This is a genomic window from Saezia sanguinis (genome assembly GCF_003991585.1).
Classification (GTDB): domain Bacteria; phylum Pseudomonadota; class Gammaproteobacteria; order Burkholderiales; family Burkholderiaceae_C; genus Saezia; species Saezia sanguinis.
In genome coordinates this window covers 113,538-156,636 of the sequence record NZ_PQSP01000006.1, presented here as the reverse complement: position 1 = coordinate 156,636, position 43,099 = coordinate 113,538, and the positions used below count along the sequence as shown (strand labels likewise).

Here is a 43,099-nt window from a genome sequence, read left to right as displayed (position 1 = left end):
AGAAGGCCTGCGTTTTGCGATCCGTGAAGGTGGCCGTACGGTGGGTGCCGGTGTGGTCGCTAAAATTATTGAGTAATCAATGTCCGTTTCACCATGTTGCCTGAAAAGGCAGCGTGGTGATTTCGTTTTTTTGCCACATTTATCAAAGTGGCTTCGCTCTTTTAGTAGGAATCTGTCATGCAAAAGCAAAAGATCCGTATTCGCCTGAAGGCATTTGATTACAAACTGATTGACCAGTCAGCACTGGAAATCGTTGAGACCGCCAAACGTACCGGCGCCATTGTCAATGGTCCGGTTCCGCTGCCTACACGCATGAAGCGGTTTGACATTCTGCGCTCGCCGCACGTGAATAAAACCAGCCGTGATCAGTTTGAAATCCGTACGCATCAGCGTCTGATGGACATTGTGGATCCAACAGACAAAACAGTGGATGCGTTGATGAAACTGGATTTGCCTGCCGGTGTGGATGTGGAAATCAAGCTGCAATAATTGGTAATAATTATCTTGCACTTGAAACACAACCCATAATCGGGTTATAATTAAAAGCTACCCCTTAAATAAAGGGAAGTGAATTTGAAATGGCCTTAAGTTTTTCCCTTTGGGGAGGGGCTTAAGGATATTTCTTTTTAAATATCAGCCCCGGCCAATTGAAGTCGGGAATGGAGTATAAAATGACCAAATCCTTGGGGCTCTTGGGGCGCAAGGTTGGGATGATGCGGATTTTCATGGATGACGGGCTCTCTGTGCCTGTGACCGTGTTGGATGTATCTGACAACCGTGTGACACAAGTTAAAACCGTAGAGAATGACGGTTATAGCGCTATTCAGGTGGCGTATGGCTCACGCAAAGCTTCTCGCGTGAGCAAACCGCAGGCAGGACATTATGCCAAGGCTGGCGTTGAAGCCGGCGAGCGTTTAAGCGAATTCTGTGTGCCGCAAGAAGTGGCAGCAGAATATCAGCCAGGTGCCAAACTTCCGATTTCTTTGTTTGCTGTCGGCCAGAAAGTGGACGTGCAGGGCGTAAGCATTGGTAAAGGTTATGCCGGTACCATTAAACGTTACAACTTTGCCTCTCAGAGAGCTTCTCACGGTAACAGCCGTTCACACAATGTGCCCGGCTCTATCGGTATGGCGCAGGACCCCGGACGTGTGTTCCCCGGTAAGAAAATGACCGGGCATCTGGGTGATGTGACTGTGACGGTGCAGAATTTGGATATCGTGCGTATTGATGAAGCGCGCGAATTGTTGATGGTTCGTGGTGCGGTTCCCGGCGCGAAGAATGGCCAAGTGGTTGTTCGCCCGGCGGTGAAAGCATCTGTTGCGAAAGGGGCCGAATAATGGAATTGCAGCTCCTCAATGAACAAGGTCAGGCTGCCAGCAAGGTAGAAGCACCTGAAACCGTGTTTGGTCGTGACTACAATGAAGCATTGGTGCATCAGGTGGTGGTGGCTTATCAGGCCAATGCCCGTCAAGGCACCCGTGCTCAAAAAGACCGTACGCAAGTTAAACACTCGACGAAAAAACCGTTCCGTCAAAAAGGAACCGGTCGTGCTCGTGCGGGGATGACTTCTTCTCCACTGTGGCGTGGGGGCGGTAAGATTTTCCCGAATTCACCGGATGAAAATTTCACCCATAAAGTGAATAAGAAGATGTATCGCGCTGCGATGGCTTCTATTTACTCTCAGTTGGTGCGTGAAGGTCGTTTGGCGGTGATTGATCCGATTGTGTTGGACACGCCAAAAACAAACGTGCTGGCCAAGAAGCTCAAAGCGATGGATCTGGACTCTGTGCTGGTGATTGTGGATAACCTGGACCTGACACAGTTTGATCTGGGCGATCTGAGCAAGGCAGATGACAACTTCAAGTTGTATCTGGCTGCTCGCAATCTGCCCAATGTGGCGGTTGCAGAGCCGCGTTATGCTGATCCGGTTTCTTTGGTGTTTTACAAAAAAGTGCTGGTGACCAAAGGCGCTATTGATAAGCTCAAGGAGATGCTGGCATGAGCGCACAGAAATTCAATCAAGGGCGTTTGATGCAGGTGCTGGTGGCACCGATCGTTTCGGAAAAAGCAACGATGCTGGCTGAAAAACGCAATCAAGTCCTGTTTAAGGTGTTGCAAGACGCAACCAAAGATGAAATCAAGGCTGCAGTTGAACTGTTGTTCAAAGTAGAGGTTGATTCGGTGCAGGTGCTGAACCAGAAGGGTAAAACCAAGCGTTTTGGCCGTACCGTGGGGCGCCGCGATCATGTTCGCAAAGCCTATGTCAGCTTGAAACAGGGTCAGGAACTGAACTTTGCTCAGGAGGCTGCTTAATCATGCCAGTCGTCAAGCTTAAACCTACATCGCCTGGACGGCGCGGTGTTATCAGAGTCTCACATCCCCATTTGCATAAAGGGGAGCCTGTCAAGGCTTTGACCACATCACAGTTCCAAAAGGCTGGTCGTAACAATAATGGTCACATTACCACACGTCATAAAGGCGGTGGACACAAGCACCATTATCGTATTGTTGATTTTCGCCGTAATAAAGATGCAATCCCGGCAAAAGTGGAGCGCATTGAGTACGATCCCAATCGTTCAGCGCATATCGCACTGGTATGTTATGCCGATGGTGAGCGTCGCTATATCATTGCCCCGAAAGGCATTGAGGTAGGGGCAACATTGCTCAGCGGTGCCGAGTCTCCGATTAAAGCGGGTAATACATTGCCTATTCGCAATATCCCAGTGGGTTCAACCATTCATTGTGTTGAATTGCAGCCGGGTAAGGGTGCTCAGTTGGTGCGCTCTGCCGGTGCGTCTGCTGTGCTGATGGCACGCGAAGGCATTTATGCTCAGGTCCGTCTGCGCTCTGGCGAAGTTCGCAAGATCCATATTGACTGCCGCGCAACCATTGGCGAAGTTTCCAATGGCGAACATAACCTGCGCCAGTATGGTAAAGCCGGTGCCAAGCGCTGGAAGGGTATTCGCCCGACCGTGCGTGGTGTGGTGATGAACCCGGTTGATCACCCGCATGGTGGTGGTGAAGGCCGTACCGGTGAAGGCCGCGCGCCAGTGGATCCGTGGGGTAATCTGACCAAAGGCTACCGCACTCGTAACAATAAACGCACGCAAGGCATGATTGTCTCGCGTCGTAAGAAATAAGCGTAAGGACAGATCATGACTCGTTCATTGAAAAAGGGACCGTTTGTTGATCATCACTTGCTGGCTAAACTGGACAAGGCGGTATCTACTAAGGATAAAAAGCCAATCAAGACCTGGTCTCGCCGGTCGACGATTTTGCCTGAATTTATCGGTTTGACCATTGCTGTGCACAACGGTAAACAACATGTGCCTGTCTATGTGACAGAGCAGATGATTGGTCACAAACTGGGTGAATTTGCCCTGACCCGTACATTCAAGGGTCATCCAGGCGACAAGAAAGCCAAGAAGTAAGGAGCACAGACGATGGTAACCCAAAAGAAAGAAAGAGATCCACGTCGCGCTGTTGTTCGCGGTGTTCGCCTGTCGGCTCAGAAGGGCCGTCTGGTGGCAGATCTGGTTCGTGGCAAGCCTGTTGATCAGGCGCTTAATATTCTGACTTTTTCACCTAAAAAGGGTGCAGTCATTATCAAGAAGGCGTTGGAGTCTGCGATTGCAAACGCAGAGCACAATGCCGGTGATGATATTGATGAACTGAAGGTCAAAGTGATTCATGTGGAGCAAGGTCCTGTGCTCAAGCGGTTTACTGCCAGAGCTAAAGGTCGCGGCAATCGGATCAGCAAGCCGACATGTCACATCTACGTAACAGTCGGGAACTGAGGTAAGCTATGGGACAGAAAATTCATCCAACCGGATTTCGTTTGTCAGTGACTCGCAACTGGGGTTCTCGCTGGTATGCGTCGAACCGTCAGTTCAGCCATATGCTGGCTGAAGATCTGCAAGTCAGGGATTATCTGAAAGAGAAGCTGAAAAATGCGGCTGTTTCACGTATCCTGATTGAGCGTCCGGCTAAAAATGCACGTATTACCATTTTCTCCGCCCGTCCTGGTGTGGTGATTGGTAAAAAAGGCGAAGATATTGAAAAATTGAAAGCCGAGCTGACCCAGCGTCTGGGTGTGCCGGTGGCGGTCAATATTGAAGAAGTTCGCAAGCCTGAAGTGGATGCGCAGCTGATCGCTGACAGCATCACTCAGCAGCTTGAAAAGCGTATCATGTTCCGTCGTGCCATGAAGCGTGCGATGCAAAATGCCATGCGCCTAGGTGTGCAGGGTATCAAGATCATGTCTTCGGGGCGTTTGAATGGCGCGGAAATTGCGCGTACCGAATGGTACCGTGAAGGCCGGGTGCCGTTGCATACATTGCGTGCCGATATTGATTATGGTACGTCAGAAGCATTTACCACCTATGGTGTGATTGGTGTGAAGGTCTGGGTTTATCGTGGCGATAACCTGGGGCGCAATGAAGCGCCTGCTGCACCGACCAAACCTGAAGGTGAAGATGATCGCAAGGGACGTCGCGCTAAACCCAGCCGTGGACGTGGGCGTGCACGCAGCACTGCCGCAGGTGCGCCAGTTGATGGCAGCGATAAACCTGCAGAAGCAGTTGATGCACCTAAAACGGCTGTCAAGCGTGTTCGCAAGGCAAGCAAACCTGAGGCTGACAATGCCGCAGGTGAACCGGCCAAAGGAGAATAAGGATGTTGCAACCTGCACGTCGCAAATACCGTAAAGAACAAAAAGGGCGTAACACAGGTGTTGCCACACGTGGCGTTTCTGTGTCATTTGGTGAATATGGTTTGAAGTCAACCGACCGTGGCCGTCTGACATCGCGTCAGATTGAGGCGGCCCGTCGTGCGATTACGCGTCACGTGAAACGTGGCGGACGTATCTGGATTCGTGTGTTTCCGGACAAACCTATTTCCAAGAAACCTGCCGAAGTTCGTATGGGTAATGGTAAAGGGAATATTGAATTTTACGTGGCTGAAATTCAGCCGGGTAAAGTGCTTTATGAGATTACCGGTGTAAGTGAAGAGCTGGCACGTGAGGCATTTGCTTTGGCGGCAGCTAAACTGCCTGTTCGGACAGTGTTTGTTTCACGCCAGGCCGGTGCCTGATGAATGCAAGTAAAGGCATACGGGAGATATTATGAAGGCTTCAGAACTTCGTGAAAAAGATGTGGCAGGCGTTGAAAAAGAGCTTGCCGAGTTGCAGCGTGCCTATTTTGGTGCGCGTATGCAAAAAGCGACAAACCAATTAACCAATACGGCATCGTTAAAATCTGCCCGCCGCGATGTGGCGCGCGCTAAAACGGTTTTAACGGAAAAGCAACGTAAAGGAGCTGCTAAATGACACAGACAGCGCAAGAAGCTACGGCTGCTAAGAATAAGCGCACGCTGATTGGTCGCGTTGTGAGTGACAAGCGCTCTAAAACGGTGACCGTTTTGATTGAAAAGCGCGTCAAGCATGACTTGTATGGCAAGATCATGACACGTTCAGTGAAATACCATGCACATGACGAAAATGGTGATTACCATTTGGGCGATTTGGTTGAGATTGCAGAGTCTCGTCCGATCTCCAAGACCAAGTCATGGGTGGTGACGCGTCTGATTGAAAAAGCCAGACTGGTTTAATATTGTTTTGAATGCGCCATGATCAAAGTAGGTGATCATCTGCCTTCTACCACTTTGTGGGAGGTAGTGCCAGCAGAAGATGGGGGTCTGTCCGGGCCTCAATCTATCGATGTTGGTGCTGCCGTTGCAGAGAAAACGATTGTGATCATTGGTGTGCCGGGCGCGTTTACGCCGACCTGCAGCAAGCAGCACGTACCAGGCTATCTTTCATTGGCGTCTCATTTTCGCAACCTGGGTGTCGATGAAATCTGGTGCGTGTCTGTGAATGATGCTTATGTCATGCAGGCATGGGGCGCTCAGATGGGCGTAGGCGATCAGATTCGCATGCTTGCCGATGGCAATGCGGCGTTTGTTGAGGCCATGGGCCTGAGCCGGGACTTATCGGAAAAAGGCATGGGAGTGCGCTCGCAGCGTTACTCTATGCTGGCAGTGAACGGGGTTGTCAAGATTCTGAATGTGGAGCCTCAGGGCAAGTTTGTTGTCAGTGGCGCACAGCAATTGCATATTCAGGCGCAAGGAGTTCTTGACAGCACTCAAAAAATGAGCGAGAATTAATAGCTTAACCCGCTAATTTCTCTGCGGGTGATTATCTTGCCCAATGTGATGGCAAAGCAGGTTTGAAATAAAATGCGTGCTGTCATGACGGGCCCAAGACTGCCTGTTGTATGACAGCGGGGTAAGTTGGGGAATATAAATGATTCAGATGCAATCGCGACTTGAAGTCGCAGATAACACAGGCGCTAAGTCTGTCATGTGTATTAAGGTGCTTGGGGGTTCCAAGCGTCGTTACGCAGGGATTGGCGACATCATTAAAGTCAGCGTGAAAGAAGCGCAGCCGCGTGGGCGTGTCAAAAAAGGCGAAGTGTATAACGCCGTGGTGGTTCGTACTGCCAAAGGTGTGCGTCGCCAGGATGGCTCGCTGATCAAGTTTGATGGCAATGCTGCGGTATTGCTCAACGCCAAGCTGGAGCCTATTGGTACCCGTATTTTTGGGCCAGTAACGCGTGAATTGCGTACAGAGCGGTTTATGAAAATCGTCTCGCTGGCGCCTGAAGTGTTGTAAGAGAGGATAGCATGAACAAGATTCGTAAGGGCGATGAAGTGATTGTTATCGCTGGAAAAGACAGGGTCAGAAAAGCGCGCGGCAAAGTGCTCGCACGTGTGGATGATTCACATCTGATCGTTGAAGGTGTGAATCTGGCGATCAAGCATGTCAAGCCAAACCCCATGAAGGGGACAGCTGGCGGCAAGACTGAAAAGCCGATGCCGATTGACCAGTCAAATGTGGCGATTTACAACCCGAAAACGGGTAAGGCAGATCGCGTGAAGATCCAAATCACCAAGGATGGCGACAAGGAACGCAAAGTGCGCGTTTACAAGTCCACTGGTGAAGAAATCAAAACGTCGGCCTGAGGAGATTGAATAAGATGGCTCGTTTACTTGAGTTGTATCGCAGCAAAATTGTTCCGGAACTGGTGAAGCAGTTTAGCTATAAGTCAGTGATGGAAGTGCCGCGCATTACCAAAATTACCCTGAATATGGGTGTCTCTGAAGCTGTGGCTGACAAGAAAGTCATGGAGCATGCAGTTGAGGATTTGACCAAAATCGCCGGGCAAAAACCGGTGGTGACCAAGGCACGCAAGGCGATTGCCGGGTTCAAAATCCGTGAAGAGTTGCCCATTGGCTGTATGGTGACTTTGCGTGGCGCACGCATGTATGAATTTATAGATCGTTTTGTCACTGTGGCATTGCCGCGAGTGCGCGATTTTCGTGGTATTTCGGGACGTTCTTTTGATGGCCGCGGTAATTACAACGTGGGCATTAAAGAACAGATTATTTTCCCTGAAATTGAATACGACAAGATTGACACGTTGCGTGGATTGAATGTCAGTATCACTACAACGGCTAAAACTGATGAAGAGTGCAAGGCGCTTTTGTCAGCATTCCGTTTTCCGTTTAAGAACTGAGGTGGCTTGTGGCAAAACTTGCTTTGAAACAACGCGAACTCAAACGTGACAAGCTGGTAGCTAAATATGCCGGCAAGCGTGCTGAGCTCAAGGCTATTATTGACGATGCAAAACGTACCGATGAAGAACGTATGACGGCACGCTTGGCACTGCAGAAATTGCCTCGCAATGCCAGCCCAACACGCCAACGCAATCGTTGTGAGCTGACTGGTCGTCCTCGCGGAACATTCCGCCAGTTCGGTCTGGGTCGCAGTAAGATCCGCGAAATCGGTTTTCGTGGAGATATCCCCGGTCTGACTAAGGCCAGTTGGTAAGCCCACGGCGCAGGAGAAAACACAATATGAGTATGAGTGATCCTATCGCCGATATGCTGACGCGCATCCGCAATGCGCAAGCTGTCGAGAAACAGAAGGTGTCAATGCCCGCATCCAAGCTCAAAGTAGCAATTGCGCAGGTGTTGAAAGACGAAGGCTATATTGAAGATTTTGCCGTAAGTGGTGAAGCTGCTTTGGCCCAAATCGAAATCGCCTTGAAATACTACGCTGGACGTCCGGTGATTGAGCGCCTGGAGCGTGTCAGCCGTCCTGGTCTGCGTGTATACAAAGGCACAAAGAGTCTGCCGCAGGTCATGAATGGTCTGGGTGTAGCGATTGTAACCACCCCGCGTGGGGTAATGACGGATCGTAAAGCGCGTGCTGCCGGTATTGGTGGCGAAGTGCTTTGCTATGTCGCCTAAAGGAGTGGTGCAAATATGTCACGTATAGGAAAATTGCCAATCGTGCTGCCTCAAGGCGTTGATGTCGCGATTGCAGATCAGATTAAAGTTAAAGGCGCTTTGGGCTCCTTGGATTTGAAAAGCTCTTCACTGGTGCAAGTCAAGAATGCTGACGGCAAGCTTGAATTTACACCAGCAAATGAGTCTAGCGAAGCCAATGCCATGTCAGGTACCATGCGTGCGCTGGTTGCCAATATGGTGCATGGCGTATCCAAAGGGTTTGAGCGCAAGCTGACGTTGGTCGGTGTGGGTTTTCGTGCTCAGGCGCAGGGCGACAAGTTGAACTTGTCCGTGGGTTTTTCCCATCCTGTTGTCAAGCAGATGCCTGCCGGGTTGAAGGTGGAAACGCCGACACCAACAGAAATTATCATTAAAGGGGCTGACGCACAGAAAGTGGGTCAGGTTGCTGCAGAGGTTCGCGCTATCCGTCCTCCAGAGCCGTATAAAGGCAAAGGGATCCGGTATGCTGATGAGACTGTGATCATCAAGGAAACGAAGAAGAAGTAAGGAATAGGCCATGACAAAGAAAGAACAGCGTCTGCGCCGTGCTCGTCAAACCCGCATTCGCATCGCATTGCAAGGTGTTAACCGTTTGACAGTATTTCGCTCTAATTCGCATATTTTTGCAAACGTGATTTCCGGTGATGGCAGCAAAGTGCTTGCAAGCGCTTCTACACTGGAAGCTGGCGTGCGTAAGGCTCTGAGTGGCTCAGGCAAAGGCGGTAATGTTGCAGCAGCAGCATTGGTTGGCAAGAGTATTGCCGAAAAAGCCAAAGCTGCCGGAGTTGACAAGGTAGCATTTGACCGTGCCGGCTATGCATATCACGGCCGTATCAAAGCATTGGCTGAAGCAGCTCGTGAAGCTGGCTTGCAGTTCTGATCGCAGACGATCCAAGGAATTCGACAATGGCGAAAGTTCAAGCAAAAACAGGTACCGATGACCGCGAAGATGGTCTGAGGGAGAAAATGATCGCGGTGAACCGCGTGACCAAAGTGGTGAAGGGTGGCCGTATTCTCGGTTTTGCCGCTTTGACGGTGGTTGGCGATGGTGATGGCGGCGTTGGCATGGGTAAAGGTAAAGCCCGTGAAGTTCCGGTTGCTGTGCAAAAAGCAATGGAGCAGGCCCGCCGCAACATGATCAAGGTTAGCCTCAAGAACGGTACGATTCACCACAATGTGGTGGGTGAACACGGTGCATCAACGGTGCTGCTGGCACCGGCTCCTAAAGGGACTGGTATCATTGCCGGTGGTCCGACCCGTGCCGTATTTGAAATGCTGGGTGTGACCGATATTGTGGCCAAGAGCCATGGTTCAACCAACCCTTACAACTTGGTGCGTGCGACATTTGATGCTTTGACTAAAATGACCACGCCTTCCGAGGTGGCTGCCAAACGAGGCAAAACTGTTGAAGAAATCTTCAGCTGATTGACTCAGGAGCAAGAATAAATGTCAGAGAAAAAAACAGTAAAAGTGCAACTGGTGCGCAGCGTCATCAGTACCCCCAAAGCGCATCGTGCAACCGTGCGTGGCTTGGGGTTGCATAAGCTCAACAGCGTTTCCGAGCTGGAAGATACACCAGCAGTACGCGGAATGATTTTCAAGGTTAAGCATTTGCTTAAAGTGCTGTAAAGGTGCGAAGATGAAATTGAATTCGATGGAGCCCGCTAAAGGAAGCAAGCACGCCAAGCGTCGTGTTGGGCGTGGTATTGGTTCCGGTCTGGGTAAAACTGCCGGGCGTGGTCATAAAGGTCAAAAATCTCGTGCTGGTGGCTATCACAAAGTCGGCTTTGAAGGCGGTCAGATGCCTTTGCAGCGGCGTTTGCCCAAGCGTGGTTTCAAGTCGCTGGCATTGCGCTTTAATGATGAAGTGACTTTGAACGATCTGGAAGCATTGGGTTTGGACGAGGTTGATTTGCTGGCTTTGAAAAAAGCAGGCCTGATCAGCCAGATCACCAAGAATGTCAAAGTGATTGCAACTGGTAAACTGACCCGTAAAGTCACTCTGAACGGTATTGCCGCAACTGCAGGCGCAAAAGCTGCTGTGGAAGCTGCTGGCGGAACCGTTGCCTGAGTGCAGGTACGGTGATTGTTCGTGCATTAACTTTGATTTGAGATACTGTGGCCACTCAAGCAACTCAATTAGCAAAAAGCGGTAAGTTCAGTGACTTGCGTCGCCGGCTGATCTTTTTGCTGCTTGCCTTACTGGTATACCGTTTGGGCACACATATTCCTGTGCCCGGTATCAATTTGCATGCTTTCAGGGATTTTATGGGGCAGCAGCAGGATGGGATCCTGGGGCTGGTCAACATGTTCTCTGGTGGTGCATTGTCGCGTTCTTCTATTTTTGCTTTAGGGATCATGCCTTATATTTCGGCATCGATCATCATGCAGTTGATGACGTATGTGATTCCTGCATTGGAGCAAATTAAGAAAGAAGGTGAAGCAGGCAGGCGTAAGATTACACAATATACACGTTATGCCACATTGGCTTTAGCGTTATTTCAGTCTTACGGTACCGCGGTACTGATCGGCTCTCAAGGCTTGGCGATTCATGATGGCATGCCATTTTATTTGAATGCCATGCTGACATTGACCGCCGGTACGATGTTTTTGATGTGGCTGGGTGAGCAGATTACCGAGCGTGGTATTGGCAACGGTATTTCGATCATTATTTTTGCCGGTATTGCCGCAGGGTTGCCAAACGCGCTGGTCGGTTTGTTTGAGCTGATCAACTCGGGTTCAATGTCCATTCTGGCTGGATTGTTCATTTTGTTCCTGGTTGTCGTTGTGACTTTCCTGGTGGTGTTTATTGAACGTGGGCAGCGTAAAATTCTGGTGAATTACGCCAGACGTCAGCAAGGCAACAAGGTTTATGGTGGACAATCGTCTTTCCTGCCGCTTAAGCTGAATATGTCGGGTGTGATTCCGCCGATTTTTGCTTCATCGATCATTCTGCTGCCTGCCACCATCATGAGACAATTCTCATCTGCCGGTGGAGATGGCTGGTTTGTTCGATTGGCTGCAGTACTATCACCCGGGCAACCGGTGTATGTGGCTTTGTATGCTGCCGCGATTATTTTCTTCTGTTTTTTCTACACGGCACTGGTTTTCAACAGCCGTGATACGGCTGACAACCTGAAGAAGAGTGGGGCATTCATTCCGGGCTATCGTCCGGGGGAACAGACAGCTCGTTACATTGACAAAGTGTTGATGCGTTTGACCCTGATGGGGGCGATCTATATCACGTTAGTCTGTCTGTTGCCTGAGTTTTTGGTTTTGAAATATAATGTACCGTTTTATTTCGGTGGAACATCGTTGCTGATTATTGTTGTGGTCACCATGGATTTTTGGGCGCAAGTGCAAAACTATGTCGTGTCTCAGCAGTATGAGTCATTGCTTAAGAAGGCGAATTTAAAGCCAGGAAAATAGCACTGAAGCGAGTTTGAAACATGGCAAAAGACGATGTAATTCAAATGCAAGGGGAGGTGGTGGAAAATTTGCCCAACGCCACTTTCCGGGTAAAGCTGGAGAACGGGCATATGGTGCTTGGGCATATTTCAGGGAAGATGCGCATGCACTATATCCGGATTCTCCCTGGAGATAAGGTCACCGTGGAGCTCACGCCATATGACCTGACACGTGCCAGAATTGTTTTTCGTGCCAAGTAGTTTGCACGGATTTTGTGGCATTACAAGGTTATTTTTTGTTTGGAGACGGTCATGAAGGTTTCTGCTTCCGTTAAAAAAATGTGTCGTAACTGTAAAATCATCCGCCGTCATGGAATTGTGCGTGTGATTTGTACAGATCCGCGTCATAAACAGCGTCAAGGCTGATATTTAGAGCAACTAGAGGATAAAGATGGCTCGTATTGCTGGTGTAAATATTCCGCCCCATCAACATACTGAAATTGGTTTGACTTCCATTTTCGGGATTGGGCGTTCGACTGCACGCAAAATTTGTGAAAATTGCGGCATTGATTATTCTAAAAAGGTCAAAGATCTGACTGATGCGGATGTCGAAAAAATCCGTGAACAGGTAGGTCAGTTGACCATCGAGGGTGACCTGCGTCGTGAAGTGACCATGAACATCAAGCGTTTGATGGACATTGGCTGCTATCGCGGTTTCCGTCATCGTCGTGGTTTGCCGGTTCGTGGTCAGCGTACGCGTACCAATGCGCGTACCCGTAAGGGCCCGCGTCGTTCCGGCGTTTCATTGAAAAAATAAACACGCATTACGTGCTTGAAAGGTAAAAATGGCTAAGTCCGGCAATACAGCTGCACAGCGTGTGCGTAAAAAAGTGCGCAAGTCAGTTTCTGACGGGATCGCTCACGTTCACGCATCATTTAACAATACCATTATCACCATTACGGATCGTCAGGGGAATTCTTTGTCCTGGGCTTCCAGTGGTGGTCAGGGGTTCAAAGGCTCCCGCAAGTCAACACCTTTTGCAGCACAGGTTGCTGCTGAAGTTGCTGGCCGTACTGCGCTGGAGCATGGCATTAAAAACCTGGACGTGGAAATTAAAGGCCCAGGTCCAGGTCGTGAATCTTCGGTGCGTGCATTGGCAGCGCTCGGAATTCGCATTACGTCGATTTCAGACGTAACGCCGGTTCCGCATAACGGTTGCCGCCCGCAAAAGCGCCGTCGTATCTGATTTCTGTTTTTATTAAGTGTAAGACCACCGCCAGTTGAATGAAAATTGTAAACTGGCTCCCATAACGAAAAGGTTATGGTAGTTTTTAAAAGGAAAAGAAAGTGGCTCGTTATTTAGGTCCTAAAGCCAAACTCGCCCGTCGTGAGGGCATCGATCTGTTCTTGAAGAGCGCCCGCCGCTCGATCGCTGATAAATCTCACTTTGATACCAAACCTGGTGTGCATGGCCGTACTTCCGGACAGCGTACCTCTGACTATGGTTTGCAGTTGCGTGAGAAGCAAAAAGTCAAACGCATGTATGGCGTTCTGGAACGTCAGTTCCGCCGTTATTTTGCCGAGGCTTCACGCCGTAAAGGCAATACCGGTGCTTTGCTGCTGACTCTGTTGGAAAAGCGTCTGGACAATGTGGTTTACCGCATGGGGTTCGGCTCTACACGTGCTGAAGCCCGTCAGCTGGTTTCTCATGGTGCCATTTTAGTCAATGGCAAGCCGGTGAATATCCCTTCTTATATGGTCACAGACGGGGATGCAGTGGCTATTCGTGAAAAATCCAGAAACCAAACACGTATTCAGGAAGCTATGCAACTGGCACAGCAAACCGGATTGCCTGACTGGGTTTCCGTGGATGGCAGCAAGCTTGAAGGTGTTTTCAAGAAAGCGCCGGATCGCGACCAGTTTGGTGCCGATATCAATGAAAACCTGATTGTTGAGTTGTACTCACGTTAATAATTTTCTGATGTTCTGTTTTCCCTACGCGCCCTGCTGCATGTGTTTCTTCAGGAAGCACTGTGCGGGGCTTTCAGCCTTATCGGTGTAACGAGCCGAGGGTATTGAGAGGAAAGATTCATGCAAAACCTACTGAAGCCCAAGTCTATCCATGTTGAGTCACTCGGTGATAACCGCGCCAAAGTGACACTCGAACCTTTTGAGCGCGGTTATGGTCATACCTTGGGTAACGCTTTAAGGCGGGTGCTGTTGTCATCTATGGTGGGGTATGCTCCAACCGAAGTGACGATGGCTGGCGTGCTGCACGAGTTCTCGTCTGTGGATGGTATCCAGGAAGAAGTCATGCTGATCATGCTCAACCTCAAAGGCGTGGTGTTCCGTCTGCATAATCGTGATGAAGTGACGCTGAGCCTGCGCAAAGATGGCGAAGGCGTTGTGACGGCAGCAGATATCCAGACCCCGCACGATGTGGAGATTATCAACCCGGATCACGTGATCTGCCATCTGGCCGGTAACGGTAAGATCGATATGCAGATCAAGGTCGAAAAAGGCCGTGGTTATGTACCGGGTAATGTGCGCCGCTATGGTGACGACTCTCCCAACATCATTGGTCTGATCCGTCTGGATGCATCATATTCACCCGTGCGCCGCGTCAGCTACACGGTTGAAAATGCCCGTGTGGAGCAACGTACCGACCTGGATAAACTGGTGCTGGAAATTGAAACCAATGGCGCCATTGCCGCTGAAGAGGCGATTCGTTCAGCAGCAAGAATTCTGGTTGAACAACTGGCTGTATTTGCCCAGTTGGAAGGCAGCGAGCTTGAAGTGACCACTGTCGATTCACCGCGTGCCAGCACGCAGCAGTACGATCCTGTTCTGTTGCGTCCTGTGGACGAACTGGAACTGACCGTGCGTTCTGCCAACTGCCTGAAAGCTGAGAATATTTATTACATTGGTGATTTGATTCAGCGTACTGAAAATGAATTGCTCAAGACGCCGAATCTGGGACGTAAATCCCTCAATGAGATCAAAGAAGTTCTGGCTTCACGTGGCCTGACCCTGGGTATGAAGCTGGAAAACTGGCCTCCTGTGGGCCTGGATCGCCATTAATTTGTTTTTTGTTGGCACGGCACTTTGAGACTACGTGTTTTCAGGTGCCTATTTACACAAGTGCACCGACCCGTACCTGATACGGCGGGCCGTAAAACCGGCTGAAATGTCAGCCTGGGATATAAAGAAAGGAAAATAGCACATGCGACACCGTCATGGATTGCGTAAACTGAACCGCACATCGTCACACCGTAAGGCGATGTTCCAGAACATGATGAATTCTCTGATTGAGCATGAAGTCATTAAAACCACATTGCCCAAGGCCAAAGAATTGCGCCGCCTGATTGAGCCGATGATCACTTTGGCTAAAACAGATACGCTGCATAACAAACGTCTGGCATTTTCCCGCCTGCGTGACCGTTACTCCGTGGTGAAACTGTTTGACGTGCTGGCTCCTCGCTACGCAGAGCGTCCTGGTGGTTATACCCGTATTTTGAAATTCGGTTATCGCATTGGCGACAATGCACCGATGGCCATCATTGAGCTGGTTGACCGTCCTGAGCTGGATGATGTACCTGCAGCCGCAGATGAGAAGGCTGCAGCGGCTCCGGCAGAAGCTAAAGCCAGCGAATAACGGCAAAGATTGGGAAGAGGCCTCTATAAAGAAGCTTCTTCTTGATTAAGAAAAGCCAGAGAGTGATCTCTGGCTTTTTTGTTGCATCCTTCTGATAAGTTTCTGGTGCGCTGCTGGGGCTGTTTGTTTTCAAAACAGAAAATAATACGGACATTTGAATATCAAAATAAAGAATTATTCAGTCGCCAGACGAAATGATTTTTATGGTTTTCTGTTCAGAAAAGCGGGCTTTGATTTGACCGATAGCTGAGGATCTAGTCCGGTGTTTTTTTAAGCGTTTGCCTGAATGCATAATGATAGAGAAAATGCTTGCAAATTAAATATGAGCCTATTATAATTTACGATTCACAGCGGCTGTAGCTCAGTTGGATAGAGTACTTGGCTACGAACCAAGGGGTCGTGGGTTCGAATCCTGCCAGCCGCACCAAATATGAAAAAGCACTTTCTTCAAGAAAGTGCTTTTTTTTATGAACATTTCAATGGTTATCGCTAGCAGGTTCTTCAACGGATGGCAGTTTAAGAAAATGAGTGGCGGATCAGTTTATGAATATCCCCTGGCGCATAGAACATCTACACGCGTACGGGGGCATATCTTACCAGCCGCGGCGGTGTCTCAACGGGTCTTTTACCCATGCAATGCCTTCTTTGGTGGCGTAGACTTTAGCGGCCTGCTCATCCGTAAAACGGTGGACAAAACGGACAATCCGGTCCAAAGAGGTGCTTCCGTGCCCGGCTCGGATCGAAACGGAAGATGAATAGCTGCCGTCAGGAAGTTGACGGATCAGTGGTGAAATGCAATATTTGCCAAGTTGTACCTGGTCGCTCATGTTTAAACTCCTTTTTGTTTTTGTTTGTAATGTGATTTTTATCACTTGGTGGATCTGATCTTAAAGTGAAAATATGTCAAATCAATGACATACTTACTTTTGTTAGACACCACTGTAAGGTGAGAGTTCCGAAAAATACGGCAGTACGGGTTTCCACTGAAGCAGGTCTGCTTGTACACGTAATCGCAATAGGGGTACTTAACCCATTTGGATGTCAGTGCAGAAAAAGGCGCGCTTAGGGCCTATGTGAAGAGTATGGCTGAAGCTGCTTAAGGGATAGTAGAATAGGTCTCTATTGATTAAATACAAGCAATGTGGGGCGCTTAAGGGGCTCCGCTGGCACGGTATCCCAATGTTCGAGAAATGGTCTGGCTGGCTTTCTGTAAAAGTTTTTGCCAGGCCGGGTTTAAACGGTCGGTGGGGGCTGAAATGGATAAGCCAGCGATCATTTTGCCTTCATCGTTGAAGATGCCTGTGCCATAACAACTCACACCAGGCTCCAGCTCTTCGTCGTCGCATGACAGGCCGTTGCGGCGAATCTGTGCCAGTTCACTTTCCAGCTCAGGTAACTTCTGAATGCTGTTCTGTGTATGGCTTTGTGCCAGGCGGCGCTGTGCATAAGCGTATATCTGTTGCGGCGTATCGTATGCCAAGAATAATTTCCCAACGGATGTCAGATGCAACAGCGCATGCCCGCCTATGGCCCGGACAACCTGCATGCCGGAGCGTTCATTGTATATACGCTCAATGTAGATAATTTCGTCGCCTTGCCGGATCGACAGATTGACAGGTTGCTGTGTGAGCATATGTAGCTCACGCATGGGTGTTAACGAAACTTCATGCACACTGATTCGTGTTTTAACCAGATTCCCTAATTCCAACAGCCGCATGCCAAGCCGGTACACACCAGATTGGGGATGTTCGACATAGCGGCCGCAAACCAGATCATTCAGGATGCGATGTACGGTGGAAGGGTGCAGGCCTGAAAGTTCACTGATCTGTTTGAGTGAAACCGGTTCTTCGTGACTGGCCAGAATATTCAGCAGCGTGAATATGCGATCAATCACCTGAATGGATGGGGTATCAGTAGGGTTTTGTGTGTACATTGCCATTTGATATATTTTATATAGTGAAATTTATTTTGTATCACTTGAAAAATATCTCGCAGTGCACAATGATGTTTTTCAACCCCCGGTTACCTGTTGCCATAGAACGCCGGGTTTGTTTTCAGCAAGAACCGGTAATGCTGTTCTGCTTTTTTGTGGAGATGGGAAAGTGGTTTTTAAGATAAAAAACGATAAAAGCAACAAAAATTTTTTTGCAGAAAAAGCGTTTTCAGCCTGTGAGAAAAGGCTTGAGTTATAAAAAAAATGCATAACTCAAAATTCTGGCATGGTGCGCGTGTTCAGAATGGATATCCGGTCAAACGTTTTCCGGCCAGTATGCCGTGCTTTTCAAACCAGCCCTGATGCATTTCCAGCACGTAGCGGACAGGCTTGTCCGAGCAATGGCTTTCTGTGCTTTGCGGCATCATGTCGGCAATGTTGACGATGATGCCATCGTCCTGGATAAAGGCGGCAGACAATGGCAATAGAGTGTTTTTCATCCAGAAGCATTGTGTACGGGGTGTGTCAAAGATAAACAGCATGCCTTCGTTTTCTGGCATGCTTTCGCGCCACATCAGGCCAATCTGCTGCTGGTAAGGGGTTGCAGCGACCTGGACTTCAAGCCGGTACATGCCGGCAGACAGTTCAATGCGGGGAAGGTTCAGTTGGGGTGAATTTGGCTGTGCTGCGGTTTGTGCCCAGGCGGCATGCATACAGAAAAGCCCGGTGATAAGTGCGCTGCACAATAAACGAGGTAATGAAAGAATGTTTGGCATGGGGTGCGCTCAATGCAAGTGGAGGATCAGTGCATTTTAGCAAATATGCGCACAAGGAAGGTGCGGCCACTCCGATCAGTGCATGTTTTTCGTTTGCAAGTCAGGCGTTCGAGTGAACTCCCGGAAACGTGGCGTAAAGAACCATTGCTGCAAAATAACAGCAGGTTAGCAACAAATGATGCGAGTTATGCCGTTGCTGTCGTCAGGGCTTTCAGGCTTTCCGGGTCGGTGATGCGGATATGGCGCTGTTTGACCTGTAAAAAGCCATCTTCCTGAAATTTTGAAAAGGTACGCGATACGGTTTCGAGCTTCAGGCCCAGGTAGCTGCCAATCTCTTCCCGTGTCATGCGCAGTACCAACTCATTGGCGGAAAAGCCGCGGGCGTGCAGGCGCTGTGTCAGGTTGAGCAAAAATGCAGCCAGCCGTTCTTCTGCCCGCATGCTGCCCAGCAGCATCATCACACCCTGGTCGCGCACAATTTCGCGGCTCATCATGCGGTGGACGTGGCGCTGCAGAATCGGGAATTCGCGGGATAGTGCTTCAATGCGCTCATAGGACAATACACACACCTCAGCATCTTCCAGGGCAATGGCGTCGCACATGTGGGCGTCGCTGCACAAGCCGTCCAGGCCAACCAGTTCGCCGGCCATGTGAAAGCCGGTTACCTGGTCACGCCCGTCTTCAGATGTGAGGCAGGTTTTGAAAAAACCTGTACGGATGGCGTAAATCGCTGTGAAAGGATCGCCGGAGTGGAACAGAGCATGGCCACGGCCGATTTTACGGCGTGTGCTGACCACTTGATCCAGCCTCGACATTTCATCTTGGGTCAGACCAACTGGCATACACAGGTCACGCATATTGCAGTTGGAGCAAGCTACATTGGTGTGGGGGAATGATGCCATGACATTAATGCAAATGATGCAGGTTAGTTGTATTGGGTCAATAAAAACTGGAGCAGTATCTGTACAATGAAATTGTATAAAAATTTAGCTGTTATGAGATTTGCTCAAAATAGACGCAGATCAAACAGGTATGAAGCGATTGTAGCGCCAATGGAATAACTTGACTAAGATCAAGCCTATATTGTGCGTAAAATGGCACAGTGATTTTAGGGCTTATGTCACACTTTCCAGCAGAATATTGTTGGGCTCATGTGTGGGCTGCTTTGAAAGAAGTGGTATAGCAGCATGTATGATTGAGACAAGACCGATGAGGTCAACTTTTTATTACTACAAGAAGATAAGACGATGCAGCAACTTGTGATTACGCCGGAGCTTCTTCGACGCTATGATGTATCAGGGCCGAGGTATACCTCGTACCCTACTGCGGACCGGTTCGTGGAGGCTTTTGATGAAGCTGATTATCTGCAGGCGCTCACACAGCGCACTGTAGGGGCGATTGCGGCCAATCCGCTGTCCATTTATGTGCATATTCCTTTTTGTGAGTCTCTTTGTTATTACTGCGGCTGCAATAAGATTGTCACCAAGCATCATGAGCGTGCCTTGCCTTACCTGGAGGGGTTGCTTAAGGAGATGGCGCTGGTTGCCAAGCAACTGGATAGCCGCCAACGTGTGTCGCAGATTCATTTTGGCGGAGGTTCCCCGACTTTTCTGTCGGACGAAGAGTTGTCCCAGGTGATGTCCAAACTGCGTGAGCATTTTGAATTCATGGACAGTCTGGAGTGCACCATTGAGGTAGACCCCAGGACGGTGTCGCGCGAGCGCTTGCAGAATCTGTGGGATATGGGGTTTAACCGCCTGAGTTTGGGCATTCAGGACTTTGACCATCAGGTTCAGCAGGCGATTCACCGTGTACAGAGTACGGAATCGGTGTTTGCGCTGATGCAGGCAGCACGTGACATCGGGTTCACGTCGATCAGTGTCGATTTGATTTACGGCTTGCCCAAACAGACGCAGGCATCGTTTAATGAGACGCTCGACCAGATTGCGGTATTACGACCGGATCGCATTGCCGTATATGGTTATGCGCATCTGCCCAGCCGGTTTAAACCGCAAAGGCGAATTCACAACGAAGATTTGCCCGACGGTGCAACCCGTCTGAATCTGATGAGTGAATCCATCAGTCGCTTGCAAAAAGCCGGTTACGAGTATATTGGAATGGACCACTTCGCCCTGCCGGAAGATAGCTTGAGCGTGGCCAAGCGGCACGGGCGTATGCACCGTAACTTCCAGGGTTACAGTACGCATGCCGACTGTGACCTGATTGGGCTGGGTATTTCTGCCATTTCCAAAGTGGGCGCCGTATACAGTCAGAATGCCAAAGAGCTTGAAGACTATATGGACCAGGTGGAGCAGGGCCATCTGCCTGTCATGCGTGGTTACGCATTGGACCGTGATGATCTGGTCAGGCGTGCTGTGATCTCGGCCATTATGTGTCAGGGCGTGATCATCTATGAGTCAATAGAGCTTGCCTATCTGGTTGATTTCAAGAGCTATTTTGCAAAAGAGCTGGCACAGTTGCAACCTTTTGTCGAACAGGGGCTGATGGAGTTTGACGAAAATGGTTTCCGTGTCAAATCGCTCGGCTGGTATTTTGTCCGCGCGCTGGCCATGACTTTTGATAAGTATCTGCAGGCCGATCTGACGCGCGAGCGGTTCTCCCGCATTATTTAATATCTGACCCGGTATGTCGTTGGGGAAGCACTGACCTGACTGCTACCGGGTGGTTACTCTTATATCTGATGTTATATAGAGGACTATAATCAGAGATTTTAAAAAGACGTAAAATCACTCTTTACAGTTGACAGGGCAGAATAAGTATGGATGATCAGACAAATTATCTGCCTGTGAATGTCATACACATATTTCTACCCATTGGAGGAACAGTTCATGTACCAGCACATTAAGGTCCCTGCGCAAGGACAAAAAATTACCGTCAATGCCGACAATTCTCTGAATGTGCCGGACCAGCCTATCATTCCGTTTATTGAAGGTGACGGTACCGGCATGGATATCACGCCTGTCATGATCAAGGTGGTTGATGCTGCCGTTGCCAAAGCCTATGGCGGCAAACGCCAAATTCACTGGATGGAAGTGTATGCCGGTGAAAAGTCCACCAAGGTCTATGGCGCAGATGTCTGGCTGCCGGATGAAACGCTGGAGGCTGTGCGTGACTATGTGGTTTCCATCAAGGGACCTTTGACCACACCGGTCGGTGGTGGTATGCGTTCACTGAATGTGGCGTTGCGCCAGCAGTTGGACCTGTATGTCTGCCTGCGTCCGGTTCAGTATTTTCAGGGCGTGCCCAGCCCGGTGAAAGCGCCGGAAAAAGTGGATATGGTGATTTTCCGTGAGAATTCGGAAGATATCTATGCCGGTATTGAATTTGCTGCGCAGACGGATCAGGCTAAAAAACTGATCAAGTTCTTGCAGGATGAACTGGGGGTGAAGAAAATCCGCTTCCCGGAAACTTCCGGTATCGGCGTTAAGCCGGTTTCCAAAGAAGGAACGGAGCGTTTGGTGCGCAAGGCGCTTCAGTATGCCATTGATAATGACAAGTCCAGCGTGACTTTGGTGCACAAGGGCAACATCATGAAATACACCGAAGGTGGTTTCCGTGACTGGGGTTATGCGCTGGCTGCCAAAGAATTTGGCGCTGAGCTGATTGATGGCGGCCCATGGATGAAGTTTAAAAACCCGAAGACTGGCAACGAAATCACCGTGAAAGACAGCATTGCGGATGCGTTCTTGCAGCAGATTCTGTTGCGCCCGGCTGAGTACTCTGTGATTGCCACTTTGAACCTCAATGGTGACTACATCTCTGACGCGCTGGCTGCACAGGTAGGCGGCATCGGTATTGCACCGGGAGCCAATCTGTCAGATACCGTGGCCATGTTTGAAGCAACCCATGGTACGGCACCTAAATATGCCGGGAAGGATTATGTGAACCCGGGTTCAGAAATTCTGTCGGCCGAAATGATGCTGCGCCACATGGGCTGGGTTGAAGCAGCGGACTGTATCATCAAAGCCATGGAAAAAGCCATTCAAAGCAAGAAAGTGACTTATGACTTTGCGCGTCTGATGGATGGTGCTACGCAGGTCAGTTGTTCAGGCTTTGGCCAGGTGATGATTGAGCAGATGTAATGTTTGCGCATTGAATGATTAAAAAAGCACCGGTCAGGTGCTTTTTTATTGGGTGTGCCATATGCTGTTTTCATTCACCCACTCAGGCTCGCAGGTCACCGCCTCTTCGTCCAGCTCTATGCCTGCTGCATGGTAAATGGCTTGCTGAATATGACCTGGACGGCCAAGTACCAAATACGCGCCATGCGTGCCAACGCAACTGTAAACCTGGGTGTCAGCATATCCATCAATGTTGAAGGTACGCGCATGCAGTTGCTCTGGCGTTTTTACCGGAGTAACCGATGCGGGTGAAAAAATGGCGATATTGGGGACAAAATACTCAGGGTAAGGAAAAGTTTTCTGATCTGATCCGGCAAGTTCCTGATGAGTGGCCAGCAGGTATTCATACACCGGTTGAGGCCGTGTGCTGGGTGTATATACGGCGTTTTGAACTTCTCCGGTGGTTAGCAGAAAATCACTGCTTGTGGCAACAGGCAAAGTGTTTTGAGGCAAAAAGCGAACGACGCGCATGGCTTCGTTGGGCGGTTGTGTAATCCAAATGGAAATCGGCGTATTGGCAGGCAACTGTGCCAAAGGCGAATACATGTAAATACCGTCAGCCTTAAAGTAGGCAAAGCCGATACCGATTGGACTGCTGCCCGGTATGGAAGGAGGTGGTGCTGCATTGGCGTTTGTAGATGCAAATAGGCCAGCCATGCAACAAACCGATATGAGCAGCCATTGCTTCAAATGCGCAGACATGGGGGAGAGCATGGGGGATAAAAGACGGAAATCGGATTTCATGCGGGATGCCTGGGGTTGAGTTCGGGACATTATAAACAACGCGGCACTCTCACTATAGAAGAAAACGGCGTGGCATTTTATAAATAATATGGGCCCTAGCGTGTGTTCAACTTGTGTAAAGCGTCACAGTAAATAAAAATCCCAGCCTTGTGGCTGGGATGAAATGTATTGAAATTGCGGTATAAAAATAAGGGTTCAGAAGCTGCGGCTTAAGGTGAGCTGAATGACATTCAGGCCAGGATTCGGACGTTTGATAGAAGCATTGGAAAAATGGGACAACCTTAAACCAACGCGCCAGTCGTCTCCGAAGGTTCTGACAATGCCGATGTGATCGCCAAATTGAAATGCCGTGCTGATTTCCCGGTTGGCAAAACGGGTGTGGCTCATGGCCGTTGCACCGATGCCGCCTTCAATATACCACTGCTGCCCGATCCACCAGCGCAGCATGGGCGTCAGGCTGACTTGCCAGATACTGGTTCGTGAGCCGTACCGGACATGGCTGTCATTGGTATGCCAGTAAGCCAGCCCGGCCTCCAGCTTCAGGTCAATCGGACGGTTGAACAAAGAGCCTTGCCACAGCGTTGGGGTTTCATAGGCCAGTTCAGTCCGGTTATAACTGCCCTGATAACCCAGGTTCAGGCGAAATGCACCGCGCTCCTGTCCTTGCGGCACAGTAGGTTGAGCGGCTGCTATAGAGCAGAAAAAGCCGAGTACAGCGACCCAGCAGGAGATAGAGAGTGCTTTCATACGGATAAATGTATCAGACTGCAGAGCAGATGAAAATCATTGCGCATCATAGAAGCAGTTAATTGTAACTTTAATAACTGATCAGTCAGATTTTTATGATGCAAAAACCACTATTTTAATAACGCTTTGCCAAAAGAAAAACCACTTTTTTGATAAGGCCATGGTATGAAAACATACTTACGCATTTCGGTAATGCATGCAGGCGTTTCACTGTGGCATGAAACGCCTGTAAAAAAACTACTGACCGGTGCCGATAACGGTAGTGGCACGCAAATTCACGCAACCGCTTCTGAAACCGGTTCTGGTTGGGGTGCTGGTGCGGCACTGCTGTCTGTGATCGGCTCGATATTTTGTGCCTGTGCCCCTTTGTCGCCCTGGGTCAGTTCAAAACGGACCCGCCCACCGGGTTTCAGGGTACGAAACCCTTCCATCTGGATAGCTGAAAAGTGTGCAAAAACATCCGGGCCACCATCGTCGGGCTGAATAAAACCAAATCCTTTTGCATTGTTAAACCACTTGACAATTCCAAGCGCATACATGGCGTACTCCTCTATATAACTGGTGCCTGAAATGCATCTTAACGAATAGGGTTAGTGCGTCAATTCAGGGTTTGTCCCGATGTAATATCCGCCTAATCACGATAGGGGATTAAAGGGCATTATTGCGATTGGCTTGAAAGTGAACAATTCACCCTGATGTAGAGGAAAATTGACAGCAACTTGTTGAAAGGCAAAAGAAGTCATTTTTTTGAAAACGGGAATTTCCTCATGGCATAAATCTGTGTAACATGAGAGGCATGAAATCGGTAGAATTCTTTGCATGATTTGTTATATGGTAAATATGCACGGTGTGCAGCAGCATCAGCCTATGCAGCCGAACGAGCAAACCCCGGCCCTGGCCGAGCCGGATGTCCTGTTAACGGAGCCGCCGCCCTTTTATCAGGTGGTGATGCTCAATGACGACTTTACCCCTATGGAGTTTGTGGTCTATGTTATTCAAGAGTATTTTGGCAAGGATCTGGAAGTGGCAACAACCATCATGTTGAAAATTCACTATGAAGGCCGTGGCATTTGTGGCGTATTTCCGCGCGATATTGCTGCGACCAAGGTGGATATGGTGTTATCTGCTGCCCAGCAGGCGCAGCACCCCTTGCAGTGCATTATGGAGGCCGTATGATCGCTCAGGAATTGGAAGTCAGTCTGCACATGGCATTTGTCGAGGCGCGGCAGCAGCGCCACGAGTTCATTACCGTGGAGCATCTGCTGCTGGCATTGCTGGATAATCCGTCAGCGAAAGACGTGTTGCTGGCCTGTGCTGCAGATGTGGACGAACTGCGTCAAAGTCTGACCCAGTTTATTACCGATAACACACCCACCATCGCCGGTGAAGGCGAGGTGGATACGCGCCCGACACTCGGGTTTCAGCGTGTGATCCAGCGTGCCATCATGCATGTACAGTCTACCGGCAATGGCAAAAAAGAAGTGACCGGCGCCAATGTGCTGGTATCCATTTTTGGTGAAAAAGATTCGCATGCCGTGTATTACCTGCATCAGCAGGGGATTACCCGGCTGGATGTGGTGAACTACATTGCGCATGGCATTCGCAAGACCGATGTGTCTGACGCAGGCAGAACCAGCGATGCCAGCAGTGAGCAGGTGAACAGCGAGGAGGCGCAGAACGGAGAAAAAGGCTCTCCGCTCGAGCAGTTTACCGTGAACCTGAACCAGCAGGCCAAAGAGGGCCGGATTGATCCGCTGATTGGGCGTGAGTCTGAGGTGGAGCGGGTGGTGCAGGTGTTGTGCCGCCGCCGTAAAAACAACCCGCTGCTGGTGGGCGAGGCTGGGGTGGGCAAAACAGCCATTGCTGAAGGCCTGGCCTGGCGCATTACCCAAAATACCGTGCCCGAAGTGCTGGCTGACGCTGTGGTGTATGCGCTGGACATGGGGGCATTGCTGGCCGGTACCAAATACCGGGGTGACTTTGAGCAGCGGCTCAAAGGAGTGCTCAAAGCGCTGAAAGACAAGCCGGAATCCATCCTGTTCATCGATGAAATACATACGCTGATTGGTGCGGGTGCGGCTTCCGGTGGAACGTTGGATGCCTCCAACCTGCTCAAGCCCGCACTGAGTTCAGGGCAGTTGCGCTGCATTGGTGCGACCACGTTTACCGAATACCGGGGAATTTTTGAAAAAGACAGTGCATTGAGCCGTCGCTTCCAGAAAATTGACGTGGTGGCGCCTTCGGTAGAGCAGACGGTGGAGATTCTCAAAGGGCTGAAATCGCGCTTTGAAGAACACCACAGTGTGAAGTATGCCAATGCAGCATTGCAGGCAGCGGCTGAACTCAGCGACAAATTTATCAATGACAGGCATTTGCCCGACAAGGCCATTGACGTGATTGATGAGGCCGGTGCTGCACAGCGCCTGCTGCCCAAGAGCAAGCAGAAAAAAACCATTACCCGGGCGGATGTGGAAGACATTGTCGCCAAAATAGCGCGCATTCCGCCTGCCAGTGTATCGCGCGATGATCGCTCCAAACTGCAGGTGCTTGAGCGTGACCTCAAGAGTGTGGTGTTTGGGCAGGACCCGGCGGTAACCAAGCTGGCCTCGGCCATCAAAATGGCCCGCTCGGGGCTGGGGCGCACAGACAAACCGATTGGTTCCTTCCTGTTCTCCGGGCCGACCGGCGTCGGGAAAACTGAAGTGGCCCGGCAGCTTGCTTATATTTTAGGCATTGACCTGATCCGTTTTGATATGTCTGAATACATGGAGCGCCATGCAGTCAGCCGTTTGATCGGGGCACCTCCCGGTTATGTAGGGTTTGACCAGGGCGGGCTGCTGACCGAAGCCATCACGCAAAAACCGCACAGCGTGCTGCTGCTTGATGAAATTGAAAAAGCGCATCCGGATGTATTTAATGTGTTGCTGCAGGTCATGGACCACGGCACGCTGACGGATAACAACGGGCGCAAGGCGGATTTCCGCAATGTGATCATCATCATGACCACCAATGCGGGGGCCGAAACGATGAACAAGGCCACCATCGGGTTTACAACGCAGCGCGAATCAGGCGATGAAATGGCTGATATCAAGCGCTTGTTCACACCGGAATTCCGCAACCGGCTGGATGCGATTGTCAATTTCAGCGCATTGAACGAGGAAGTGATCCTGCGTGTGGTGGACAAATTCCTGCTGCAGCTTGAAGCGCAACTGGCAGAGAAAAAGGTGGACGTGACCTTTACCGATGAACTGCGGCGCGATCTGGCTCAGAAAGGGTTTGATCCGATGATGGGCGCTCGCCCCATGCAGCGCCTGATTCAGGATACCATCCGCAGCGCCCTGGCAGATGAACTGTTGTTTGGACGCCTGATCAACGGCGGGCATGTCACTGTGGATATGGATGCACAAGGGCAGGTACAGCTCAAAATTGACCCGCCGCCTGAAAAGGGGGAAGGAAAGTCCCGCAACCAGGAGTCGGCTGCAGCAACTGAGTAATCATCAGGGCTGGCTTCTGATAAATCCCCACAGTTTTTTGCCAATCTGTGGGGATTTTGTTATGAAATAAACTGATTAATAAGAAAAAACAGTTTCTGTATCTATAGATTCCGCCAAGCAAAACAAAAATACGACTTGCTGAATTACACAAAATGTCATAATTGACCAAATTGGTCTCGGTGTGACAAAAAAGGTTGCTCTAAGTGACAAAAATGTAACCTTGTTTTTGGCGATTCGCTTGAAAGTGTGAAATATTTCGCAGTTTTAAGGTTGGCACGGTCCATGCATATCTCTTGGTGAAGGCTACGATATGTAGTTCCTAATTAACCAAGGAAGGTCAAATTATGAAAAAGCAAATTATGTCTGTGAAGCGCGGCGCTCAAAAGGGTTTCACCCTGATCGAATTGATGATCGTTGTGGCTATTATCGGTATTCTGGCAGCTTTCGCTCTGCCGATGTATCAGGATTACACCGTGCGTACCCGTTTAGGTGAAGGTCTGGTGCTGGCTTCTTCAGCGAAAAACATTGTAGTTGATAATGCAACCAATGGCTTCCTATTCAACCAAGGCTGGGTGAACGGCGCGGCTGGTACAATTACCTCTACCCGTAACGTTACAAGCGTTAACCTTGACGCGAATGGCATCATCACTGTTACAGGCGACGCTACCCGTGTAAATGGTATTCAGTTAGTGCTGTCACCATGGGATAATGACGGTGCACTGCAGACTGGTAGATTGCCTGTTGGCCGTATTGCATGGTCATGCAACAGTGCTACCAACGCGACTGCTCCTAACCAGTTGCCGCCGGAATGCCGCTTTACCACTGCAACAGCACCTGCTGCATCTGGTAACTAATCATATCCATCTTTATGGATTAAAAATGGGGTCTTCGGGCCCCGTTTTTTATTTTGAGCTTTGCGATTTTGATTGAATTGTTAAGTATAAAATGTACCGCTGAATCCTGAATGAGTATTCCGTGCAAAAATACGAAAAATTTCATTTGAAAGATGAGCAAACAGTGTCCTCGGCGGTTTCTGCTTGGACTGGCGTTGCGGGTATTTTCGGACTTCTTGCTGCACTGATCGTTGTTTATCTTGTCCGACCTGGTTATACCGTTGCGTGGCTTATTTTGATGGGAAGCGCAGCTGTGCCTATGTTGTTTGCTGAATATTACAGGAACCGGCACTGGAAAAGTTTGGTCATAGCACCCGGTATTTTTACTTACCAACAGATATTGGGCTGGAAAATTCGCGGGCTGTTATTTGCAGGGTTGATCTGGGTGGTAACCTTGACCGTATTTCAGTTTGCAAATATGGCCGTTACTGCAACATTGTTGGAGTTTTTGCCCTGGCTGGGGCCGGTGCTGCTGGTTTACCTGCTTTTTTACCTGATAAAAGTCCGGAGTGAAGACTGGGAGCCCGGAACCTTACTGTCTTTAGGCTATGCACTGGATCAACAGGGATACCACTGGGATGTATGGAAAAATACGGCACGCAATCATTTGATCAAGGCATTCTTTCTACCCTTGATGATTGATGCTTCGTATCTTTGGCTGGTCATGTTTTATCATGATCTGGAGCGTGGCTTTCAGATCGCATGGTATTTTGTGCCGATGGCACTTCTGTACCTGATAGATACGGTTTACGCAACAATTGGCTATATGTGTAATTCGCATCGTCTGGATACCCATATCAGATCCAGTAATCCCTACTTGCTGGCCTGGGTAGCGGCTCTGGTCTGTTATCCACCTTTAATGTTCTTACGCGAAAATGCAGGTCTTATGTTGTATACCCAAAATGGCTCGGGTACAGGGGGCGCTCCATGGATGGTTTGGTTTGAGCGGGGGAGTCTCCTGTTTTACAGTTGGGGCGCCGTTATCGTTGCATTGACGGTGATTTACGCATGGGCAACAGTGATTTTCGGCATCCGGTTCAGCAATTTGACCAACCGCGGCATCATTACCAATGGCCCTTACCGTTACTTTAAGCATCCGGCTTATCTGGCCAAAAACCTGTCATGGTGGTTTTTGTATGTACCCTTTTTAAGCATGGCTTCGGGTTGGCATACTTTGCAGATGGTGGGGGCATTATTGGTGACCAACATGATTTACTGGTGTCGAGCCAAAACAGAAGAGTGGCATTTGATGCAGGACCCGCAGTATCAGGCATATTCGAAATGGATTGCTCGTAATGGTTTGTTCGCCCGCATGAAAAAACTTTTTTGATGAAAAAAACCAGGCTGACTATTTTATTGATGCTTCTGAGTGTGGTTGCTGCCGGTTGTTATTGGTATCAAGGTGGGCCATTACCGTTAAACTGGGAGTTACGCCGCTTTGCAATGCTGTGGCACCTGGATGGTATGATGCTTGGGATTCGACACCCTGATGGACGCACAGAGCATATCGTGATCGGATACCATGCCCGTAATGGCGAGGAAAAGGTGCTTCCTTTGACAGAAAATGAGCCGATGCGCATTGCCAGTTTGTCCAAGCCGATCACGGCGATGACTATCCGCTGGATGGTGAAAAAGGGGCAGTTGCAGTTGGACGGAAAGCTGGTCGATTTATTGCCTCAACTTGACTACTCCCGGGACGAATACTATCGGCAGATCACGGTAGCTGACCTATTGCGACATGTAGCAGGATTTAGCGCCCGCCAATCGGGTGATGTAGTGGTAACGGATAACGGTTTAGTTTCATGCGACCAAGCTATCCATAAGGTGCTTGAACGAAAACTTGATGATGTGCCCGGCAACCAGATCGAGTATGCAAATATTGGCTACTGTTTTTTAGGCAAAATCATTGAAAACAAAGCCGGTCTTACTTATGAGGATGCGGTGCATGCTATGCTGCAGGATCGTGGCGTTTCTGCTGAAAAACTGACCATTACCGGAATGGTGGCAACAGCAGGCGCAGTGCCTTTTACAAGCAGGGAGGAGTTGCAGGGAGCGGCTCCGGTTGGAGGCTGGTCCGCTGATCTGGATACTCTGCTGGCGATTTATGCACTGGAACTGCCTCATGTCAGGCAAATTGCTGTTCCGCCGTTACGAGCAGCGTACACCCAGAGCTATTATGGTTTGGGATGGCGCATTTGGCCACAAAATGATGGCAGCAACCAATTAACGCATTATGGTGCATTTCCCCCATTGCATTATAGTTTTGCGCTTATTTTGCCGGATGGAACGATTGTTGTTGCTTTTGTGGAGGGGCAGCTGTGGAACTACAGCGAGGCTTTTTCGGCATTGAAAGGTATATTAAGCGAAAGGTTGTAAATCCATTGTTTTCAAAATATTCTGGCATGATTTTTGCTGTTTAATGTTAAGGAGCAGCTTGATTGCAGCATAGTCAACTTGCGCAGCAGTACAAGGATAGGTTGGATGAAAAACGAAATGGCGTGGGCAACACAAAAAGGTTTTCAAAATGGGTTTACCCTGATTGAGTTGATGATTGTTGTGGTCATCATAGGAATTTTGGCTGCCTTTGGTTTAATTATGTATCAGGATTATGTGGTTCGTACACGCTTGGGAGAAGGGCTGATGCTGGCAAGTACGGCCAAATCGTTGGTAGCAGAGAACGCAGTTAACGGGATTAACCCTTTAGATAGCAGATGGCAGGGGTTTGTTTCGACGAGGAATACCAGCAACATTTCTATTGATGGTCCCACAGGCGTAATCACCATTACCGGTTCAGCCCATGCCCAAAACATTCAATTACTATTGACCCCGACAGGGAATAACGGCCCTTTGGTGGCTGGCGTTATTCCGTATGGGCGTGTCAGTTGGACATGCACTGAAGCCACAGGATCTGTGTCTCAGAATCGGTTACCCTCCGATTGCCGTTAGTCCGTTATGACTTTAAAAGGGGGATCTGTTTTTTTGTTTTATAGCAATTCTGCAATCAGTTCAATCTCCACACAAACGCCCATAGGCAGTTGGGCCACGCCATAGGCGCTGCGGGCATGCTGGCCCTTTTCTCCAAACACTTCTCCCAGCAGTTCCGAGCAGCCGTTGGTTACCAGGTGGTGTTCGGTATAGTCTGGCGCGCTGTTAACGAGGCTGACCACCTTGACGATGCGTTTGATTTTGTTCAGGTCTCCGGTTGCGGCATGCAGGGTTCCGAGCAGTTCAATGGCAACGGCGTGTGCAGCAAGGCGGCCTTCTTCTGTGCTCATGTTTTTACCCAGTTGCCCTACCCACGGTGTACCTTCCTTTTTGGCAATATGGCCGGAAAGGTAAACCTGCTTGCCTGAAACGGCATAGGGGACATACGCAGCTGCCGGTGTCGCAACACCGGGAAGTTTGATGTTCAGTGCATCAAGTTTGTGGTAAACAGACATGTGTTTTCCTTTTTAATAAAAATACGGAGAGAATTGCCCTAAACTTTAACCCATGGAAGCAATTTGTGCAGCATGGCTGGTGGGTATCACATGGCAGTTGGGCCAGGCCCGGTTATGGGGCGCAGAAATTTACCTGGTGCTTTTTCTGGCTGCCGGAGCAGGTCTGGCATGGATGGTTTATGTCTGGCGTCAGAGTCTTTATGTTGTGCAGGGCAGGTACCGGCGCTGGGGTCAGCGTGTGCTGGTTTGGACGTTATTGGTTTGCATGGGGTTTGCCTGGGCTGGCTGGCGGGCAGCACACAAAATGGCAGATGCAATGCTGCCGGGGCTGGAGCGGCAGGATATTCTGGTCGAAGGGGTGGTGGATACGCTGCCGCAATTGCAGTCCGGACGCTGGCGTTTTACGCTGGCGGTTAAAACTGCGGAGTTGAATGGTGAACCGGTTCAATTGCCTGCCAAACTGCAATTAAGCTGGTATTTCAGCGCATCTGCTGTGGATGATGCTAACGATGCCATGCCTGATATCCATGTTGGGCAGCATTGGCGCTTTGAAGTGCGCCTGCGTGCACCCCATGGCAGCATGAACCCGCATGGTTTTGATTATGAGCTGTGGCTGTGGGGGCAGGGCATCGGCGCAGTGGGGTATGTGCGAACCGCTAAAAATGCGGCTACACCTCGGTTGCTGGCTGATGCTCAGGGCTCCTTGGTGGAGCGCTGGCGGGAGCAGGTGCGGAGCAAAATCATGCATACCGTGCCGGATGCGCGGCAGGCAGGCTTGCTTGCTGCGTTAACCTTGGGAGACCAGCGTGCGATTTCCCGGGATGACTGGCAGATATTTCGTACCACTGGCGTAGCCCATCTGGTCAGTATCTCGGGTCTGCACATCACGATGATGGCATGGCTGGCGATGTGCCTGATTAACTGGTTGTGGCGGCGCAGTGTACGTTTGATGTTGTGGCTGCCTGCGCATACGGCTGCTGCCGTAGGCGGGTTGTTGTGTGCAGTCTTGTACGCGTTGTTTGCCGGCTGGGGTATTCCGGCACAGCGCACGGTGCTGATGCTGGCAACGGTGGTGTTGCTGCGTGTTGTCGGAATACGCTGGCCATGGTACACCGTGTGGTGTTTTGCTGCGGCAGTTGTGGTGGCGGCAGATCCTTGGGCGTTATTGCAGGCGGGGTTCTGGCTGTCGTTCATTGCAGTAGGCGTTTTACTGGCACAAGCAACAGATGGTATTGACGGGCAGAAACAGTTGGAGCGAAAGGAGCGCTACCCGCTACCAGACCAGCTTGCCTTGCAACCCTGGTGGCAGCGTTTATGGAAAAGTGTATGGCGAAGTTGCTGGCAGTTGCTGGTGGTGCAATGGCGCATTTCAATTGCACTGGCGCCGCTGACATTGCTGTTGTTTCAGCAGGTTTCCGTGGTGGGGCTGGTCGCCAACCTGTTTGCGATTCCATGGGTTACTTTTGTGATGGTGCCACTGTCGCTGCTGGGCATGGTGTGGCATCCGCTGTGGTTGTTTGCGGCGTGGGCCGCCGATGTATTGCTGGCGGTTTTGCAATGGCTTTCAAACTGGACATGGGCGGTCTGGAGCAGCGCCGTACCGCCATGGCCGGTGGGCGTTGCCGCTGTGCTGGGGGCTGTTGTTCTGGTGTTGCCGGTATGGCGGTGGCGTTACCGGCTGCTTGGCTTATTGATGGTTATTCCTGTATTGGTTTGGCAGCCAACCCGGGTTGCTCAGGGTGAGTTTGAGGTGATTGCGCTGGATGTTGGGCAGGGGAGTGCGGTGCTGGTGCGCACTGCCACACATGACCTGCTATACGATACCGGCCCTAAATATACGGAAGATTCAGATGCCGGATCACTCATGGTGGTGCCCGCTTTGCATGCGCTGGGCGTGCATGTGGACCGTGTGGTGGTCAGTCATGTGGATGCAGATCATGCCGGTGGATTGTATTCGGTTCTGGCGGCGTATCCGCAGGCTGACTTGCTAGCATCCGCACCATCTGGTGACGCAGTCTGGCAATCAACTGCGGCAGATCATATTCCTTGCGTGGCCGGGTTGTCGTGGCAGTGGGATGATGTGCAGTTTACGGTGTTGCATCCCACTGTACAAATGGAAAGCCGGGGCAGTTCCCGGGCGTTGTCAGGTAATGCACAGTCCTGTGTGTTGCGGGTTGCCGCAACCAATTCAGTGGGAAAAGAGGTTGCAGCATTGCTGACAGGAGATATTGAAGCGAAGCAAGAGGGGGAGCTGGTTGCGCGGTCTGCGGATTGTTCTGCACGCATACATTCTACTGGTCCTATTGGCGCAAGTGCGGCAGATTCAGCAGAGCAGCAATGCGGCACCTCACTTCATGCTGACTGGTTGCTGGCACCGCACCATGGCAGTAAAACATCATCTTCAGGGGTATTTTTAGATGCGGTCAATCCGCAATGGGTTGTTGTTCAATCGGGGTATCTGAACCGTTTCGGCCATCCTGATGAAGATGTGCTCAAGCGTTACAGCCAGCGCGGAATTCAGCTTGTGAATACGGTCAGTTGTGGCGCAGCGACCTGGCGCAGTGATGCACTGGAGCAGATGCAATGTGAAAGAATGCAGCGCTCGCGTTACTGGCATCATCAGGTACAGTGAGATTATTGTTTGGCCTTGTTGGCGCTACGTGAAAAAAGCCTGTGCTTATGGGCACAGGCTTTAAAGTGGTTTTATTTGGGTGCACAATTAATTGGTATATGTGCCCTTTAATGATGTAAAACCATCTCAGTTTGCTGCCGAAGGGCGTCCCCGGCCTGATCTGGCGCTGCCAGACCTGCTTTCGGACGAAGACCGGCGCGGTGCACTTCTGTTTGGTGTTGTACTGAAGCCGGATTTGCTGCCCGGGCGCTTTGCGGCTGCGCCGGTACGGTTACCACCGGGTTTTCCGCTGTAATAACCATCAGCACTTTCTCTGCTGTTTCGGCCTGCGCCCGCTGCGCGTTCACCTGTACGGCGTTCCCCGCGCCCTGATTCTCCTGCCGTGCCACCCGTCAGGGCCGACTGTTGTCTGGGGCCTGCAAAACGCGTTTCGGGCCGACGGTCATTGTAGCCGTCTGATGCGCCGGTGCTTCTGCCGCCTCTACTGCCTTTGCCGTCTTTGCGCTGGCTGTCACGGGCCTGCCCACCGCCGGTACGTCCGGCGCGGGTGCCTGCGCCGCTGCGTGGCTGGTTGATCTGCTGACGGGCCGCTTTCACGAATGATGCCGTGGACTGGCGGCTGGGCGCCCTGCCAATACCGCCCCACAGTACCTGCCGGCCCATCACAATGGGCTGTGCAGTTTCCAGCGGGTCGGGCTGGAATCCGTCAATCACAATCTGTTCAACCGGGCGTTTAATCAGTGTTTCAATCTGTTGCATGAACCCGGCCTCGTCTACCGTGACCAGACTGATTGCAACGCCATCAGCGCCCGCGCGGCCTGTACGGCCAATGCGGTGCACATAGTCTTCGCTGACATTAGGCAGCTCATAGTTAACAACGCAGGCCAGCTGGTCAATGTCAATGCCGCGGGCGGCAATGTCGGTGGCGACCATGGCCTGAATCTGGCCGTTCTTAAAGCCTTTTAATGCAGCGGTACGTGCGGCCTGGCTTTTGTTGCCGTGCAGCGCAACGGATTTAATGCCGTTTTTCTCCAGTGCATCAGATACTTTATTGGCGCCAAATTTGGTACGGGTAAAAATCAGCACCTGATACCACTGGTTATCCTGAATCAGCTTGATCAGCAGTTCCAGCTTGCGGCTACGTGCAACCGGGTGTGCAATCTGTTCAATGCGCTCCACCGTGGTGTTGCGCGGGGTGACCTGAATGGTGTGGGGTTCGTGCAGCAGTTGTCCGGCCAGTTCGCGGATTTCTTCGCTGAACGTGGCGGAAAACAGCAGGTTTTGCCGTTCTTTGGGCAACTGCGCCAGAATCTTGCGGATGTCGATGATGAACCCCATGTCCAGCATGCGGTCGGCTTCATCCAGCACCAGGGTGCTGGCCTGAGACAGGTCGACAAACCCCTGCTGGTGCAGGTCGAGCAGACGTCCGGGGGTGGCAATGATGATGTCCACACCGCGTTGCAGGCGCTGGATCTGCGGGTTCATGCTGACGCCGCCAAACATCACCATGGTGCTGAGTTTGAGGTATTTTCCAAACTGGCGGAAAGATTCTTCAATCTGTGCGGCCAGTTCGCGCGTGGGCGCCAGAATCAGCGCACGCGGTATGATGCGGCCTTTTTTGTTTTTGGCCGGGTGTTCCTGCGCCAGCCGGTGCAGAATGGGCAGGGCAAAACCGCCGGTTTTCCCGGTGCCGGTTTGTGCGCCGGCCATCAGGTCAACACCGGACAGTACGACCGGGATGGCTTCCTGCTGAATCGGGGTCGGGGCATCAAAACCTAAATCCTGCACAGCCTTCAGCAAGGCAGGCGCCAATTGTAAATCTTCGAATTTCATAATATTGTTGGAGGTACCGGCGGTTTATGCCAGGTACAAATAAGATCAGCCAGTTTGCAGCCTGATATAAACTGCAATCAGAACCCGAATCAGCAGGCCTTGCGCCTGCTGCATTTGCAAGGGTCTCAGTCTTTGGCGGACGGGGGTTAATTAAGCAGCGCCATGTGGTTCATCTGTTAAGCTTTGCTTTTTCGTGCCACACCATCGCTGTATGCCTGGGCACGACTGAGTGCCACAAACAAGTGCATCATTGTAACGCGTATTGCAAAAAGACGCTGGCAGATAAAATAGGGCGGAATCCTTTTAATTCGCATTTGAGCGAAAATGAGGGCTCCCGGCCCTTTAAGCGTGTTATGGTTTTCTTTTTCAGATGAAAAAAACTGTCCCTCATTCCAATGCACAATCTCCCCGGCGCATACTGGTCAGCGGCGGGGCGGGCTTCATTGGTTCGGCGCTGGTGCGCTATTTGGTGAATGTGCAGCAGCTTGAAGTCATCAATGTCGATGCGCTGACCTATGCCGGAGATTTGTCTGCGCTGTCGGCTGTGGAAGAAAGTTCCCGGCATTTGTTTTGCCGGCAGGACATCCGGGATGCGGATGCGCTGGCACAGTTATTCATGAAGGCACAGCCGCAGGCGGTTATGCATCTGGCTGCTGAAACGCATGTGGATCGTTCGATTGATGCGCCTGAAGTTTTTGTGCAGACCAATGTACTGGGCACGCTGAACATGCTGGAAGCCGCGCGGGCCTACTGGCAGCAGTTACCGGCAGCGCAACAGGCGCAGTTCCGGTTTTTGCATGTGTCTACCGATGAGGTGTATGGCGATCTGGCGGCAGGGGCTGAGCCTGCAGATGAACAGACTCCTTATGCGCCGAGCTCTCCCTATGCGGCATCCAAGGCCGGGGCCGATCATCTGGTGCGTGCCTGGTACCGGACGTATGGGCTGCCGGTACTGCTGACACATTGCTGCAATAACTATGGCGCTTATCAGTATCCTGAAAAGCTGATTCCGCACATGATCCTGAATGCATTGGCGGGCCAGCCACTGCCGGTATATGGCGATGGTTTGCAGCAGCGACAATGGCTGTTTGTCGACGACCATGTGCGCGCTTTGTGGCGGGTATTATGCGCCGGCCGTGTGGGGGAGAGTTATCACATCAGTGTGTCGGAAACAATGAGCAATCTGGATGTGGTTCGGCAGATCTGTCATGTGCTGGAGGCACTGGTGCCTGTGCATCCACAGGTGGTCAAATCTTATGCGTCATTGATCAGCCATGTGCCGGACCGCCCCGGCCATGACAGGCATTACGCGCTCAACAGCGAAAAAATCCGTTGCGAACTGGGCTGGCTGCCGCAGGTGAGCCTGGAACAAGGGCTCAGGCAGACGGTTGCATGGTATGTGCAAAATCGCTCATGGTGGCAGCAGGTGCTGGCGCGCGGCTATGCTTTGCAGCGGCAGGGGCTGGCTGCTTGTGGAGGTGGGGTATGAATATGCCGCTTAACCCAGGCGTTAAAGGTGTGGTGGTGGCTGGTGGTACCGGTTCGCGCCTGTATCCGGCCACATTGGGGGTGTGCAAGCAACTGCTGCCGGTTTATGACAAGCCGATGATTTATTATCCATTGTCTGTTTTGATGCTGGCCGGGATCCGCGATGTACTGATCATTACCACGCCTGATGATCAGGCAGCTTTTGAGCGCATGCTGGGGAATGGTTCACAACTGGGTATCCGGATCAGTTATGCGCAGCAGCAGGCGCCGCAGGGTGTGGCGCAGGCTTTGCTGGTGGCAGCGCCTTTTGTACAGGGTCACCCGGTTTGTCTGGTGCTGGGCGATAACCTGTTTTACGGGCAGGGGTTCAGCGGCATGTTGCAACAGGCTGTAAGGCAGCCTGCCGGGGCCACGGTGTTTGCTTATCCGGTGAACGATGTTAGGCAGTTTGGTTCGGTGCTGCTGGATGATGCCGGCCGGGTGTTAAGCATTGAAGAAAAGCCACAGCACCTTGCCGCGGGCTATGCACTGACCGGGTTGTATTTTCTGGATAAGCAGGCCGTGGATATGGCGGCCACACTCAGCCCTTCGCCACGTGGCGAGCTTGAAATTATCGACGTGTTAAAAATCTATCTGCAACAGCAGCAGTTGCAGGTACAGCGGCTGGGCCGTGGTTTTGCATGGCTGGATATGGGCACATGCGATGCGGTGCTGGACGCCGCGCATTTTGTGCAGACGCTGGAAAAGCGCCAGGGGTTCAAGGTGGCCTGTCTGGAGGAAATTGCCTGGCACCAGGGCTGGCTGGACAGCAGCCAATTACGGCAGGCGGCAAAGCGCATGGGGGCAAACGCTTATGGCGCCTATCTTTCACGGCTGTTGCAGCACAGTGAAGCGGATGGCGCATCACCAACAGGCGGGGCAGACAGATGAATGTGATTGAAACCCAACTGCCAGGTGTTGTGCTGCTGGAATTGCAGCGGCATGAGGATGCACGCGGTGAATTAACAGAACTGTTTCATGCACCGCGCTATGTGCAGGCAGGCATCACGCTGCCTTTTGTGCAGGATAACTGGTCACACTCCCGCAAAGGGGTGCTCAGAGGATTGCACCTGCAACAGCGTTATCCGCAGGGCAAGCTGGTGACGGTGTTGCAGGGCCATATTTGGGATGTTGTGGTGGATATGAACCCTGCCTCTCCCACTTTTGCGCAGCATGTTGCGGTGGATCTGTATGCGCCCGATACTCCCGAAAAACCCTGGCGACAATTGTGGGTGCCGCCGGGTTATGCACATGGCTTTTGTGTGCTGAGCAGCAGTGCCGATGTGCTGTATAAATGCACCGATGTGTACCACCCGCAGGACGAAGGCGGGGTGTTGTGGTCTGACCTGCAGCTTGACATTGCATGGCCGATCAAGCAACCTCTGGTGTCCGAGCGGGACCAGCACTTGCCTACAGTGCAGGCGTGGCTGGATCGCCAGCCCAGACCATGAGCCATATTCAAAACGCCACTGCCCTGCGCGTACTGCTGACCGGTGCCGGTGGGCAGGTGGGGCAGGTGTTGCAGCGGGGAATGCCGGCAGGGGTGGAACTGTATGCGGCCAATCATCACATGCTGGATATCACGCAGCCTCAGCAGGTACAGTCGGCTTTTGCGTTATTTCAACCCGACCTGCTGATCAACGCTGCTGCGTATACACAGGTGGATCTGGCGCAGACAGAGCCGGCAAAAGCGTTTGCCGTGAACCGTGATGCGGTTGCGCATCTGGCACAGGTTGCGCAGGCAGCACATGTGCCGGTGCTTCATCTGTCTACCGATTATGTGTTTGATGGCAGTGCGAAGGCCCCGTATACAGAGGCTGATGCAACGATTCCGTTGAATGTGTACGGCAGCAGCAAGCTGGCTGGCGAGCAGTGTCTACTGGAGATGCATTCGCGCGCGCTGGTGCTGCGGACCAGTTCTGTTTTCAGCGCGACACATGCTAATTTTGTCACGCGCATTGTGCAGCTGGCGCAGACAAAATCTGAACTCCATGTGACAGACGGGCAGATCAGTTGTCCGACACCAGCCAGTGCATTGGCTGAAACGTTGTGGGCTCTGGTGCGGCGATACTGGCAAAACGGCGATTTACCCTGGGGTGTGCTGCATTATGCCGGGGCACCGGCGTGCAGCCGCTATGCATGGGCGTGTGAAATCATCGCAGCGGCACAGCAGCATGGCATATTGCCCCATGCCGTACAGGTGCTGCCAACACAGGCCGGTTCAACTAACGGGGCATTGCCAGGGCACGCTATGAGGCCAGCCTACAGTGCACTGGACTGCGGGCGCATTCAAACCCTGCTGGGAATTAAACCGCCTTCATGGGCGCAGGCATTGCATTGCATGTGGCAAAGATGAACTCCGAAATGTGAATACACCCCGGCGTTCATGGAGAGATGGTGTCAGTGTGTCAGTAACCTACGGTAAAACGCTGGCGCGTGTGTTGCGGTTTTTCCAGTTCATCGGCCATGGCAATCGCGTAATCTTCCATAGAGATCCAGCTTTTCCCCTGGCTGTCGACCAGCAACTGGTTGTGTCCCAGGCGGAAGTGACCGGTTTGCTGGCCCGGCATGAATTCTGCCGACGGGGATAGAAAGGTCCAGTCAACTTCCTGTTCCTGCTGCAAGCGTGCTAAGAAAATAGTGCCGGCACTGGCTTCCGGCTTGTAGCTGTCGGGAAAGTCCGGCGTATCCAGCACGCGTTTGCCGGGTGCTACCTCCAGGCTGCCGGCACCGCCCACGACAAGCAGGCGAGCAATGCCGGCAGCCTTGACCAATGCCAGTACATCATCGGCGGTGGGGCCATCTGAAAACCGCGCTGCGCTGATCAAGGCGTCGCAGCCCTTGATCTGAGGTGCCAGAGGCTGCGCCTGTTTGCCATCCCCGGCTACCAGCGTGAGTTTTTTCTGCGGTGAGATATCGTCAATGCGGCGTGCCACGCCAACAACAGCGTGTCCACGGCGCAGCAATTCGTGTGCAATGCGGGAGCCCACGCGCCCGCTGATGCCAATAAGGGCAACTTTCATTTCTTTTCCTTTCCTGTCTTGGAGTCAGTTTGTGGTTTTGGGGAGTGCGCAGCCATCAATCGGGCAGGCTGTCTGTGCCGGGCTGGTTTCGTCCAGTTCGATGATGTCGTGCCCCTGTTCATGCAGCAATGTCTGCAGGTGTTTTTTCCATTCCTGCGGCCGGCCCAGGAATGAGCCCAGGTCGACGACCGCCCAGTCGGCATCCGGTGTTTCCAGCGCCAGTGTGGGAAAGCCCTGTCCTCCCACCTTGAACAACAGCGCGCGGCTTTGTTCAATATGGTCCTGTGTTTCATTACCTGCCAACTGCTGATAGGCAGCGGTAAACTGCTGCGCATTCAGCCCGATGTCCTGTGCCAGTTGGGTAAGCACATGCTCTTTGGAAATGTGCTGTCCTTCCACGTACAGCGCTTTTTGCTCCCGGTGCAGCATATCCAGCCCGTAACCGCCAAGCGCCTGGGCCGCCAGCATGGCAGTCGTCGGTTGCATCGAGTTCAAAACCGCTTCGGAGTCGTGCAGCAGTCCGTTATAGTAAGCGTCGCCAAAAGGCTGACCGGTGATTTTGGCTATGCGCTGGTCGTGCTGCATCACATAAGCGCGAAACTGCGGGCTGATATGTACCACGTTGGTTCCGGTCAGCATGCCGCCACCGTGCAGCGTCAACTCAACGTGCGGCATGCTTTGTGCAATATCCAGCAATGGTGCGGCAGCGTAGCACCAGCCGCAGTAGGGGTCAATGATGGCGTGCAGTCTCAGGTCAGAAGGTGTTTGTGCTGTCATACGGGTGTTTCCTCCGGCGTTAAATGAATCCATTTGTTATATGCTGAATTGCTTTGACATGTTGCTTGAAAGCTTTTTCTTTGACCAGCTAGTGGCCCTGGTTTTATCGTGAAGAGCCATGAATTTATGCTTGATTTAAATGATGCCTTGATCTTATATTGCATAAATCGATCAGTAAATGGCAAAATAGACAATAAATTGTTTCACTATTCGATCAAATAAATACATGGACCGCGTTACTGCCGCACGGGTTTTTGTCGAAATTGTTGAGCGGGGCGGATTAAGCCCGGCTGCCGCCAGCCTGGAAATGTCTCGACCCATGGTGACGCGCTACCTGGCCGCCATGGAGCACTGGGCAGGTACCCGTTTGCTGCATCGGACCACGCGACAGATCAGCCTGACAGAAGCCGGCAGCCAGGCTCTGCAGGATTGCCGGCAGTTATTGGATGTGGCGCAAAGGTTTCCGATTGCGTCGGCACGCTCGGTGCAGGGGCTGATCCGTGTCAGTTGCGCGCATGTGTTTTCGCAATATATCCTGGCGCCGGCATTGAGCCGTTTTCTGGCGCAGTATCCGCAGGTGACGGTTGACTTGCAGGTCAGCGATCAGGCGGTTAATCTGGTGGCCAACCGGATTGATCTGGCGATCCGGTCAACCAACCACCCTGATCCGCAACTGGTCGCCAGGCCCCTGGGGCAATGTGTTTCGGTGTTGTGCGCGGCCCCGGCTTATCTGGAAAAGCATGGTGAGCCCAAACAGGTGGAAGACCTGATGCTGCATAACTGCCTGACGCACCATTATTTCAGCAAAAGCCTGTGGGCATTTCAGGCGCGGAAAAACCAGCCACCGAAAAGTGTGCCGGTGAATGGTTCGATGAGTGCCAGTGAGTCAACGGTTTTGCTTGCTGCTGCTTTACAGGGCGCCGGGATTACCATGCAGCCGGTGTTTGCGGTGCTGCCGTATCTGCAAACCGGGCAACTGGTGGAGGTACTGGGGCACGAGCATGTGCAGGATCTGGCGATTTATGGGCTGTATGCATCACACCAGGGCATGACGCCGCTGCTGCGCACGCTGCTGGATTTTTTAGTGCACTGGTTCAGCCAGCAGGACCCTGCTGGCGGAATCAGGCCGTTTCATCAATGATGGTGTTTATCGGCATGTTTGAGCGCATGCGGAATTTTAATGCTGCGTAAAATGGTTGCCAGTAAACCGGAGAGGACAACCAGTGCCATGCCGATCCAGGTGAGCTGGTCGGGCCAGCCGGTGCCCAGTATCCAGTCAAACAGAATCACAAACACCAGCCCCAGGTACTGCAGGCTGGCGTTGACCAGTGCATTGCCCTGTGTATAAGCACGGGTCAGCAGCAACTGTGCTGCCATGGCGGTCACGCCAACGGGAATCATCCAGGCAATGCCGGGCCAGGAAAATTCGGAAAACCCGTTGGGGTTGAACAGCGTGCATACCAGCCCGAAGATAGCGCCAAACAGGCAGAAGTAAAAGACGGTGCGGTATTCCGGCTCGCCCATACGGCCCAGCGCTGCCACCTGCAGGTAGGCCAGTGCCGCAAAAACGCTGGACAGCAGCACCACCAGGCTGGCCCACAGTTCAAAACTGTCTCCGGTGGGGCGCAGAATCAGCACAATGCCGCCAAAGCCGACCACAATGGTAAGCAGCAGTTTAAAGTCCGGTTTGCCTTTGCCAGTGATCATGGCCGAGGCGATGATGAAC

Annotated in this window: 57 protein-coding genes and 1 tRNA gene (1 of these 58 running past the window's edge); 46 read left to right on the top strand and 12 right to left on the bottom strand. The window is 51.4% G+C overall.

What is annotated here, in order from left to right; genetic code table 11:
* The 32 genes from CUZ56_RS11270 to CUZ56_RS11115 form a co-directional block, all read left to right on the top strand.
* Positions 1 to 76: EF-Tu C-terminal domain-related protein (locus CUZ56_RS11270; protein WP_201785588.1), on the top strand; the 76-nt coding region annotated here is incomplete at its 5' end.
* A 101-nt stretch (positions 77 to 177) separates the two neighbouring features.
* The gene (gene rpsJ, locus CUZ56_RS11265) at positions 178 to 489 is read left to right on the top strand and encodes a 30S ribosomal protein S10 (protein WP_126980492.1); all 312 of its coding nucleotides are present in this window, start codon (positions 178 to 180) and stop codon (positions 487 to 489) included.
* A gap of 182 nt (positions 490 to 671) precedes the next feature.
* Positions 672 to 1,337 (top strand): 50S ribosomal protein L3, encoded by a 666-nt coding sequence (gene rplC / locus CUZ56_RS11260; RefSeq protein WP_126980491.1) that lies wholly within the window; start codon positions 672 to 674, stop codon positions 1,335 to 1,337.
* Positions 1,337 to 2,002 (top strand): 50S ribosomal protein L4, encoded by a 666-nt coding sequence (gene rplD, locus CUZ56_RS11255; protein WP_126980490.1) that lies wholly within the window; start codon positions 1,337 to 1,339, stop codon positions 2,000 to 2,002. The genes rplC and rplD overlap by 1 nt, the downstream gene beginning before the upstream one ends.
* A complete protein-coding gene (rplW, locus tag CUZ56_RS11250) occupies positions 1,999 to 2,313 on the top strand; it encodes a 50S ribosomal protein L23 (protein ID WP_126980489.1) in 315 nt (104 codons plus the stop codon). The genes rplD and rplW overlap by 4 nt, the downstream gene beginning before the upstream one ends.
* 2 nt (positions 2,314 to 2,315) lie before the next feature.
* Positions 2,316 to 3,140 carry a 50S ribosomal protein L2 gene (rplB, locus tag CUZ56_RS11245; RefSeq protein WP_126980488.1) on the top strand — a complete coding sequence of 275 codons (825 nt, stop codon included), beginning with the start codon at positions 2,316 to 2,318 and terminating at the stop codon, positions 3,138 to 3,140.
* Positions 3,141 to 3,155: 15 nt separating this feature from the next.
* Positions 3,156 to 3,431 (top strand): 30S ribosomal protein S19, encoded by a 276-nt coding sequence (gene rpsS / locus CUZ56_RS11240; protein ID WP_126980487.1) that lies wholly within the window; start codon positions 3,156 to 3,158, stop codon positions 3,429 to 3,431.
* A 12-nt stretch (positions 3,432 to 3,443) separates the two neighbouring features.
* Positions 3,444 to 3,797, top strand: coding sequence for a 50S ribosomal protein L22 (gene rplV, locus CUZ56_RS11235; RefSeq protein ID WP_126980486.1), 354 nt, complete (start codon positions 3,444 to 3,446; stop codon positions 3,795 to 3,797).
* An 8-nt stretch (positions 3,798 to 3,805) separates the two neighbouring features.
* On the top strand, positions 3,806 to 4,672 hold the full coding sequence (rpsC, locus tag CUZ56_RS11230; protein WP_126980485.1) for a 30S ribosomal protein S3: 867 nt from the start codon (positions 3,806 to 3,808) through the stop codon (positions 4,670 to 4,672).
* A gap of 2 nt (positions 4,673 to 4,674) precedes the next feature.
* Complete coding sequence (gene rplP / locus CUZ56_RS11225; RefSeq protein ID WP_126980484.1) at positions 4,675 to 5,091, top strand: 50S ribosomal protein L16; 417 nt, start codon at positions 4,675 to 4,677, stop codon at positions 5,089 to 5,091.
* Positions 5,092 to 5,119: 28 nt separating this feature from the next.
* On the top strand, positions 5,120 to 5,326 hold the full coding sequence (gene rpmC / locus CUZ56_RS11220; protein WP_126980483.1) for a 50S ribosomal protein L29: 207 nt from the start codon (positions 5,120 to 5,122) through the stop codon (positions 5,324 to 5,326).
* Positions 5,323 to 5,607, top strand: coding sequence for a 30S ribosomal protein S17 (rpsQ, locus tag CUZ56_RS11215; RefSeq protein ID WP_126980482.1), 285 nt, complete (start codon positions 5,323 to 5,325; stop codon positions 5,605 to 5,607). Before rpmC ends, rpsQ begins: the two co-directional genes overlap by 4 nt.
* 18 nt (positions 5,608 to 5,625) lie before the next feature.
* A complete protein-coding gene (locus CUZ56_RS11210) occupies positions 5,626 to 6,162 on the top strand; it encodes a peroxiredoxin (protein WP_126980481.1) in 537 nt (178 codons plus the stop codon).
* A gap of 139 nt (positions 6,163 to 6,301) precedes the next feature.
* Entirely contained in the window at positions 6,302 to 6,670 is a 369-nt protein-coding gene (rplN, locus tag CUZ56_RS11205; RefSeq protein ID WP_126980480.1) for a 50S ribosomal protein L14, read from the top strand.
* A gap of 11 nt (positions 6,671 to 6,681) precedes the next feature.
* Entirely contained in the window at positions 6,682 to 7,020 is a 339-nt protein-coding gene (rplX, locus tag CUZ56_RS11200) for a 50S ribosomal protein L24 (protein WP_126980479.1), read from the top strand.
* Between the two features lie 14 nt (positions 7,021 to 7,034).
* Positions 7,035 to 7,574 (top strand): 50S ribosomal protein L5, encoded by a 540-nt coding sequence (rplE, locus tag CUZ56_RS11195; RefSeq protein WP_126980478.1) that lies wholly within the window; start codon positions 7,035 to 7,037, stop codon positions 7,572 to 7,574.
* A gap of 8 nt (positions 7,575 to 7,582) precedes the next feature.
* Complete coding sequence (gene rpsN, locus CUZ56_RS11190) at positions 7,583 to 7,888, top strand: 30S ribosomal protein S14 (protein ID WP_126980477.1); 306 nt, start codon at positions 7,583 to 7,585, stop codon at positions 7,886 to 7,888.
* A 26-nt stretch (positions 7,889 to 7,914) separates the two neighbouring features.
* Entirely contained in the window at positions 7,915 to 8,310 is a 396-nt protein-coding gene (gene rpsH / locus CUZ56_RS11185; RefSeq protein WP_126980476.1) for a 30S ribosomal protein S8, read from the top strand.
* Between the two features lie 15 nt (positions 8,311 to 8,325).
* The gene (gene rplF, locus CUZ56_RS11180) at positions 8,326 to 8,856 is read left to right on the top strand and encodes a 50S ribosomal protein L6 (RefSeq protein ID WP_126980475.1); all 531 of its coding nucleotides are present in this window, start codon (positions 8,326 to 8,328) and stop codon (positions 8,854 to 8,856) included.
* A gap of 10 nt (positions 8,857 to 8,866) precedes the next feature.
* Positions 8,867 to 9,229, top strand: a complete 363-nt coding sequence (gene rplR / locus CUZ56_RS11175; RefSeq protein WP_126980474.1) for a 50S ribosomal protein L18 — start codon at positions 8,867 to 8,869, stop codon at positions 9,227 to 9,229.
* 26 nt (positions 9,230 to 9,255) lie between these two features.
* Entirely contained in the window at positions 9,256 to 9,774 is a 519-nt protein-coding gene (gene rpsE / locus CUZ56_RS11170) for a 30S ribosomal protein S5 (protein WP_126980473.1), read from the top strand.
* Between the two features lie 21 nt (positions 9,775 to 9,795).
* The gene (gene rpmD, locus CUZ56_RS11165; protein WP_126980472.1) at positions 9,796 to 9,978 is read left to right on the top strand and encodes a 50S ribosomal protein L30; all 183 of its coding nucleotides are present in this window, start codon (positions 9,796 to 9,798) and stop codon (positions 9,976 to 9,978) included.
* Between the two features lie 10 nt (positions 9,979 to 9,988).
* Complete coding sequence (rplO, locus tag CUZ56_RS11160) at positions 9,989 to 10,420, top strand: 50S ribosomal protein L15 (protein ID WP_126980471.1); 432 nt, start codon at positions 9,989 to 9,991, stop codon at positions 10,418 to 10,420.
* 47 nt (positions 10,421 to 10,467) lie between these two features.
* The gene (secY, locus tag CUZ56_RS11155; RefSeq protein WP_126980470.1) at positions 10,468 to 11,778 is read left to right on the top strand and encodes a preprotein translocase subunit SecY; all 1,311 of its coding nucleotides are present in this window, start codon (positions 10,468 to 10,470) and stop codon (positions 11,776 to 11,778) included.
* A 20-nt stretch (positions 11,779 to 11,798) separates the two neighbouring features.
* Positions 11,799 to 12,017: a translation initiation factor IF-1 gene (gene infA, locus CUZ56_RS11150; protein WP_126980469.1), complete on the top strand. Its 219-nt coding sequence runs from the start codon at positions 11,799 to 11,801 to the stop codon at positions 12,015 to 12,017.
* Between the two features lie 51 nt (positions 12,018 to 12,068).
* Positions 12,069 to 12,182, top strand: coding sequence for a 50S ribosomal protein L36 (rpmJ, locus tag CUZ56_RS11145; protein WP_126980468.1), 114 nt, complete (start codon positions 12,069 to 12,071; stop codon positions 12,180 to 12,182).
* 25 nt (positions 12,183 to 12,207) lie between these two features.
* Positions 12,208 to 12,573, top strand: a complete 366-nt coding sequence (rpsM, locus tag CUZ56_RS11140; RefSeq protein WP_126980467.1) for a 30S ribosomal protein S13 — start codon at positions 12,208 to 12,210, stop codon at positions 12,571 to 12,573.
* Positions 12,574 to 12,601: 28 nt separating this feature from the next.
* The gene (rpsK, locus tag CUZ56_RS11135; protein ID WP_126980466.1) at positions 12,602 to 13,003 is read left to right on the top strand and encodes a 30S ribosomal protein S11; all 402 of its coding nucleotides are present in this window, start codon (positions 12,602 to 12,604) and stop codon (positions 13,001 to 13,003) included.
* A gap of 101 nt (positions 13,004 to 13,104) precedes the next feature.
* Positions 13,105 to 13,728 (top strand): 30S ribosomal protein S4, encoded by a 624-nt coding sequence (gene rpsD / locus CUZ56_RS11130; RefSeq protein ID WP_126980465.1) that lies wholly within the window; start codon positions 13,105 to 13,107, stop codon positions 13,726 to 13,728.
* 120 nt (positions 13,729 to 13,848) lie between these two features.
* Positions 13,849 to 14,838 carry a DNA-directed RNA polymerase subunit alpha gene (locus tag CUZ56_RS11125; protein WP_126980464.1) on the top strand — a complete coding sequence of 330 codons (990 nt, stop codon included), beginning with the start codon at positions 13,849 to 13,851 and terminating at the stop codon, positions 14,836 to 14,838.
* A 142-nt stretch (positions 14,839 to 14,980) separates the two neighbouring features.
* Entirely contained in the window at positions 14,981 to 15,412 is a 432-nt protein-coding gene (gene rplQ, locus CUZ56_RS11120) for a 50S ribosomal protein L17 (RefSeq protein WP_126980463.1), read from the top strand.
* A 350-nt stretch (positions 15,413 to 15,762) separates the two neighbouring features.
* A tRNA-Arg gene (locus tag CUZ56_RS11115) sits at positions 15,763 to 15,839 on the top strand.
* A 166-nt stretch (positions 15,840 to 16,005) separates the two neighbouring features.
* Here CUZ56_RS11115 and CUZ56_RS11110 read toward each other — a convergent pair.
* From CUZ56_RS11110 to fnr, 4 genes are all read right to left on the bottom strand, one after another.
* A complete protein-coding gene (locus CUZ56_RS11110; protein ID WP_126980462.1) occupies positions 16,006 to 16,239 on the bottom strand; it encodes a hypothetical protein in 234 nt (77 codons plus the stop codon).
* Positions 16,240 to 16,562: 323 nt separating this feature from the next.
* Positions 16,563 to 17,345 carry an IclR family transcriptional regulator gene (locus tag CUZ56_RS11105; protein ID WP_239442420.1) on the bottom strand — a complete coding sequence of 261 codons (783 nt, stop codon included), beginning with the start codon at positions 17,343 to 17,345 and terminating at the stop codon, positions 16,563 to 16,565.
* Between the two features lie 299 nt (positions 17,346 to 17,644).
* A complete protein-coding gene (locus tag CUZ56_RS11100) occupies positions 17,645 to 18,121 on the bottom strand; it encodes a DUF192 domain-containing protein (protein WP_126980460.1) in 477 nt (158 codons plus the stop codon).
* A gap of 185 nt (positions 18,122 to 18,306) precedes the next feature.
* Complete coding sequence (fnr, locus tag CUZ56_RS11095; RefSeq protein WP_126980459.1) at positions 18,307 to 19,023, bottom strand: fumarate/nitrate reduction transcriptional regulator Fnr; 717 nt, start codon at positions 19,021 to 19,023, stop codon at positions 18,307 to 18,309.
* Between the two features lie 345 nt (positions 19,024 to 19,368).
* On the opposite strand from fnr, the gene hemN reads away from it, so the two are divergent.
* Both hemN and icd read left to right on the top strand, forming a co-directional pair.
* A complete protein-coding gene (hemN, locus tag CUZ56_RS11090) occupies positions 19,369 to 20,754 on the top strand; it encodes an oxygen-independent coproporphyrinogen III oxidase (protein WP_126980458.1) in 1,386 nt (461 codons plus the stop codon).
* Positions 20,755 to 20,970: 216 nt separating this feature from the next.
* On the top strand, positions 20,971 to 22,224 hold the full coding sequence (gene icd, locus CUZ56_RS11085) for an NADP-dependent isocitrate dehydrogenase (RefSeq protein ID WP_126980457.1): 1,254 nt from the start codon (positions 20,971 to 20,973) through the stop codon (positions 22,222 to 22,224).
* A gap of 45 nt (positions 22,225 to 22,269) precedes the next feature.
* On the opposite strand, the gene CUZ56_RS11080 is transcribed toward icd, so the two are convergent.
* From CUZ56_RS11080 to CUZ56_RS11070, 3 genes are all read right to left on the bottom strand, one after another.
* Positions 22,270 to 23,007 carry a hypothetical protein gene (locus CUZ56_RS11080; RefSeq protein WP_126980456.1) on the bottom strand — a complete coding sequence of 246 codons (738 nt, stop codon included), beginning with the start codon at positions 23,005 to 23,007 and terminating at the stop codon, positions 22,270 to 22,272.
* A gap of 195 nt (positions 23,008 to 23,202) precedes the next feature.
* Positions 23,203 to 23,754 carry an acyloxyacyl hydrolase gene (locus tag CUZ56_RS11075; protein WP_126980455.1) on the bottom strand — a complete coding sequence of 184 codons (552 nt, stop codon included), beginning with the start codon at positions 23,752 to 23,754 and terminating at the stop codon, positions 23,203 to 23,205.
* Positions 23,755 to 24,029: 275 nt separating this feature from the next.
* Positions 24,030 to 24,293, bottom strand: a complete 264-nt coding sequence (locus CUZ56_RS11070; RefSeq protein ID WP_126980454.1) for a cold-shock protein — start codon at positions 24,291 to 24,293, stop codon at positions 24,030 to 24,032.
* Positions 24,294 to 24,621: 328 nt separating this feature from the next.
* Here CUZ56_RS11070 and clpS point away from each other — a divergent pair, with 328 nt between their 5' ends.
* The 6 genes from clpS to CUZ56_RS11040 all read left to right on the top strand — a co-directional run bounded on the left by clpS (position 24,622) and on the right by CUZ56_RS11040 (position 31,087).
* Complete coding sequence (gene clpS / locus CUZ56_RS11065; RefSeq protein ID WP_126980508.1) at positions 24,622 to 24,930, top strand: ATP-dependent Clp protease adapter ClpS; 309 nt, start codon at positions 24,622 to 24,624, stop codon at positions 24,928 to 24,930.
* Positions 24,927 to 27,248: an ATP-dependent Clp protease ATP-binding subunit ClpA gene (gene clpA, locus CUZ56_RS11060; RefSeq protein WP_126980453.1), complete on the top strand. Its 2,322-nt coding sequence runs from the start codon at positions 24,927 to 24,929 to the stop codon at positions 27,246 to 27,248. Before clpS ends, clpA begins: the two co-directional genes overlap by 4 nt.
* Positions 27,249 to 27,592: 344 nt before the next feature.
* Entirely contained in the window at positions 27,593 to 28,102 is a 510-nt protein-coding gene (locus tag CUZ56_RS11055; protein WP_275427141.1) for a pilin, read from the top strand.
* A gap of 298 nt (positions 28,103 to 28,400) precedes the next feature.
* Positions 28,401 to 29,471 carry an isoprenylcysteine carboxylmethyltransferase family protein gene (locus CUZ56_RS11050; protein ID WP_204250885.1) on the top strand — a complete coding sequence of 357 codons (1,071 nt, stop codon included), beginning with the start codon at positions 28,401 to 28,403 and terminating at the stop codon, positions 29,469 to 29,471.
* The gene (locus CUZ56_RS11045) at positions 29,471 to 30,517 is read left to right on the top strand and encodes a serine hydrolase domain-containing protein (RefSeq protein ID WP_239442425.1); all 1,047 of its coding nucleotides are present in this window, start codon (positions 29,471 to 29,473) and stop codon (positions 30,515 to 30,517) included. The genes CUZ56_RS11050 and CUZ56_RS11045 overlap by 1 nt, the downstream gene beginning before the upstream one ends.
* Positions 30,518 to 30,622: 105 nt before the next feature.
* Positions 30,623 to 31,087, top strand: a complete 465-nt coding sequence (locus CUZ56_RS11040; RefSeq protein WP_275427140.1) for a pilin — start codon at positions 30,623 to 30,625, stop codon at positions 31,085 to 31,087.
* A gap of 38 nt (positions 31,088 to 31,125) precedes the next feature.
* Here CUZ56_RS11040 and CUZ56_RS11035 read toward each other — a convergent pair whose 3' ends face one another.
* Positions 31,126 to 31,581, bottom strand: coding sequence for a RidA family protein (locus CUZ56_RS11035; protein WP_126980450.1), 456 nt, complete (start codon positions 31,579 to 31,581; stop codon positions 31,126 to 31,128).
* 52 nt (positions 31,582 to 31,633) lie between these two features.
* Between CUZ56_RS11035 and CUZ56_RS11030 the strand changes: the two genes are divergently transcribed.
* Positions 31,634 to 34,213, top strand: a complete 2,580-nt coding sequence (locus CUZ56_RS11030) for a DNA internalization-related competence protein ComEC/Rec2 (RefSeq protein WP_126980449.1) — start codon at positions 31,634 to 31,636, stop codon at positions 34,211 to 34,213.
* Positions 34,214 to 34,339: 126 nt separating this feature from the next.
* Here CUZ56_RS11030 and CUZ56_RS11025 read toward each other — a convergent pair whose 3' ends face one another.
* Positions 34,340 to 36,046, bottom strand: a complete 1,707-nt coding sequence (locus CUZ56_RS11025; protein ID WP_126980448.1) for a DEAD/DEAH box helicase — start codon at positions 36,044 to 36,046, stop codon at positions 34,340 to 34,342.
* 370 nt (positions 36,047 to 36,416) lie between these two features.
* Here CUZ56_RS11025 and rfbB point away from each other — a divergent pair, with 370 nt between their 5' ends.
* Genes rfbB through rfbD form a run of 4 tightly spaced genes read left to right on the top strand, consistent with a single transcriptional unit; the run spans position 36,417 to position 39,929 of the window.
* On the top strand, positions 36,417 to 37,535 hold the full coding sequence (rfbB, locus tag CUZ56_RS11020; RefSeq protein ID WP_126980447.1) for a dTDP-glucose 4,6-dehydratase: 1,119 nt from the start codon (positions 36,417 to 36,419) through the stop codon (positions 37,533 to 37,535).
* Positions 37,532 to 38,464, top strand: coding sequence for a glucose-1-phosphate thymidylyltransferase RfbA (gene rfbA / locus CUZ56_RS11015; RefSeq protein ID WP_239442416.1), 933 nt, complete (start codon positions 37,532 to 37,534; stop codon positions 38,462 to 38,464). The genes rfbB and rfbA overlap by 4 nt, the downstream gene beginning before the upstream one ends.
* Positions 38,461 to 39,024 carry a dTDP-4-dehydrorhamnose 3,5-epimerase gene (rfbC, locus tag CUZ56_RS11010; RefSeq protein WP_126980446.1) on the top strand — a complete coding sequence of 188 codons (564 nt, stop codon included), beginning with the start codon at positions 38,461 to 38,463 and terminating at the stop codon, positions 39,022 to 39,024. Before rfbA ends, rfbC begins: the two co-directional genes overlap by 4 nt.
* The gene (rfbD, locus tag CUZ56_RS11005) at positions 39,021 to 39,929 is read left to right on the top strand and encodes a dTDP-4-dehydrorhamnose reductase (RefSeq protein WP_162615327.1); all 909 of its coding nucleotides are present in this window, start codon (positions 39,021 to 39,023) and stop codon (positions 39,927 to 39,929) included. Before rfbC ends, rfbD begins: the two co-directional genes overlap by 4 nt.
* Positions 39,930 to 39,981: 52 nt before the next feature.
* Here the strand turns inward: rfbD and CUZ56_RS11000 are convergent, their stop codons facing one another.
* Together CUZ56_RS11000 and CUZ56_RS10995 are read right to left on the bottom strand one after the other, a co-directional pair.
* Positions 39,982 to 40,596 carry an NAD(P)-dependent oxidoreductase gene (locus tag CUZ56_RS11000; RefSeq protein WP_126980444.1) on the bottom strand — a complete coding sequence of 205 codons (615 nt, stop codon included), beginning with the start codon at positions 40,594 to 40,596 and terminating at the stop codon, positions 39,982 to 39,984.
* A 24-nt stretch (positions 40,597 to 40,620) separates the two neighbouring features.
* On the bottom strand, positions 40,621 to 41,373 hold the full coding sequence (locus tag CUZ56_RS10995) for a DsbA family protein (RefSeq protein ID WP_126980443.1): 753 nt from the start codon (positions 41,371 to 41,373) through the stop codon (positions 40,621 to 40,623).
* 226 nt (positions 41,374 to 41,599) lie between these two features.
* Here CUZ56_RS10995 and CUZ56_RS10990 point away from each other — a divergent pair, with 226 nt between their 5' ends.
* Positions 41,600 to 42,514, top strand: coding sequence for a LysR family transcriptional regulator (locus tag CUZ56_RS10990; RefSeq protein WP_126980442.1), 915 nt, complete (start codon positions 41,600 to 41,602; stop codon positions 42,512 to 42,514).
* On the opposite strand, the gene CUZ56_RS10985 is transcribed toward CUZ56_RS10990, so the two are convergent.
* Positions 42,508 to 43,099, bottom strand: partial view of a DMT family transporter gene (locus CUZ56_RS10985; protein ID WP_126980441.1) — the 3' portion only. The gene runs 557 nt beyond the window's last position; 592 of the gene's 1,149 nt are visible here — the last part of the coding sequence; its start codon lies off the right edge, out of view — the gene reads right to left on this strand; it ends in the stop codon at positions 42,508 to 42,510. The genes CUZ56_RS10990 and CUZ56_RS10985 overlap by 7 nt on opposite strands.

What these genes read in the sequence shown, in the direction of transcription:
- CUZ56_RS11055 (WP_275427141.1), top strand. Translation starts at nt 27,593, where the DNA reads ATGAAAAAGCAAATTATGTCTGTGAAGCGCGGCGCTCAAAAGGGTTTC.
- fnr (WP_126980459.1), bottom strand. Translation starts at nt 19,023, where the DNA reads ATGGCATCATTCCCCCACACCAATGTAGCTTGCTCCAACTGCAATATG.
- rplX (WP_126980479.1), top strand. Translation starts at nt 6,682, where the DNA reads ATGAACAAGATTCGTAAGGGCGATGAAGTGATTGTTATCGCTGGAAAA.
- CUZ56_RS11210 (WP_126980481.1), top strand. Translation starts at nt 5,626, where the DNA reads ATGATCAAAGTAGGTGATCATCTGCCTTCTACCACTTTGTGGGAGGTA.
- CUZ56_RS11030 (WP_126980449.1), top strand. Translation starts at nt 31,634, where the DNA reads ATGGAAGCAATTTGTGCAGCATGGCTGGTGGGTATCACATGGCAGTTG.
- rplF (WP_126980475.1), top strand. Translation starts at nt 8,326, where the DNA reads ATGTCACGTATAGGAAAATTGCCAATCGTGCTGCCTCAAGGCGTTGAT.
- rfbB (WP_126980447.1), top strand. Translation starts at nt 36,417, where the DNA reads ATGAAAAAAACTGTCCCTCATTCCAATGCACAATCTCCCCGGCGCATA.
- rfbA (WP_239442416.1), top strand. Translation starts at nt 37,532, where the DNA reads ATGAATATGCCGCTTAACCCAGGCGTTAAAGGTGTGGTGGTGGCTGGT.
- rpsH (WP_126980476.1), top strand. Translation starts at nt 7,915, where the DNA reads ATGAGTATGAGTGATCCTATCGCCGATATGCTGACGCGCATCCGCAAT.
- CUZ56_RS11000 (WP_126980444.1), bottom strand. Translation starts at nt 40,596, where the DNA reads ATGAAAGTTGCCCTTATTGGCATCAGCGGGCGCGTGGGCTCCCGCATT.
- CUZ56_RS11040 (WP_275427140.1), top strand. Translation starts at nt 30,623, where the DNA reads ATGAAAAACGAAATGGCGTGGGCAACACAAAAAGGTTTTCAAAATGGG.
- CUZ56_RS11035 (WP_126980450.1), bottom strand. Translation starts at nt 31,581, where the DNA reads ATGTCTGTTTACCACAAACTTGATGCACTGAACATCAAACTTCCCGGT.
- CUZ56_RS11105 (WP_239442420.1), bottom strand. Translation starts at nt 17,345, where the DNA reads ATGTACACACAAAACCCTACTGATACCCCATCCATTCAGGTGATTGAT.
- rplR (WP_126980474.1), top strand. Translation starts at nt 8,867, where the DNA reads ATGACAAAGAAAGAACAGCGTCTGCGCCGTGCTCGTCAAACCCGCATT.
- infA (WP_126980469.1), top strand. Translation starts at nt 11,799, where the DNA reads ATGGCAAAAGACGATGTAATTCAAATGCAAGGGGAGGTGGTGGAAAAT.
- clpA (WP_126980453.1), top strand. Translation starts at nt 24,927, where the DNA reads ATGATCGCTCAGGAATTGGAAGTCAGTCTGCACATGGCATTTGTCGAG.
- rplE (WP_126980478.1), top strand. Translation starts at nt 7,035, where the DNA reads ATGGCTCGTTTACTTGAGTTGTATCGCAGCAAAATTGTTCCGGAACTG.
- rpsS (WP_126980487.1), top strand. Translation starts at nt 3,156, where the DNA reads ATGACTCGTTCATTGAAAAAGGGACCGTTTGTTGATCATCACTTGCTG.
- CUZ56_RS11050 (WP_204250885.1), top strand. Translation starts at nt 28,401, where the DNA reads ATGTTGTTTGCTGAATATTACAGGAACCGGCACTGGAAAAGTTTGGTC.
- CUZ56_RS11110 (WP_126980462.1), bottom strand. Translation starts at nt 16,239, where the DNA reads ATGAGCGACCAGGTACAACTTGGCAAATATTGCATTTCACCACTGATC.
- rplP (WP_126980484.1), top strand. Translation starts at nt 4,675, where the DNA reads ATGTTGCAACCTGCACGTCGCAAATACCGTAAAGAACAAAAAGGGCGT.
- rpmD (WP_126980472.1), top strand. Translation starts at nt 9,796, where the DNA reads ATGTCAGAGAAAAAAACAGTAAAAGTGCAACTGGTGCGCAGCGTCATC.
- rpsJ (WP_126980492.1), top strand. Translation starts at nt 178, where the DNA reads ATGCAAAAGCAAAAGATCCGTATTCGCCTGAAGGCATTTGATTACAAA.
- rplQ (WP_126980463.1), top strand. Translation starts at nt 14,981, where the DNA reads ATGCGACACCGTCATGGATTGCGTAAACTGAACCGCACATCGTCACAC.
- CUZ56_RS11080 (WP_126980456.1), bottom strand. Translation starts at nt 23,007, where the DNA reads ATGAAATCCGATTTCCGTCTTTTATCCCCCATGCTCTCCCCCATGTCT.
- rplB (WP_126980488.1), top strand. Translation starts at nt 2,316, where the DNA reads ATGCCAGTCGTCAAGCTTAAACCTACATCGCCTGGACGGCGCGGTGTT.
- rplN (WP_126980480.1), top strand. Translation starts at nt 6,302, where the DNA reads ATGATTCAGATGCAATCGCGACTTGAAGTCGCAGATAACACAGGCGCT.
- CUZ56_RS11045 (WP_239442425.1), top strand. Translation starts at nt 29,471, where the DNA reads ATGAAAAAAACCAGGCTGACTATTTTATTGATGCTTCTGAGTGTGGTT.
- rpsE (WP_126980473.1), top strand. Translation starts at nt 9,256, where the DNA reads ATGGCGAAAGTTCAAGCAAAAACAGGTACCGATGACCGCGAAGATGGT.
- icd (WP_126980457.1), top strand. Translation starts at nt 20,971, where the DNA reads ATGTACCAGCACATTAAGGTCCCTGCGCAAGGACAAAAAATTACCGTC.
- hemN (WP_126980458.1), top strand. Translation starts at nt 19,369, where the DNA reads ATGCAGCAACTTGTGATTACGCCGGAGCTTCTTCGACGCTATGATGTA.
- rfbD (WP_162615327.1), top strand. Translation starts at nt 39,021, where the DNA reads ATGAGCCATATTCAAAACGCCACTGCCCTGCGCGTACTGCTGACCGGT.
- CUZ56_RS10995 (WP_126980443.1), bottom strand. Translation starts at nt 41,373, where the DNA reads ATGACAGCACAAACACCTTCTGACCTGAGACTGCACGCCATCATTGAC.
- rpsK (WP_126980466.1), top strand. Translation starts at nt 12,602, where the DNA reads ATGGCTAAGTCCGGCAATACAGCTGCACAGCGTGTGCGTAAAAAAGTG.
- rplC (WP_126980491.1), top strand. Translation starts at nt 672, where the DNA reads ATGACCAAATCCTTGGGGCTCTTGGGGCGCAAGGTTGGGATGATGCGG.
- CUZ56_RS11075 (WP_126980455.1), bottom strand. Translation starts at nt 23,754, where the DNA reads ATGAAAGCACTCTCTATCTCCTGCTGGGTCGCTGTACTCGGCTTTTTC.
- rfbC (WP_126980446.1), top strand. Translation starts at nt 38,461, where the DNA reads ATGAATGTGATTGAAACCCAACTGCCAGGTGTTGTGCTGCTGGAATTG.
- rplV (WP_126980486.1), top strand. Translation starts at nt 3,444, where the DNA reads ATGGTAACCCAAAAGAAAGAAAGAGATCCACGTCGCGCTGTTGTTCGC.
- rplD (WP_126980490.1), top strand. Translation starts at nt 1,337, where the DNA reads ATGGAATTGCAGCTCCTCAATGAACAAGGTCAGGCTGCCAGCAAGGTA.
- CUZ56_RS11100 (WP_126980460.1), bottom strand. Translation starts at nt 18,121, where the DNA reads ATGCCAAACATTCTTTCATTACCTCGTTTATTGTGCAGCGCACTTATC.
- clpS (WP_126980508.1), top strand. Translation starts at nt 24,622, where the DNA reads ATGCAGCCGAACGAGCAAACCCCGGCCCTGGCCGAGCCGGATGTCCTG.
- CUZ56_RS10990 (WP_126980442.1), top strand. Translation starts at nt 41,600, where the DNA reads ATGGACCGCGTTACTGCCGCACGGGTTTTTGTCGAAATTGTTGAGCGG.
- rplO (WP_126980471.1), top strand. Translation starts at nt 9,989, where the DNA reads ATGAAATTGAATTCGATGGAGCCCGCTAAAGGAAGCAAGCACGCCAAG.
- rpsC (WP_126980485.1), top strand. Translation starts at nt 3,806, where the DNA reads ATGGGACAGAAAATTCATCCAACCGGATTTCGTTTGTCAGTGACTCGC.
- rpmJ (WP_126980468.1), top strand. Translation starts at nt 12,069, where the DNA reads ATGAAGGTTTCTGCTTCCGTTAAAAAAATGTGTCGTAACTGTAAAATC.
- rpsM (WP_126980467.1), top strand. Translation starts at nt 12,208, where the DNA reads ATGGCTCGTATTGCTGGTGTAAATATTCCGCCCCATCAACATACTGAA.
- rpsQ (WP_126980482.1), top strand. Translation starts at nt 5,323, where the DNA reads ATGACACAGACAGCGCAAGAAGCTACGGCTGCTAAGAATAAGCGCACG.
- CUZ56_RS11070 (WP_126980454.1), bottom strand. Translation starts at nt 24,293, where the DNA reads ATGTATGCGCTTGGAATTGTCAAGTGGTTTAACAATGCAAAAGGATTT.
- CUZ56_RS11125 (WP_126980464.1), top strand. Translation starts at nt 13,849, where the DNA reads ATGCAAAACCTACTGAAGCCCAAGTCTATCCATGTTGAGTCACTCGGT.
- rplW (WP_126980489.1), top strand. Translation starts at nt 1,999, where the DNA reads ATGAGCGCACAGAAATTCAATCAAGGGCGTTTGATGCAGGTGCTGGTG.
- CUZ56_RS11025 (WP_126980448.1), bottom strand. Translation starts at nt 36,046, where the DNA reads ATGAAATTCGAAGATTTACAATTGGCGCCTGCCTTGCTGAAGGCTGTG.